The sequence below is a fragment of the Paenarthrobacter sp. TRD_SC_7 genome (assembly GCF_056156245.1).
Genome location: NZ_CM149587.1, coordinates 1,637,123 through 1,694,793, shown reverse-complemented (window position 1 = coordinate 1,694,793; position 57,671 = coordinate 1,637,123). Strand labels below are relative to the sequence as shown.

General features: G+C 61.0%; 50 protein-coding genes (2 of these 50 running past the window's edge). 18 read left to right on the top strand and 32 right to left on the bottom strand.

Annotated elements, in window-relative coordinates:
* Together AC0J5Z_RS08205 and AC0J5Z_RS08200 are read left to right on the top strand one after the other, a co-directional pair.
* Positions 1 to 932, top strand: the 3' portion of a protein-coding gene (locus AC0J5Z_RS08205; protein WP_475038639.1) for a catalase. It extends 550 nt beyond the left edge of the window; the window shows 932 of its 1,482 coding nt (coding positions 551-1,482); its start codon lies off the left edge, out of view; it ends in the stop codon at positions 930 to 932.
* A gap of 131 nt (positions 933 to 1,063) precedes the next feature.
* Complete coding sequence (locus AC0J5Z_RS08200) at positions 1,064 to 1,699, top strand: DUF2461 domain-containing protein (RefSeq protein ID WP_475038638.1); 636 nt, start codon at positions 1,064 to 1,066, stop codon at positions 1,697 to 1,699.
* 84 nt (positions 1,700 to 1,783) lie between these two features.
* On the opposite strand, the gene AC0J5Z_RS08195 is transcribed toward AC0J5Z_RS08200, so the two are convergent.
* The 6 genes from AC0J5Z_RS08195 to AC0J5Z_RS08170 form a co-directional block, all read right to left on the bottom strand.
* Positions 1,784 to 3,337 carry an APC family permease gene (locus AC0J5Z_RS08195; RefSeq protein WP_475038637.1) on the bottom strand — a complete coding sequence of 518 codons (1,554 nt, stop codon included), beginning with the start codon at positions 3,335 to 3,337 and terminating at the stop codon, positions 1,784 to 1,786.
* A 157-nt stretch (positions 3,338 to 3,494) separates the two neighbouring features.
* Entirely contained in the window at positions 3,495 to 3,911 is a 417-nt protein-coding gene (locus tag AC0J5Z_RS08190) for a DUF779 domain-containing protein (protein ID WP_475038636.1), read from the bottom strand.
* Positions 3,911 to 4,933, bottom strand: a complete 1,023-nt coding sequence (adhP, locus tag AC0J5Z_RS08185; protein WP_475038635.1) for an alcohol dehydrogenase AdhP — start codon at positions 4,931 to 4,933, stop codon at positions 3,911 to 3,913. Before adhP ends, AC0J5Z_RS08190 begins: the two co-directional genes overlap by 1 nt.
* Positions 4,934 to 4,967: 34 nt before the next feature.
* Positions 4,968 to 6,491 carry an acetaldehyde dehydrogenase ExaC gene (exaC, locus tag AC0J5Z_RS08180; RefSeq protein ID WP_475038634.1) on the bottom strand — a complete coding sequence of 508 codons (1,524 nt, stop codon included), beginning with the start codon at positions 6,489 to 6,491 and terminating at the stop codon, positions 4,968 to 4,970.
* A gap of 96 nt (positions 6,492 to 6,587) precedes the next feature.
* Positions 6,588 to 7,937: a GAF domain-containing protein gene (locus tag AC0J5Z_RS08175; RefSeq protein ID WP_475038633.1), complete on the bottom strand. Its 1,350-nt coding sequence runs from the start codon at positions 7,935 to 7,937 to the stop codon at positions 6,588 to 6,590.
* 73 nt (positions 7,938 to 8,010) lie between these two features.
* Entirely contained in the window at positions 8,011 to 9,450 is a 1,440-nt protein-coding gene (locus AC0J5Z_RS08170) for an FAD-dependent oxidoreductase (RefSeq protein WP_475038632.1), read from the bottom strand.
* A 117-nt stretch (positions 9,451 to 9,567) separates the two neighbouring features.
* Here AC0J5Z_RS08170 and rarD point away from each other — a divergent pair, with 117 nt between their 5' ends.
* Positions 9,568 to 10,662 (top strand): EamA family transporter RarD, encoded by a 1,095-nt coding sequence (gene rarD, locus AC0J5Z_RS08165; protein WP_475038631.1) that lies wholly within the window; start codon positions 9,568 to 9,570, stop codon positions 10,660 to 10,662.
* Positions 10,663 to 10,761: 99 nt separating this feature from the next.
* Here rarD and AC0J5Z_RS08160 read toward each other — a convergent pair whose 3' ends face one another.
* From AC0J5Z_RS08160 to AC0J5Z_RS08140, 5 genes are read right to left on the bottom strand one after another with little or no spacing between them, the layout of a single operon-like run.
* Positions 10,762 to 12,138 carry an alpha-L-fucosidase gene (locus tag AC0J5Z_RS08160; protein WP_475038630.1) on the bottom strand — a complete coding sequence of 459 codons (1,377 nt, stop codon included), beginning with the start codon at positions 12,136 to 12,138 and terminating at the stop codon, positions 10,762 to 10,764.
* Positions 12,135 to 14,096 carry a DUF2264 domain-containing protein gene (locus AC0J5Z_RS08155; protein WP_475038629.1) on the bottom strand — a complete coding sequence of 654 codons (1,962 nt, stop codon included), beginning with the start codon at positions 14,094 to 14,096 and terminating at the stop codon, positions 12,135 to 12,137. The genes AC0J5Z_RS08160 and AC0J5Z_RS08155 overlap by 4 nt, the downstream gene beginning before the upstream one ends.
* Before the next feature lie 47 nt (positions 14,097 to 14,143).
* Entirely contained in the window at positions 14,144 to 15,793 is a 1,650-nt protein-coding gene (locus tag AC0J5Z_RS08150; protein WP_475038628.1) for an extracellular solute-binding protein, read from the bottom strand.
* A 26-nt stretch (positions 15,794 to 15,819) separates the two neighbouring features.
* Positions 15,820 to 16,761, bottom strand: coding sequence for a carbohydrate ABC transporter permease (locus tag AC0J5Z_RS08145; protein WP_475038627.1), 942 nt, complete (start codon positions 16,759 to 16,761; stop codon positions 15,820 to 15,822).
* The gene (locus AC0J5Z_RS08140) at positions 16,745 to 17,788 is read right to left on the bottom strand and encodes an ABC transporter permease (protein ID WP_475038626.1); all 1,044 of its coding nucleotides are present in this window, start codon (positions 17,786 to 17,788) and stop codon (positions 16,745 to 16,747) included. The genes AC0J5Z_RS08145 and AC0J5Z_RS08140 overlap by 17 nt, the downstream gene beginning before the upstream one ends.
* A gap of 254 nt (positions 17,789 to 18,042) precedes the next feature.
* On the opposite strand from AC0J5Z_RS08140, the gene AC0J5Z_RS08135 reads away from it, so the two are divergent.
* The 3 genes from AC0J5Z_RS08135 to AC0J5Z_RS08125 all read left to right on the top strand — a co-directional run bounded on the left by AC0J5Z_RS08135 (position 18,043) and on the right by AC0J5Z_RS08125 (position 22,716).
* Positions 18,043 to 19,068, top strand: coding sequence for a hydroxyacid dehydrogenase (locus AC0J5Z_RS08135; RefSeq protein ID WP_475038625.1), 1,026 nt, complete (start codon positions 18,043 to 18,045; stop codon positions 19,066 to 19,068).
* On the top strand, positions 19,068 to 20,162 hold the full coding sequence (locus AC0J5Z_RS08130; RefSeq protein WP_475038624.1) for a LacI family DNA-binding transcriptional regulator: 1,095 nt from the start codon (positions 19,068 to 19,070) through the stop codon (positions 20,160 to 20,162). Before AC0J5Z_RS08135 ends, AC0J5Z_RS08130 begins: the two co-directional genes overlap by 1 nt.
* Before the next feature lie 133 nt (positions 20,163 to 20,295).
* Complete coding sequence (locus tag AC0J5Z_RS08125) at positions 20,296 to 22,716, top strand: polysaccharide lyase 8 family protein (RefSeq protein ID WP_475038623.1); 2,421 nt, start codon at positions 20,296 to 20,298, stop codon at positions 22,714 to 22,716.
* Positions 22,717 to 22,866: 150 nt separating this feature from the next.
* On the opposite strand, the gene gabT is transcribed toward AC0J5Z_RS08125, so the two are convergent.
* Both gabT and AC0J5Z_RS08115 read right to left on the bottom strand, forming a co-directional pair.
* The gene (gene gabT / locus AC0J5Z_RS08120) at positions 22,867 to 24,237 is read right to left on the bottom strand and encodes a 4-aminobutyrate--2-oxoglutarate transaminase (protein WP_475038622.1); all 1,371 of its coding nucleotides are present in this window, start codon (positions 24,235 to 24,237) and stop codon (positions 22,867 to 22,869) included.
* A gap of 59 nt (positions 24,238 to 24,296) precedes the next feature.
* Positions 24,297 to 25,727: a gamma-aminobutyraldehyde dehydrogenase gene (locus tag AC0J5Z_RS08115; RefSeq protein WP_475038621.1), complete on the bottom strand. Its 1,431-nt coding sequence runs from the start codon at positions 25,725 to 25,727 to the stop codon at positions 24,297 to 24,299.
* Between the two features lie 144 nt (positions 25,728 to 25,871).
* Here AC0J5Z_RS08115 and AC0J5Z_RS08110 point away from each other — a divergent pair, with 144 nt between their 5' ends.
* The 3 genes from AC0J5Z_RS08110 to AC0J5Z_RS08100 all read left to right on the top strand — a co-directional run bounded on the left by AC0J5Z_RS08110 (position 25,872) and on the right by AC0J5Z_RS08100 (position 29,371).
* Complete coding sequence (locus tag AC0J5Z_RS08110; RefSeq protein WP_475038620.1) at positions 25,872 to 27,314, top strand: PucR family transcriptional regulator; 1,443 nt, start codon at positions 25,872 to 25,874, stop codon at positions 27,312 to 27,314.
* Between the two features lie 75 nt (positions 27,315 to 27,389).
* Positions 27,390 to 28,694, top strand: coding sequence for an MFS transporter (locus tag AC0J5Z_RS08105; protein ID WP_475038619.1), 1,305 nt, complete (start codon positions 27,390 to 27,392; stop codon positions 28,692 to 28,694).
* Positions 28,691 to 29,371 carry a FadR/GntR family transcriptional regulator gene (locus AC0J5Z_RS08100; protein ID WP_207594331.1) on the top strand — a complete coding sequence of 227 codons (681 nt, stop codon included), beginning with the start codon at positions 28,691 to 28,693 and terminating at the stop codon, positions 29,369 to 29,371. Before AC0J5Z_RS08105 ends, AC0J5Z_RS08100 begins: the two co-directional genes overlap by 4 nt.
* Before the next feature lie 11 nt (positions 29,372 to 29,382).
* Here AC0J5Z_RS08100 and AC0J5Z_RS08095 read toward each other — a convergent pair whose 3' ends face one another.
* From AC0J5Z_RS08095 to AC0J5Z_RS08070, 6 genes are all read right to left on the bottom strand, one after another.
* Positions 29,383 to 30,747 (bottom strand): MBL fold metallo-hydrolase, encoded by a 1,365-nt coding sequence (locus AC0J5Z_RS08095; protein ID WP_475038618.1) that lies wholly within the window; start codon positions 30,745 to 30,747, stop codon positions 29,383 to 29,385.
* A gap of 73 nt (positions 30,748 to 30,820) precedes the next feature.
* On the bottom strand, positions 30,821 to 32,287 hold the full coding sequence (locus AC0J5Z_RS08090; RefSeq protein WP_207594333.1) for an FAD-dependent oxidoreductase: 1,467 nt from the start codon (positions 32,285 to 32,287) through the stop codon (positions 30,821 to 30,823).
* Between the two features lie 101 nt (positions 32,288 to 32,388).
* On the bottom strand, positions 32,389 to 33,666 hold the full coding sequence (gene cobA, locus AC0J5Z_RS08085; protein ID WP_475038617.1) for a uroporphyrinogen-III C-methyltransferase: 1,278 nt from the start codon (positions 33,664 to 33,666) through the stop codon (positions 32,389 to 32,391).
* A gap of 90 nt (positions 33,667 to 33,756) precedes the next feature.
* Positions 33,757 to 34,557, bottom strand: a complete 801-nt coding sequence (locus AC0J5Z_RS08080; RefSeq protein ID WP_475038616.1) for a DNA alkylation repair protein — start codon at positions 34,555 to 34,557, stop codon at positions 33,757 to 33,759.
* Positions 34,558 to 34,572: 15 nt separating this feature from the next.
* Positions 34,573 to 35,484: a glutaminase gene (locus AC0J5Z_RS08075; protein WP_475038615.1), complete on the bottom strand. Its 912-nt coding sequence runs from the start codon at positions 35,482 to 35,484 to the stop codon at positions 34,573 to 34,575.
* Positions 35,485 to 35,578: 94 nt separating this feature from the next.
* Positions 35,579 to 36,631 (bottom strand): LLM class flavin-dependent oxidoreductase, encoded by a 1,053-nt coding sequence (locus AC0J5Z_RS08070; protein ID WP_475038614.1) that lies wholly within the window; start codon positions 36,629 to 36,631, stop codon positions 35,579 to 35,581.
* 143 nt (positions 36,632 to 36,774) lie between these two features.
* Here AC0J5Z_RS08070 and AC0J5Z_RS08065 point away from each other — a divergent pair, with 143 nt between their 5' ends.
* The 3 genes from AC0J5Z_RS08065 to AC0J5Z_RS08055 all read left to right on the top strand — a co-directional run bounded on the left by AC0J5Z_RS08065 (position 36,775) and on the right by AC0J5Z_RS08055 (position 39,880).
* Positions 36,775 to 38,694, top strand: coding sequence for a hypothetical protein (locus AC0J5Z_RS08065; RefSeq protein WP_475038613.1), 1,920 nt, complete (start codon positions 36,775 to 36,777; stop codon positions 38,692 to 38,694).
* Positions 38,691 to 39,242, top strand: a complete 552-nt coding sequence (locus AC0J5Z_RS08060) for a hypothetical protein (protein ID WP_475038612.1) — start codon at positions 38,691 to 38,693, stop codon at positions 39,240 to 39,242. The genes AC0J5Z_RS08065 and AC0J5Z_RS08060 overlap by 4 nt, the downstream gene beginning before the upstream one ends.
* A gap of 218 nt (positions 39,243 to 39,460) precedes the next feature.
* Positions 39,461 to 39,880, top strand: a complete 420-nt coding sequence (locus AC0J5Z_RS08055; protein ID WP_475038611.1) for a hypothetical protein — start codon at positions 39,461 to 39,463, stop codon at positions 39,878 to 39,880.
* Between the two features lie 57 nt (positions 39,881 to 39,937).
* On the opposite strand, the gene AC0J5Z_RS08050 is transcribed toward AC0J5Z_RS08055, so the two are convergent.
* Complete coding sequence (locus tag AC0J5Z_RS08050) at positions 39,938 to 40,495, bottom strand: dihydrofolate reductase family protein (RefSeq protein WP_475038610.1); 558 nt, start codon at positions 40,493 to 40,495, stop codon at positions 39,938 to 39,940.
* A 149-nt stretch (positions 40,496 to 40,644) separates the two neighbouring features.
* Here AC0J5Z_RS08050 and AC0J5Z_RS08045 point away from each other — a divergent pair, with 149 nt between their 5' ends.
* Positions 40,645 to 41,082: a DUF6153 family protein gene (locus AC0J5Z_RS08045; RefSeq protein ID WP_475038609.1), complete on the top strand. Its 438-nt coding sequence runs from the start codon at positions 40,645 to 40,647 to the stop codon at positions 41,080 to 41,082.
* A gap of 106 nt (positions 41,083 to 41,188) precedes the next feature.
* Positions 41,189 to 41,806, top strand: a complete 618-nt coding sequence (locus AC0J5Z_RS08040; protein WP_475038608.1) for a DUF305 domain-containing protein — start codon at positions 41,189 to 41,191, stop codon at positions 41,804 to 41,806.
* A 110-nt stretch (positions 41,807 to 41,916) separates the two neighbouring features.
* Here AC0J5Z_RS08040 and AC0J5Z_RS08035 read toward each other — a convergent pair whose 3' ends face one another.
* The 12 genes from AC0J5Z_RS08035 to AC0J5Z_RS07980 form a co-directional block, all read right to left on the bottom strand.
* On the bottom strand, positions 41,917 to 42,453 hold the full coding sequence (locus AC0J5Z_RS08035) for a hypothetical protein (RefSeq protein WP_475038607.1): 537 nt from the start codon (positions 42,451 to 42,453) through the stop codon (positions 41,917 to 41,919).
* 177 nt (positions 42,454 to 42,630) lie between these two features.
* Positions 42,631 to 43,575 carry an ABC transporter permease gene (locus AC0J5Z_RS08030; protein WP_475038588.1) on the bottom strand — a complete coding sequence of 315 codons (945 nt, stop codon included), beginning with the start codon at positions 43,573 to 43,575 and terminating at the stop codon, positions 42,631 to 42,633.
* A complete protein-coding gene (locus AC0J5Z_RS08025) occupies positions 43,565 to 44,296 on the bottom strand; it encodes an ABC transporter ATP-binding protein (RefSeq protein ID WP_089595922.1) in 732 nt (243 codons plus the stop codon). The genes AC0J5Z_RS08030 and AC0J5Z_RS08025 overlap by 11 nt, the downstream gene beginning before the upstream one ends.
* 95 nt (positions 44,297 to 44,391) lie before the next feature.
* On the bottom strand, positions 44,392 to 45,525 hold the full coding sequence (locus AC0J5Z_RS08020) for an ABC transporter substrate-binding protein (protein WP_475038606.1): 1,134 nt from the start codon (positions 45,523 to 45,525) through the stop codon (positions 44,392 to 44,394).
* Positions 45,526 to 45,529: 4 nt separating this feature from the next.
* Positions 45,530 to 46,906, bottom strand: a complete 1,377-nt coding sequence (locus tag AC0J5Z_RS08015; protein ID WP_475038605.1) for a sulfate adenylyltransferase subunit 1 — start codon at positions 46,904 to 46,906, stop codon at positions 45,530 to 45,532.
* Position 46,907: 1 nt separating this feature from the next.
* On the bottom strand, positions 46,908 to 47,828 hold the full coding sequence (cysD, locus tag AC0J5Z_RS08010) for a sulfate adenylyltransferase subunit CysD (protein WP_475038604.1): 921 nt from the start codon (positions 47,826 to 47,828) through the stop codon (positions 46,908 to 46,910).
* The gene (gene cysC / locus AC0J5Z_RS08005; protein ID WP_475038603.1) at positions 47,822 to 48,397 is read right to left on the bottom strand and encodes an adenylyl-sulfate kinase; all 576 of its coding nucleotides are present in this window, start codon (positions 48,395 to 48,397) and stop codon (positions 47,822 to 47,824) included. The genes cysD and cysC overlap by 7 nt, the downstream gene beginning before the upstream one ends.
* Before the next feature lie 76 nt (positions 48,398 to 48,473).
* Positions 48,474 to 49,307, bottom strand: a complete 834-nt coding sequence (locus AC0J5Z_RS08000) for a glycosyltransferase (protein ID WP_475038602.1) — start codon at positions 49,305 to 49,307, stop codon at positions 48,474 to 48,476.
* Positions 49,300 to 50,016 carry a polysaccharide deacetylase family protein gene (locus AC0J5Z_RS07995; RefSeq protein ID WP_475038601.1) on the bottom strand — a complete coding sequence of 239 codons (717 nt, stop codon included), beginning with the start codon at positions 50,014 to 50,016 and terminating at the stop codon, positions 49,300 to 49,302. The genes AC0J5Z_RS08000 and AC0J5Z_RS07995 overlap by 8 nt, the downstream gene beginning before the upstream one ends.
* Entirely contained in the window at positions 50,016 to 53,114 is a 3,099-nt protein-coding gene (locus AC0J5Z_RS07990) for an AMP-binding protein (RefSeq protein ID WP_475038600.1), read from the bottom strand. The genes AC0J5Z_RS07995 and AC0J5Z_RS07990 overlap by 1 nt, the downstream gene beginning before the upstream one ends.
* A 52-nt stretch (positions 53,115 to 53,166) precedes the next feature.
* The gene (locus AC0J5Z_RS07985; protein WP_475038599.1) at positions 53,167 to 53,928 is read right to left on the bottom strand and encodes a hypothetical protein; all 762 of its coding nucleotides are present in this window, start codon (positions 53,926 to 53,928) and stop codon (positions 53,167 to 53,169) included.
* Positions 53,925 to 54,311, bottom strand: a complete 387-nt coding sequence (locus AC0J5Z_RS07980) for a VOC family protein (RefSeq protein WP_475038598.1) — start codon at positions 54,309 to 54,311, stop codon at positions 53,925 to 53,927. Before AC0J5Z_RS07980 ends, AC0J5Z_RS07985 begins: the two co-directional genes overlap by 4 nt.
* A gap of 556 nt (positions 54,312 to 54,867) precedes the next feature.
* Between AC0J5Z_RS07980 and AC0J5Z_RS07975 the strand changes: the two genes are divergently transcribed.
* The 4 genes in view from AC0J5Z_RS07975 to AC0J5Z_RS07960 are tightly spaced (each overlapping or abutting the next) and all read left to right on the top strand, a layout consistent with a single transcriptional unit that may run on beyond the window.
* A complete protein-coding gene (locus AC0J5Z_RS07975; protein WP_475038597.1) occupies positions 54,868 to 55,896 on the top strand; it encodes an Ldh family oxidoreductase in 1,029 nt (342 codons plus the stop codon).
* Positions 55,893 to 56,843 (top strand): Gfo/Idh/MocA family protein, encoded by a 951-nt coding sequence (locus AC0J5Z_RS07970; protein ID WP_475038596.1) that lies wholly within the window; start codon positions 55,893 to 55,895, stop codon positions 56,841 to 56,843. Before AC0J5Z_RS07975 ends, AC0J5Z_RS07970 begins: the two co-directional genes overlap by 4 nt.
* A complete protein-coding gene (locus AC0J5Z_RS07965) occupies positions 56,836 to 57,579 on the top strand; it encodes a hypothetical protein (protein WP_475038595.1) in 744 nt (247 codons plus the stop codon). Before AC0J5Z_RS07970 ends, AC0J5Z_RS07965 begins: the two co-directional genes overlap by 8 nt.
* A protein-coding gene (locus AC0J5Z_RS07960; protein WP_475038594.1) for a sugar phosphate isomerase/epimerase family protein crosses the window boundary here: on the top strand, positions 57,576 to 57,671 show its 5' portion. 765 nt of this gene lie beyond the right edge of the window; only the first 96 of its 861 coding nucleotides appear in the window; the start codon lies at positions 57,576 to 57,578; its stop codon lies beyond the right edge, outside the window. The genes AC0J5Z_RS07965 and AC0J5Z_RS07960 overlap by 4 nt, the downstream gene beginning before the upstream one ends.

Genomic DNA, 57,671 nt, shown 5'->3' with positions numbered 1-57,671 from the left:
CTTCCTGGCGCGAAATGCAGGGCTACGGCTCGCACACCTACCAGTGGATCAATGCCGCCGGTGAGCGTTTCTGGGCCAAGTACCACTTCAAGTCCAACCAGGGCGTCAAGACCATCACCGGTGACCAGGCTGAAGAGCTTGCCGGCTCGGATGCGGACTTCTACATCCGCGACCTCCAGGAGAACATTGCCGACGGCAACTTCCCCTCTTGGGAACTGCACGTCCAGGTCATGCCTTACGAGGACGCCAAGACGTACCGCTTCAACCCGTTCGACCTCACCAAGGTCTGGCCGCACGCGGACTACCCGCTGATCCACGTGGGCACCATGGAGCTGAACAAGAACCCGGAGAACTACTTCGCGCAGATCGAGCAGGCCACCTTCGCGCCGTCGAACTTCGTCCCGGGTATTGCCGCTTCCCCGGACAAGATGCTGCAGGCCCGCATCTTCTCCTACGCCGATGCACACCGCTACCGCGTGGGCACCAACCACGCACAGATCCCGGTGAACCAGCCCAAGAACCAGGTCAACAACTACAGCCAGGACGGACAGGGTCGTTTCCTGTTCAACTCCCCCTCCACCCCGGTGTACGCACCCAACTCGGTGGGTGGCCCGGCTGCCGTTGAGCCCACTTCGCCTGCCGGTGGCTGGGAGAACGACGGTGAGCTCACCCTCTCCGCCCACACCCTGCACGCTGAGGACGACGACTTCGGCCAGGCCGGTACCCTGTACCGCGAGGTCTACGATGACGCCGCCAAGGCCCGCCTCCTGGACACCATCACCGGTGCTGTAGGCGGCGTGAAGAACGCCGACATCAAGGAACGCGCCATCCAGTACTGGACCAACGTTGACTCCGAGCTCGGCGCCAAGCTCCGCGCCAACCTCGGTGCAGGCCAGACCGAGTCCGACGCCGAAGCAGCCAACAAGCTCTAAGCGTCGCCGCTCTACTGCATTTCCAGGAACACTCCGTTGCGGATCATCTCCGCGGCGGGGTGTTCTTTTTGTTTTCCACATAGCTCTCGTCGGCTATGGCTGGGCCTGTGTGCCGTCCCTAGGATCCTTCTATGAGCACATTCGAAGGCATCCCTACTGCCGCATTCCGTTTCTACTCCGAGCTTGAAGAGAACAACAACCGTGAGTGGTGGCTGGAGCATAAAGCAACGTACGACGCCGAGGTGAAGGAACCGCTGACAGCTCTCCTTTCGGAGCTTGAGCCGCAGTTCGGGCCTGCCAAGATTTTTCGTCCCAACAGGGACATCCGGTTCTCGCAGGACAAGTCACCGTATAAAACCGCCCAAGGGGCCTTTGCCGCCACACAGGAGGGCGTTGGCTTCTATCTCCAGATCAGTGCGGACGGTCTGCTGATCGGTGGCGGATACCACTCCCACACTCCAGCTCAGCTGGCCCGCTTCCGGGCAGCAGTGGATGCTCCTGACAGTGGATTGAAGCTGCAGAAGATAGTTGACGCAGTGGCCGCGGAAGGCTTCGCAGTTGAGGGTGAAAAACTCAAGACCGTTCCCCGGGGTTTCGACAAAGAACATCCACGCGCTGAGCTGCTCAAGCACAAGTCCTTGTCCGCCGGCGAGGAAGTCGGGCAACCGGACTGGCTTTCCACCCCTGCGGCCAAAGACCGGATCGCTGCGCGTTGGGAAGTGCTGAGGCCGCTAGTTGAGTGGGTCAGTTTGCATGCTGCGCCGTAACGCCGGAGTGCCCGGAAACCGATGGTTCCCGGGCACCCCGTGAAGCAATATCGCGCAGCTGTCTGACAAGCTGCTCACCTTGGTCTAGACCTTGGTGTAGCTGTCTTCGTCCTCATCACCCTGAGGCTGGCCGCCTGTGGTTTCGCCGTTCACGGAGGCCTTGGCCGCAGCGAACTTCTCGTTCAGCCGTGAGTGGCGCTGGCCGTAGGCGAAGTAGATGCCCATGCCAATGACCAACCAGATCGCGAAGAAGATCCAGGTTTCAACAGCAAGGTTGGTCATGAGGTAGAAGCACAGGACTGCGGAAACCCACGGCAGGACCTTGCCGAATGGGACACGGAAAGCAGGCTTGAGGTCCGGACGCTTCTTGCGGAGCACCAGGATGCCTAGGCTCACCATCACGAACGCGGACAGCGTTCCGATGTTGATCATTTCCTCGAGCAGATCCACCTTGGTAACGCCGGCAACCACGGCCACTGCGGCACCGCAGATGATCTGGAGCCGAGCCGGGGTGGAGCGCTTCTCGCTGGTCTTGGAGAGGGAGCGCGGGAGCAGCCCATCGCGGCTCATGGCCAGGACCACGCGGGACAGGCCCATGAGCAGCACCATGATCACGGTGGTCAAGCCCACCAGGGAACCGAAGGCAATGACCTTCGCGGCGTCCGTGTTGCCCACGGCTTCGAAAGCTGTGGTCAGGGTGGGGTTCTTTACCTCGGCCAACTGCGTGTAGGACACCATTCCGGTCAGTGCGAGGGAGACCAGGATGTAGAGGAGGGTAACTACCGCAAGGCCACCGAAGATACCGCGGGGCAGGGTCTTCTGCGGGTTCTTGACCTCTTCAGCGGAAGTTGCCACTACATCGAAACCAATGAAGGCAAAGAACACCAAGGCGGCACCTGCGAAGACACCCAGGGTGCCGTACTGGGCCGGGGCAGCGCCGGTGAGGAAGCCGAAGAAGGACTGCTTCATGACGTCGGCGGCACCGGAATCGGTGGGCTCCGAGGCGGGAATGAAGGGGGTGTAGTTGGAGAACTTCACGTAGCTGAAGCCCACTACGATCACGAAGAGCACCACGGCGATCTTGATCAGAGTGAAGACGTTGCCAACGCGAGCGGACAACTTTGTCCCCAGCACCAGCAGCACGGTGAAGATCGCGACGATCAGGAAGGCGCCCCAGTACAGGTCAATGCCGAACACACTGACCGACGGCGGCATTTCCACGCCCATCAAGCCAAAGACCGTACTGAGGTAAATGCCCCAGTACTTGGCGATCACGGCCGCGGCGGTGAAAAGTTCGAGGATGAGGTTCCAGCCAATGATCCATGCGAGGACCTCGCCCATGGTGGCGTACGTGAACACGTAGGCGGAGCCTGCCACGGGAATTGCCGTGGCGAATTCTGCGTAACACATGATGGCCAGCGCGCACGTGACAGCGGCGATGGCAAAGGAGATGGTGACGGCCGGGCCGGCAAAGTTTGCAGCAGCCTTGGCGCCCACAGAGAAAATCCCGGCGCCGACAGCAACAGCGACGCCCATGATCATCAAGTCCCAGGTACTGAGGCTGCGCTTCAGCTTTCGCCCGGGCTCGTCGGCATCGGCGATCGACTGCTCGATCGACTTGGTCCTGAAAATGTTCATAGAAATGCCACATTCTGGATGGGGGTGGTATAGGACTCATCAAGAATAGTGTCCGGCCCTTGGACGGCCATATTTATCCCAGATAGTGAGACGAACCACGAAACCCCGTGACGGGTGTGACTGGTGTGACGAGGACAAGTAGCCCCCGTCACACCAGTTAGAAACTCGGAACGTCCCAGTCCATGAGCGTGGAACGGATCAGGAACCGTTTGCCCTCCGGTGATTCCACTGAGAATCCACTACCGCGGCCTGGAACCACATCAACTGTGAGGTGAGTGTGGGACCAGTAGTTGAACTGTTCCTTGGACATCCAAAACTCCAAGGGCTGAGCGTCTCCACCGCTTCCGATATCGAACCGGCCGAGAAGAACATCGGAGTCACCGGTCAGAAACTCCCCCGCCGGATAGCACATGGGCGCGGAGCCGTCGCAGCAACCGCCGGACTGGTGGAACATGAGTGGCCCATGCTGGTCCCAGAGTTTGCGGAGGAGTTCCACGGACACCGCGGTGAGCGCCACCCGGGAGAAATCTTCCCCCGGCAGCGTCACCGCGGCTTCCAAGCTGTTGGAGTCCATCAGAACTTCAGAACCACTCGGCCGTCGATCTTGGCGTGCTTCATCTCATCAAGAACCGCGTTGACTTCGGAAAGCTCCCGGGTGGAGACCGTTGGCTTGATCTTTCCCTGGGCGTAGAACTCCAGTGCTTCCTCAAGGTCCTGCCGCGTTCCCACGATCGAGCCGCGTACCGTGAGGCCCTTGAGGACGATCTCGAAGATCGGCGCCGGGAAGTCTCCCGGAGGCAACCCGTTGAACACGATCGTTCCACCGCGACGTGCCATGCCGATCGCCTGGCCGAAAGCCGAGGGGTGGACCGCGGTGACCAAGACGCCGTGGCAGCCGCCCGTTTCACGCTGTATGACCTCCGCCGGATCTTCATGCAGTGCGTTGACCGTTAGTTCAGCACCGTGTTCGCGGGCCAGTGCCAACTTGTCGTCGGCAATGTCCACAGCCGCTACCCGGAGCCCCATGGCCACTGCGTACTGAACGGCGATATGCCCGAGTCCGCCGATGCCTGAGATGGTGACCCATTGTCCGGGCTTGGCCTCGGTCATCTTCAGGCCCTTGTACACGGTGACTCCCGCGCACAGAACCGGAGCAACTTCCACCGGGTCCGAGCCTTCCGGGATGCGGGCGGCAAAGCGCGTGTCCACCAGCATGTACTCGCCGAACGAGCCGTCCACGCTGTAACCACCGTTCTGCTGGGACTCGCACAACGTTTCCCAACCGGTACGGCAATACTGGCAGTCGCCGCAGGCGGACCACAGCCAGGCGTTTCCTACGAGGTCGCCCACTGCAACGTCAGTGACGCCCTCACCCAAAACCACCACTTCACCGACTCCCTCGTGACCGGGGATGAATGGTGGTGTCGGCTTGACCGGCCAGTCGCCTTCGGCGGCGTGCAGGTCTGTATGACATACCCCCGACGTGATGAGGCGGACCAGCGCCTGGCCGGGACCCGGCGTCGGCCTTTCCACTTCCTTGACCGTAAGGTCGGATCCGAATTCCGTAACTACTGCAGCTTGCATGGTTGTGGACATTGACGATCTCCTTTGATCGATGAGCAAGACGGGTTTAGAAGAAGCCGAGCTTGTTCTCGTTGTAGCTGACCAGGAGGTTCTTGGTCTGCTGGTAGTGGTCCAGCATCATGGCGTGGTTCTCACGGCCAATACCTGAGGACTTGTAGCCACCGAAGGCGGCACCTGCCGGGTAGGCGTGGTAGTTGTTGACCCACACGCGGCCGGCCTGGATTTCCCGGCCTGCACGGTAGGCGACATTTCCATTCCGCGACCAAACTCCGGCGCCAAGACCGTAAAGCGTGTCGTTGGCGATGCCGATGGCGTCGTTGTAGTCGCTGAACGTGGTCACGGACACCACCGGACCGAAGATCTCCTCCTGGAAGACCCGCATCCGGTTGTGGCCTTCGAAGATGGTGGGCTGGACGTAGTAGCCGCCGGCGAGGTCACCTGACAATTCGGCCCGGGCACCGCCGGTAAGGACCTTGGCGCCCTCCTGCTTTCCGATGTCGATGTACGACAGGATCTTCTCCAGCTGGTCATTCGAAGCCTGGGCGCCAATCTGGGTGTCGGTGTCCAACGGGTTGCCCTGGATGATCTTGTTGGTTCGGGCCACGACGTCCGTCATGAAGGAGTCGTAGATGCCTTCCTGAACCAAGGCGCGGGACGGGCAGGTGCAGACCTCGCCCTGGTTGAAGGCGAAGAGCGTAAAGCCTTCCTGGGCCTTGTCGTAGAAGGCATCGTCTTGGGCAGCGACGTCGTCGAAGAAGATGTTGGGGCTCTTGCCGCCCAGTTCCAGGGTGACGGGAATGAGGTTGTTGGACGCGTACTGGCTGATGAGGCGGCCGGTGGTGGTTTCACCAGTGAAGGCGATCTTCCGGATCCGGGAGCTTGAAGCGAGCGGCTTGCCAGCCTCCACACCGAAGCCGTTGACGACGTTCACCACGCCGGCCGGCAGGAGGTCGCCGATGAGTTCCATGAGGACCAGGATGGACGTCGGCGTCTGCTCGGCGGGCTTGAGGACCACGGCGTTGCCGGCTGCTAGCGCCGGGGCCAGCTTCCAGACGGCCATGAGGATGGGGAAGTTCCAGGGGATGATCTGGCCGACCACACCCAGCGGCTCCTTGAAGTGGTAGGCGGTGGTGTCCTCATCCAACTGGGAGAGGTGTCCTTCCTGCGCACGGACGGCGGAGGCGAAGTAGCGGAAGTGGTCGGCTGCCAAAGGGATATCGGCGTTGAGGGTTTCACGGACCGGCTTGCCGTTGTCCCAGGTCTCCGCAACTGCGAGGAGCTCCACATTCTCATCAATGCGGTCGGCGATCTTGTTCAGAATCGCTGCGCGCTCGGTGGCGGAGGTCTTTCCCCAGGAGGGTGCAACCTTGTGGGCGGCGTCCAGCGCCAGCTCGATGTCCTCAGCGGTGCCCCGGGCAACTTCGCAGAAAGCCTTGCCCGTGACGGGGGTGATGTTCTCGAAGTAGGCGCCCTTGACCGGGGCAACCCATTCGCCGCCGATCCAGTTTTCGTAGCGGTCCTTGAAAGTGACCTTCGAACCCTCGGCACCTGGCTGTGCATAAACGGTCATTGTTAGCTCCTTTGCTGCGAATCACGGTGGCTGTCGCCGTTGATCCGAGCCTAGGAGCGGGGAGGTTGCAGCTACGTTGCAACCGTGTGAGTCACCTCACGTTTTCAGTTCCGTTTCGATCCGCTCAAGGTCGGCCACGACGGCGGCGCGCTTGGGTGAGCGGGGCGGCAGCAGCTTCAGGAGCGCAAGGCGGAGGTCGACGTCGTACTTCGCTTCGGGCAACTCGGCGTACTTGAGGAGCGAGTCAACGCTGCCGTCGCTGAGCAGCGCCTCGCGCAGCAGATGCGAAACCCGTTCGCGCAACTGCACGACGCCGGGCGCCTCCGAGCGCGGCAGGAGTGCACCTTTGTAGATTTCCAAGGCTATGCGGTGGGCGCCGCGTTGGAGGCAACTGAGCACCTGGCCGGAGTCGGGCAGCAACTCGACGGGCAGACGGTAGGGACGGGACTCCGGGACCGCGTCCGGGCTGAGCTCGTGCAGGACCTTGCGCAGCCGTACCATTTCCGCCCGGAGCGTCACGGAGGACCCGTCACCGGGATAGAGCTGGGTGCAGAGGTCTTCAGCGCTGAGCCCGCCGGGTTGATTGCTGAGGATGGCCAGGATCTCGCTGTGCCTGGCAGACAGGGAAACAGCCCGTCCATCGATACTCAGCAGGGCCTGGTCGCGGCCCAACAGTTGGAGGCTGTTCCGGTACAGCGTGTGGCTGGAGGCGGCGGCTGCGCTCCGGCGTCGTGGTTTCTCCCTAACGGCCGCAGCGAGCTGAAGTCTCTCGATACGCAGTTGCGCCTGAGCTGCGGCAACCGTCGCCTCCACCAAGGAAAGTGTGTGCGGGGCAACGGCGGTTTCCGTGCCGGTGATATCCACAACGCCCAGCACTGCACCGGAATCGGGATCGTGAAAAGGTACTGCGGTGCAGCTCCATGGGTGGACGGAGCGCTTGAAGTGTTCCGCGCCGGAAATTTGGATGCTGCGGTCCAAGGCCAGAGCAGTCCCGGGTGCGCTGGTGCCCACAGAAGCTTCGGACCAGTCCGCGCCGGCCACGAACATCATGCCTTCAGCACGGCGCTGCATCACGGGATCGCCATCCACCCACAAGAGCCGCCCGACGTCGTCGCCCACTGCCACCAACAGGCCGCTGTCATGGCTGGGCTGGACCAGCAGCTTCTTGATCACGGGCATGATCGTGGCCAGGGGATGTTGCCTGCGATACTCCTCCAGCTCATCCTGGTCCATCGCGAGGGGTGCCTCGGCGACATCGGGATTGGCTTGCAGGCTTGCCGAACGCTGCCAGGATTCGCGGACCAGGCGTCGGAGGCCGGAAATCTCTTCGCCTTCCGGCACCCCGAACCGCAAGGAGTCGAGACGTTCGTGGCTGGCCAGGGCGCGCTTTTGCAGCAGCTCCGCGGCCTCGCTGCCTGGAACCGGCGGATGGATTGGATTCCTCATCGAACTCCCTGGCGTCCTGCGCATGTGGTGGGCGGCACAGTACCGTGAAGTCTAGTTCGGGTGGAGGAGATTGTCAGCCGCGGGAGATCCGGATCATTTCCTCGCGCGGAACAACCTTGATGCGCTCACGGACCACACCATTACCGTTACCTTCGCTGGAGGACCAGGCAGCACCCAGGCCGGCTTCGTGGGCATCCAACCTGTTCCAGCCCTCCCACGTGGTGTATTCCACTCCGCGTTCTTCGAGAAGGTCGATGATGGCCTGCGGATCCGGATTTTCCGCCGGGGGTAGATTGAGTCTGTCCTCAAGGAGGAATCCGATGGTCTCCAAGGCATCGCCCTTGGTGTGGCCGATCAAACCCACCGGTCCGCGCTTGATCCAGCCAGTTGCGTAGATTCCCGGCACGGGCTCCCCGTCGGCATCCAGGACGCGACCGCCGTCGTTCGGTATCACACCGCGGCGGGCATCGTACTCCAGTTCCTCCAGAGGGGAACCGTGGTAGCCGATGGCGCGGTAAACGGACTGCACGGGGTATTCGATGAACTCGCCGGTGCCCTTGACGTTGCCCGTTCCGTCCAACTGCATGCGCTCGAATTTGATGGCCGAGACCTTGCCCGGCGTCTCAGGCGAGTCGAGGATCTCCACGGGACTGTGCAGAAAGTGCAGGTGCAGGCGCCGGGAAGAGGGTTGCTCCGATTCTGCGTGCTCCTCCACCAGCCAGTTGGTCATGGTGTTGACCATGGTCTTGATCTGGTTGTTTGTCTTGATGGCCTCATCCGAAGCTTCGTCGAACTCGAAATCCTCCGGGTACAGGACGATGTCCACGTCCTTGCAGTGCGACAGCTCGCGCAACTCCAACGGAGTAAATTTCACTTGGGCCGGGCCACGGCGGCCGAAGACGTGGACGTCGGTGACCGGGGACTTCTTGAGCCCGGCATAGACGTTGTCCGGGATCTCTGTGACCAGCAGTTCCTCGGGGTGTTTGACCAGCATGCGGGCGACGTCCAAGGCCACGTTGCCGTTGCCTATCACGGCTATCTCCTTGGCATCCAGGGGCCAGTCGCGAGGAACGTCGGGGTGTCCGTCGTACCAGGAAACGAAGTCTGCGCCGCCGAAGGAGCCCTCCAGTTCGACACCGGGGATCCTCAAGTCGGCGTCTTTGATGGCACCTGTGGAGAAGATCACGGCGTCGTAGAAGGCACGGAAATCGTGGAGAGTGAGGTCCTTGCCGTAGGTTACGTTGCCGAGGAAGCGGATGTCGCCGCGGTCCAGGACTTTGTGCAGCGCGTTCACGATGCCCTTGATCCGCGGGTGATCCGGTGCCACGCCGTAGCGGATCAGGCCGTAAGGCGCCGGATATGCCTCGAAGAGATCAATGCTGACGTCCACGTGCCCGTCCTTGACCTCGCTTGATTTCGTCAGGATGTCCGCGGCGTACACACCTGCGGGTCCTGCGCCAACGATCGCAACACGAAGCGGACGATTGGGGTTTGTTGCGGCTGAGTTGGACACCGTTAGCCCTTCCGAAGCAGTGAGCCACGCCGTTGTTGGGGCGCGCAGATTCCAATTCTAGATGTCGACCCTACCCCCGTCCGCTTATATGGCAGGAGTCACAGAAAATCCCAAAGATTGCGGAATATTGCGGGCTTCCTTTATGTTGGCGACAATGTGTCGACACCGGATCATATAGCTGCCAATTCCCCATCTTCAAACCAGCCAACGACGACGACAGCCGGGGGCGGCGGTGGAGTTACCGGCGGTTCCGGCAATTCGGCCAAACCGGGCAGTAAGCCCGTGAGGAGCGAGTCGACGGCTGGAATCCTGTTCGGCATCGGCGCTTACGGCCTGTGGGGGCTGCTTCCCCTGTACTTCTTTGTGCTGATGCCAGCCAGCGCAGTGGAAATCGTGGCAAACCGGATCGTCTGGTCCTTGCTCTTCTGTGCACTGCTCATCACCATCACGCGGGCATGGAAGACGTTCCGGGCTGCGGTGAAGGATGGTTCTGTGTTCGGTCCGTTGGCCCTGGCAGCCGTGCTGATTGCCATAAACTGGCTCACCTACACATTCGGCGTCACCACGGGCCACGCCGTTGAGACGTCCTTGGGCTACTTCATCAACCCGCTGGTCTCGGTTTTGCTCGGTGTTTTCCTCCTCAAGGAGAAGCTGCGTCCCCTGCAGTGGGCAGCAGTGGCCATTGGCTTCGTTGCTGTGGGCGTCCTGACGTTCTCCTATGGGCAGCTTCCTTGGATTGCCCTGATCCTTGCGTTCAGCTTCGGGCTGTATGGCTTCGTGAAGAAGCGTGTGGGGCCCAAGGTTGACGCCCTCACAAGCCTCAGCGTCGAGACCGTAGTGCTGGCTCCCTTCGCAGCCATCACCATGGTGGTCCTGGGCGTGACTGGCGTCCAGACCCTCACCACCTTGGGAGCCGGCCACTTCTGGCTGTTGGTGGCCTCCGGTGTCATCACGGCCGTACCGCTGCTCTTCTTCGGTGCTTCGGCCCGCCGTCTGCCCATGACCACTATCGGCCTCCTGCAGTACTTTGCTCCTGTCCTTCAGTTCATCGTGGCGCTTGCTGTGTTCAACGAGACCATGACCACTGCCCGCTGGATCGGGTTCTGCGTGGTGTGGTTGGCCCTGGTGTTGCTGACCATCGACATGCTGCGAACCACCCGGAAGAACTCCGTGCTGAAGAAGAAGGCAAGGATCGCTGCTGCTGGCGCCTAAACCAGTCCCGCCCACCCCGCCGAGTTCGCGGGAAGGCCGCCAGATCGCCGGAGTTTTCCGGAAGAATTGGCAGCCTTCCCACGAAGTCGATGCGAAGCCCTAGTCCAGCACATCCGGGTTGGGCTCCTTTGCGGACGCTGGGCCCTGGATGGCTGTGGTTTCCACGGCGAACACGAGCGGCCCGGCACTCAAATCAGCCTCAACTTCCACCTCGAACAACGAGTCCGCGAGCCGCTTGAACGGGTGTGCCTCGCTGCCCAATGGGCCAGACCCCAGCAACCGGATTTCGGCGAGCGCGAGCCCCTCCGGAGGATGCAGCCGGATCCGCCCGGACGCCGGCACGCGCGTGACAATCGCGAAGACGTCGCCGTTGGTAGATCGGGTGAAGTACCCCCACCCCGGATAGTCCCATCCCTCGGCGAAGCCGCACTCGTAGATTGCCACGCCGTTCACGTTCAGCCACTCCCCCACAAGGCTGGCAATCTCCACCTCGGCGGGCGCCATGGAGCCGTCGCCGCGGGGTCCGAAATTCAGCAGGAAGTTGCCGCCCAATGATGTGCAGTGGGCGATCATGTCCACAACATCCCAAGGGTGCTTGAGCGTGGACTGCGCCCATGGGCCTTGGTGATAACCCCAGCTTGCCTGCGGGATGGTCATGCAGGCTTCCCAATCCCGCCTGGCCACGCTGTGGTCCCACGGCTCGGGCAGCCGGCGCTCGTAGCCGCTTTCGTAGTCACCCATAAGCAATCCATTTGAATCAACGTGTCGGGCCCCGAAGTCGTCCGCACGCAAACGGCTGTTGACCACCACGCCGGGAATCCGTTCCTTCAGCATCCGTTCGACCTCCCAGGTCCACCACCCGTTGGCTTTCACGGATTCGTCCCACGTGCCGTCGAACCAGAAGCCCTTGACGCTGGGATAGCGTTCGGCCAGTTCTTCCAACTGTTTCATCGCGAAGTCGAGGTAGCGGGCGAAAGCCAGGTTGTCGCCGTCGTTCTCCAAGGTGAAGCGCCAGTCCGGATGCCGCCAGTCCAGCACTGAGTAGTAGAAGTTGACGTCAATTCCACGCGCCTCGTAGGCCTGGACGAGTTCGCCCAGGACATCGCGACCGGAGGGCGTGTTCCCCATGTGGAAGTCCGTGTGGACGCTGGGCCACAGGCAGAAACCGTCATGGTGTTTGGTAGTGATGGTCATGTAGCGGGCACCCAGTGCCACCGCCGTGTCCGCCCACCGGTCAGCGTCGAAATCCGCCAGCGTGAAATCGTTGGCGAGCGCCTCCCAGCGTTCTTGGGGAATCTTGGCGACCCGAGGCAGGAACTCAGCCGCGAACTCCACATCCTTCCCTTCCCAGCGGCCAGCCGGCAGGGCGTAGAGGCCCCAGTGAATGAACTGCCCTACGCGATGGCCTCGGAACCGCTGCATTGCAGCATCCCCACGTGGTTCTGCCCGGGACGCTCCGTATTTGAGGTCGATCACTTTCCCACCTGCCCGTCCCACGGCACAAACGTCCGCAGATCAAAAGTTTGCGAATTGCCGCTCGCCCATGACACGGAGACTTCCGTACCGGAAACCACGACGGCGGCAGCTGCCTTGAGCGCTTCGGGCGCCGGAGCCGGATCCCGGGTTAGCGTGTGGAGCGCAACGTGGACCGTTTCCTCACCGCAGCGCTGTGCGCTGAGGCTCGGGACTGCTGAGTTCTTGCCCATGGCGTTGGCATCCGTGTAATGAGTGGTGTTCGATTCCTGCCAGCCGTGGACGGCCGTCACTGCGGCGAAGACATCGCCGTTGCTGGCCCATGCCGTTTCTTCGGACCGGCCCGCTTGCACGGGTTGGGCTCCGGCCACGGCATGTCCACCCTCACGCACGGAGTACCCCACCGGTCCCCGGACCAAGTGGCAGCGAAGCTCATGAATCCCGTCCACTGCAGAGACAGTGGTCACGGCAGTTCCCGGCAGGGCCTTGCCGTACAGCTGCGGAACGTGCACGGATCCGCTGACGAGTCCGTCCGTGCGGGTGGCGCGGAGGGCACAACGCCGGCTCGCCACGCCGTCGGACCCCAGCAACGCAAGATGACCGTCCATGTTGTCCTCCCACGCAACTCCTGTCCCGGGCGCGGTGTGGGTGGAGTAGGAGAACTTGGCGTAGTGGGGATCGTCCGGATCCGTGCCGCCTCCCACAGGCAGGCCGCAGTGATCACTCCCGTGGTTGGTGAGACGGACCAAGCCGCCGTCGCTGGTGAGCGTCCACCCGGCATCCGGCAATGGGCGCACCACGCCCGGCCCATCGGTGGGCTGAGGCTCTTCAACGTCCTGCCACACCCGGTGCTCCGGCGGTAGCGCCAAACCAAGAAAGCCGATGCCTGCCAAATATGGTGAACCGAATCCGCTGTACGCCTGGCAGGACCCAAGGTGTTCGTCATACCACCCCAGGTTCGGCGGGCCATCAACGCCGACACCCTTCGCGGTGAAGTTCGCCAGCACACCGGAGGCCAAACGGCGGGTGGCACCGGGCGTCAGCGGGTTCACGCCCGAGATCTCGGCGCACCACAGTGCAGCCAGGACAGCAGTGCGGTACGCCAGGGATCGCCCGACGTGCAGCACCGCCCCATCTGTGGCGAACATCAGGCTGTGTGTTCCCACAAAGTCGCGCAACCGTTCAAGGTGACGGCGACCTTCAGCGGTATCCTCCCGGCCGGTCATCTTGTACCAAGCCCACAGATACGGGTGAATAGCCCACGCGTTGTAGTAGTCGATGGCGTGCTCCGGCCCGTCCGTGTACCAGCCATCACCCAGATACCAGGACTCCACCCGGGCCACATTCCGCGCACCCGTGCAGCCGGACACATCCTCACCCACCGAACGCAGGAAGCCCTCCGCCATTGCCGGGAACAGTTGCCAGTTGTTGCCCCACACCTCAAGCCGGGCGTGGTGCCGCAACCAGTCCGCAACCCGATTCTTCTCGTTCGCAGCCAGTGGCTCCCACAGCCACTCCCTGGCGATGTAGAGCGAGAAGGCGATGTTCGCCGCCTCCACGATCGAGTTGGTCACCCCCAGCAAAGGAGACTTGCACGTGACACCCAACGGCCAGCGCTCCGCGCCTTCGGGATCGGTTCCGGCCAAAAGCGCCTCCCGGTACCACGCCGCCAAACCCAGCCGGTCCTCCCCGCCAGCGCCCGCGATCCGTGGCGCAGCCATCAGAAGACTCCGGCCGATGGTCTCCATGCCTTCCCGGCGCTCGCCGTCGCGGGTCACCGGGCCGGGCAGACGGGGACTCGCTTTGAGCGGGCTGGAGTATTCACGTACGTGCTCCAGCCAATGGTCAGCCGTGGCTTCCCAGTGGCTGCGGCCCCAGCCGGTGAATGGGGAGTGGGCGGTGTCGGGTTCTGGTAGCCAAGGGAGGCTGAGGCTGGGCACGTTGGGCAGGGGCTTTGTCACGGTGTTCGGGTCCTTGGTTTCGGCAGGCTGGGTATAGGCAAGATCGGCTACTTGGCCAGCGCTGATTCGTATTCGCCACGGATGGTGTCGCCGCCGTTCTTCTTCCAGTCCGCCACGGCGCTCTTGAGTGCGTCCATGGTGCCACGGCCTGCGACGACTGCTGTTGCCGCGTCGGACACGGGCTGACCCAGCTTGGCGCCCTTGCTGGCGTTCGTGGGGCTGAACAAGGTGCCGCACGGGTCTTCGACGCCCAAGGGAATCAGCTTGGAATATGCATTGTGCATGACGTCAACGATCTCCTTGTTGCTGGGGTCGTACACCACTTGCTGCGGCGCGGCCAGGTACTTCCACGGCACGGCGTTGTCCAGGAGTGCACGCTCGGTCACCACGGGGTTGCCGTTGCCATCCAAGGTGTAGTCCGCGCCCTCAGCACCGTAGTTAAGCAACAGGTACTCTTCACTGCCGAATGGTGACGCCAGGAAGTTGGCCACGGCCAGGACTTCCTTGAGCTTGGCTTCGTCGGCCTTCTTCAGCATGACGGTGGCGAACGTGATGTTGTCCAACCAGGTCTGCGCTTTTCCGCCGTCGTGGCCCACCGGGATGAACGGCACCGCTTTGTTGGCCTTGTTCGCGGCGGGGATATTGCGGCCGTAGCCGGTGGGTCCGATGTAGGCGGGGAGTCCGTCGTAGATCATGGCCACCTTGCCGGAGATGAAGGAGTTCACCATCTGCGACTTCGTCCAGCCCTCGGAACCCGGCACGTACAGGCCGTCCTTATAGAGCTTGGCTGCGAATTCGATCGCGGCCATGTACTCGTCCGTTTCGAACGCCCTGGTGAGTTTGCCGCCGTCGTTCTTCCAGACGTTCGGCGTGCGGAACATGTGGTGCAGCATCGTGAGCCCAAACTTGGTGCTGCCCAACGCCCACTGGTTCTTGGACGGGTTGGTGAGCTCCTTGGCTACCCTGTAGAAATCGTCTTTGTCCTTGATGTCTTCGGTGGACTTGATGCCAACGTTTTCCAGCAGCGTCTGGTTTACGAAACCGGAGCCCCCGGTCAGGTTTCGCGGGATGGGCAGCGAGTAGAGCTTGCCGGCCTGGACGGTTTGCTTCCAGAAAACCTCCGGGATGGCCGCCAGGTTGGGGTACTCCTTGACCTTGTCGCCACCCAGCAAGGGAGTGAGATCCGCACACTTGGCCTGAAGGAACTCCACGATGTTGGGCACAGCTGCACCGTCGTTGAGCATCAGGTCCGGCAGCTCGCCGCCGGCGATGATCGTGTTGAACTTGGTGGCGTAGTCATCCGAGGAAACCGAGGTGATCTCCACCTGCCCGCCCAGGCGCGCTTCGATGGCCTGCCACGCCGGGTTGTCCGCCCGGGCGTTCGGAGCCGTCCCGAACAGGTTGGTGATGGCAGTGATCTTGCCGCCCCTGAGCGGCGCGTTCTGGACGCTGCGGAACGGAGCAGGGTACTTGTAGAACGCCGACGGCACGCCTTGGGCAGTGCCCGGAATGTCGGCGGCGGCCGCTTTGAGGGGAACGTGAGTGGGGAGCAAGGCCTCGCTGGCGTTAGAGGCCACACCGGTGGTTCGCTGGCCACAGCCCACCAACGCTCCGCCGCTGAACAACGCCAGGGCGCCGATGCCCGTGACGGAAAGGAAGTTCCGGCGGCTGGGGCCGGAAGTCGGGACTGAATTCATGGGATTCCCTTTCAAAAGTGGTTTGACTAGCCTTTGATGGCGCCGGTGAGGACACCCTTGGTGAAGTAGCGCTGCAGGAACGGGAACACGATCACAATGGGGATCAGGGAGATCACGACTACGGCCATTTGGATCGCTTGCGACGGCACAGCGATCTCGGCCACTGCGGAGTCGCCCATGGGCTGGCCGAGCAATACGTACTGGCGCAGGATCATGGATAGCGGCCACTTATCGTCATTCAGGTAGAGCATGGCGTTGAAGAACGCATTCCAGTAACCAACCGCGTAGAAAAGCCCGACGACGGCCAGCACACCTCGCGAGAGCGGCAGCACCATCTGCACCAGGATCCGGAAGTCTCCAGCGCCGTCGATCTTTGCAGCCTCGAACAGCTCCTGCGGAAGGTTCATGAAGAAGGAGCGGACCACCACCAGGTTGAACGCGCTCATCAGGGTGGGCAGGACCAAGGCAGCGTAGCTGTCCAGCAGCCCGAGCTCCTTGACCATGAGGAAGCTGGGGATGATGCCGGGGCTGAAGAGCATGGTGAACAGGGCAGTCATGAGGAAGAAGCGACCGCCCACGAGGTCCCGGCGGGTGAGGCCGTACGCCATGGCGACCGTGACCACCAAGGACAAGGCCGTGCCAACGGTGGTGATGACCAATGACCGGACCAGCGCATCAGTTACCACACCGCCGGCGAAGATGGTCTGGTACGCGGCGAACGTTGGTTCTTTGGGGAACAGCACCAGGCCGTTGTTGTTTGCGATCTCGCTCTGACTGGAGAGGCTCGTGGCGAGGACCGCGAGCAGCGGGTAAAGCGCCAGGAAGCAGATGACCACCAGCGCGATGGCCTTTGAAACCTGCATGGCCGGCTTCGGCTTTTCCATCCAGATCGGGCGGGTGTCCTTGGACTTGAGGCGCTTCTTCGGGCGGCCCAGGCCGGCCATCATCGTGCTACTTGGATTTGCCATTGGAATAGACACCTTCCTGTCCGAAGAAATGTGCGAGCTTGTTGGCGCCGAGCACCAGGATCAATCCGACAATTCCCTTGACGAGCCCCACGGCGGCAGCCGGTCCCCATTGGCCGTCCTGGATGCCGTGGAAGTAGACGTACGTGTCCAGCACTTCCCCGGCGCCGGGCCCCACATTGTCGCGCTGCAAGACCATCTGTTCGAACCCGACGGACAGGATGCTGCCCAGGTTAAGGATGAGCAGCAGGACGATCACCGGCATGATCCCCGGAAGCGTGATGTGCCAGAGCCGGTGCCGGGCGTTTGCTCCATCCACCGCGGCTGCCTCGTAGAGTTCCTGGTCCACGTTCATGAGGGCGGCCAGGAAGATGATGGTTCCCCAGCCAGCGTCCTTCCAAATGGACTGGATGGTCACCAGGAATGGGAAGAACTCGGGAGTGGTCATGGCGTCGAAACGCGGAAGGCCAAGGCTCTCCAACAGGTGCGGAACCGCCCCGGTGGCACCGAGGACTTCGGAGAAGACCGCCACAATGATGACCCAGCCGATGAAGTGCGGCAGGTAAACCACGCTCTGCACGAACTTGCGGATCTTGTTGGACACAATGCTGTTGAGCAGCAAGGCCAGGCAAATGGGAACCGGGAAGAAGAGAGCCAACTGGAGACCCGTGATCACCAGCGTGTTGCGGAGAGCCTCCCAGAAAGCGCCGTCCTGGAACATGGCCGCGAAGTTGTCCAGGCCAACCCAGACGCTGTCCACAAAACCGAGGTACGGCTTGTAGTCGAGGAACGCGATGATGTTGCCGGCAAGCGGCACGTAGTGGAAAACCACGAAGTACAGGAAGCCGGGGGCGATCAGCAGCAGCATCACCTTGTCGCGTCGGATCCTTGCCATCAGGTTCTTCTTGCGGGCCTGCCCTGCGTCCGTTCCTCCAGGTGGGCCACCCCGACGGCGACCTTCCGCCACCGGGCCGGGCCCGCCGGCGTCGGGCGTCGCCTCAGGCGCTAGTGTCTGGCTGTTGCTGCTCATGTATTTCCTCTGTCTGCGCCGTAGCGGCGGATGTGGAGTGGCCCAGCGCCCGGGAGCGCTTAGTGGCTAGAAATAGTAAGCGTTTACTATGGAGAAGAAGCTACCCACTTCCCTAGTGTGATGTCAATAACATGCACAGAACCATACATTCATTGAATCTACGGGATTGACAGGATTTCAGCCGCACGCCTATTGTGACTTCAAATAGCAAGCGCTTTCTATAGATTTCCATCGACGAACCGGACGGAACCGCAGTGACCACCAACCACCAGCAAGCCGGCACCATCAAGGCTGCGTTCGTGATGGGCCGCAATAGCCTGCCCACCCTGTTCAGCCCTGAGGACCTCGCCCGGCTCCGTGGGATGGTCTCGCTGCTGGACTCCGAGCCCGTTGCTGACTTCTCCGCCCCGGGCGCCTTGGAGCTGCTGGCAGATGCAGAGCTGCTCATCACGGGCTGGGGCGCACCCGCCATTAGTGCCTTCGTGCTGGACCAGCTGCCGAGACTGAGCTCCATCGTCCATGCGGCAGGTACGGTCAAGACATTCCTGTCGCCGGAGGTCTATGCCCGCGGGATCCAGGTTTCGTCTTCTGCCGCTGCCAACGCCGTGCCGGTGGCGGAGTTCACGTTCGCCGCGATCGTCATGGGCCTCAAGCGCGCCCGCAGGTTCAGCGAACAGCTGCGCTTCACCGGGGCCTCCCGCAACGCCGCCGGTTTCCCCACTATCGGAACCCACGGTGTGACCATAGGCCTGGTGGGCGCCTCCCGCGTCGGACGCCTGGTGATCGGACTGCTCAAGAACCTCGACGCGCGGGTACTGGTCTACGATCCGTACCTTGACGCCGTCGAGGCCTCAAAACTTGGAGTGGAAACCGTGGGGCTGGACCAGCTCTGTGCCCTCTCCAATGTGGTGAGCGTCCATGCCCCGGACATCGCAGAAACGCGGGGCATCATCGGGGCGCAACAACTGGGGCTCATGAAGGACGGAACCCTGGTGATCAATACGGCCCGTGGCGCTCTCATCGATGCCCCGGCGCTCACTGCCGAACTCATTTCAGGCCGCCTCGACGCGTATCTTGATGTCACAGATCCCGAACCGCTCCCTGCGGATTCGGTGCTGCACACCCTGCCCAACGTTGTGCTGACTCCCCACATTGCAGGGGCAATGGGCAACGAAATCCACCGATTAGGCAGCCACGCGGTAGTGGAAGTCCGCCGATTGAGCGAAGGCTTGCCCCTCGCCTATCCGGTATTGGCCGCGGATCTTGCGAGAATCGCCTAGTGACCGAAAACAGCTCCCCCACAGATCCCTTCCACGCCCGCGGCGGCACCGGCGCCACCATTGCCGATGTCGCGCAGGCGGCAGGCGTGTCAGTGGCCACCGTTTCCAGGGCCCTCAGCGGAAACTACCCGGTGGCCAAAGCCACGCGCGAGCGCATTTTCCGCTCTGTGGCTGATCTGGGCTACGTGGCGAACGCGCATGCCCGCGCCCTGGCTGGCGCTACCACCCGCACGGTCGGAATCATCATCAACGACGTCGCCGACCCCTTCTTCGCCTACATCGCCCGCGGCGTGGAGCGGCAGGCGAGCGCCGAGGGGCGCATGTGCCTCATCACCGCCACACACGGGGACAAGGAACGGGAACTCGCACTGGTGGACCTCATGAGGGAACAGCGCACTGACGCCGTGATTGTGGTGGGCGGCGCGTCGGATGACCCCCGGTACCGGAAGCAGATGGCCGACCGCGCCCGCGCTCTTGCCGCCGCCGGTTCCTCCTTGGTCCTCTGCGGCCGCCCGTCGCTGGGAGCCGGAGTCCCCACCAAGATGGTCACTTACGACAACGAGGGAGGCGCCTTCGCGATCACGGACTACCTCATCTCCCAGGGGCACCGCAGGATCCTTTACGTCGGTGGTCCCCGCGATTTCTCGACGACGGCGTCCCGGTTGGAAGGTTTCTACCGCGCCTTGGATGCGCGAGGTATTGAGCGGGATCCGGCGCTGGTCCACGAGGGTGCTTTCAGCCGGGGCTTCGGCTACAGCCGAATGCGCGAATTGTTGGACCAGAACCTGGACTTCACGGCGGTGTTCGGTGCCAATGACCTGGTGGCGGCCGGAATCCTGGAAGCTTTGGAAGAGCGCGGGATCCGCGTTCCCAGCGATGTCTCGGTAGTGGGATACGACGACGTTCCGGTTGCCAGCGAACTCCGTCCCCGCCTCACCACCGTGCGCGTTCCGCTGGAGGAGCTGGGCCGTGAGGCCGTCCGTTTGGCGCTGGCCCAGTCACCGCACGACGCCGGCGCCTCCTCTGACAACACCCTCACCGTAGGGACGCACATCGTCATCCGGGACTCGGTTTCACCTCCCAACAAGTCCTGAGCAGTTTTGTTCATTTCTGTTGAGGTGCCCGGGAACCGGACATAGGGTTGCGGAAACTTTTCCCAACCACGTCCACCCCATCACTTCTGAAACAGTTTTGAACGGAGCAGTTTTGAACTTCAATGGACCCACAGTGAGCCGCAGGACCCTCTTCCGTACCGCAGGCGCAGCCGCCCTCGCAGGCGCCCTTCTTTCCCAGGCCGGGCCCTCGTTTGCCACTTCCGATGTGGCGCTGCAGGAACTCATTGACCGGCGACGGCTGGTCCTCACAGGTGGCCGGAGCGCCGCCGACATCCCGGAACTCGCGGCGCAGCTCGAGGGAATGGGCAAGACCGCCGAAAAGTGGTGGACGTCCATGGACAAAACCCCGGTTCGGACGTCGTTATGGAGCGACATCCCGCTCACTGGCATAGGACAGTCCACAGCCGCCACCGGCAACATGGGGCTGCACTTCAACCGCCTCTACGACATGGCGCTGGGATATGCGGTGCCCGGCAACCCCCTTGCGGGCAATCCCGAGCTGGCGGCCGACATTGTGGCGGGCCTGCAACTTCTGAGTGACACGGCCTACAAGCCGGGCATGCGGGCAGCCGGCAACTGGTGGTTCTGGGAGATCGGTGTCCCACGCAAGACCGTGGACATCCTGACGCTCCTTCACGCTGAAGTCCCGGAAGCCCTGCGGACCTCCTTGTTGGCAGCCGTCCGTTGGTTCGCGCCCAACCCGAATTGGCGCGGCCGTGCTACATCCTTTGCGGAGACCGGCGCCAACCGCGTGGATAAGTCCCTTGCTTGCTGCATGCGGGGCATTTTGGACAACAATCCCGGTGAGATCGCGCTGGGTCGCGATGCTCTGAGCGACACCGTCCGCGGCGGGATCAACAGCGTCTTCACGTACGTGACCAGTGGCGACGGCTTCTACGCAGATGGCTCCTATGTTCAGCACTCCTATCTCCCTTATGCAGGGACCTACGGGGTGGTGGCCTTGGCCGGGATCGCCGAGATCATCGCAATGCTTGGTGGAAGCAGCTGGGCAGTCAACGACCCCCAGCGCTCCGTACTCCTTGACGCAGTGGAGGATACCTACGCCCCGTTCGTGTGGGACGGGCGGATTATGGACACCATCCGTGGACGGGCCGTCTCCCGTCAGCGCGAATCCGACTACGTCAGCGGCTTCGGTCTGATCTCAGCTGTCTTGCTGCTGGCGCCGGGCTGCGAGGAACCGTATCGCTCACGGTTCCTGGCCTTGGCCAAGGGCTGGCTGGAACGCTGTGCGGACCAGAAACTCGTGGGGCATCCAACGCAGAGCCTGGCAAAGTCCTTGCTGTCACTGGGTGTACTGTCCGATGCCTCCGTCGTTGCCGCACCTGCACCGGTCTACAGCATGATGTTCGCCGACCAGGACCGGCTGGTCCACCACCGGCCCCGGTGGGGGTGCACGGTCAACCTCTCCTCCAAACGCATTGGGCGCTACGAGTGGGGCAACAACGAAAACAACCTTGGCTGGTACCAAGGCGACGGAATGACGTTCCTCTACACCCGGCAGGACCCGTCCCAGTTCAGCTCCGACTTCTGGCCCACCGTGGATCCCTACGCCCTTCCCGGCACCACCGTCAACGACCAAGTCCGCGCCAGTGGGGCGGGTGCCGCGGGGACCGGAATCCCCCGCGCTTTCCAGCCGTTTGCCGGTGGACTCGCCGTAGATGGACGTTGGGGCGTCATTGGCATGGACCACCTCAACCACAACAAGACCCTGTCCGGCCGTAAGTCGTGGTTCTTCCTGAATGACGCCGTGGTCTGCCTCGGCGCAGGCATCACCGGCACAGGTGGCGCCGCAGTACTGACCACTGTCGAGAACAGGTCCTTCGCCGTGGGATCCGTTCCTGCCCTGCGGACCGATTCCCGGAACCGCTCTTTGGCGCCCGGTGATGCACCCGTAGCTGTGAAACGGTCCTTGCACCTTGAAGGGCACGGCGGCTACGTATTTCTTGACGCTCCGGGTGTGTCCGGGTCGCCGGAAGTTTCAGTGGTCCGCCGGACGGGCAGCTGGTTCGATGTCAATTCAGGAGCGGACACCGGTGGCACTACGGATCCCGTCACCAGGGACTACGTGACCGTCACTCACCGCCACGGCACTGATCCTCTGGGGTCCGGCTACGCCTACGTGGTCCTGCCTGCTGCCGGCGATTCCACCACGTTCTCCCAGTCCGCCAACCCCGACGTGAAGGTCCTTGCCAATTCCGCCGAGGTTCAGATGGTGGAAGTAGCCAAGGACAAGCTGGTCATGGCCAACTTTTTCGCAGCAGGCTCCGCGGACGGATACACAAGCTCCGGGCCTTGCACCTTGGGCGCCCACCAGGCCGGGGGCAAGCTCACCCTGTCGGTGGCCGATCCGTCCCGGACCCAGGCTTCCGTGAGGATCACGATGGATGGCTCCTCGTGGGGAAGTCTGGTGCAGGCCGATCCCGGGGTGGCCTTGGTCAGCGCCAACCCATTGGTCATTGAGGTGCAACTCGACGGACACGGCCACCAGAAGAACCTGACGCTGGGCACGTAGGCGCGTTCCGCCGTCGAGATCGCGGGAAGGGTGCCAAAACGCACGGTTAGCGCTAGCGGACTCGACGTGCTCCCGCGAACTCGACGTTAAACGCAGAAGGAGGGCCGGGAAATTTCCCGGCCCTCCTTCTTGCATTGAAAGCGTTGAGAGTTACGCGTGGGCCTTGATGGCTGCGGCGAGGACTTCGAGGCCGTCGATGAGCAGCTCGTCGCTGATCACCAGCGGCGGGAGCAGGCGGATTACGTTGCCGTAGGTGCCACAGGTCAGGATGATGACGCCTTCCTGCAGGCAAGCGGCGGCAACGGCCTTGGTGAGCTCAGCGTTCGGCTCCTTGGAGCCGGGCTGAACCAGCTCAATGGCCAACATTGCGCCGCGGCCACGGATGTCGCCAACCACGGAAACCCCGCCTGCGGAAAGCTCTTCAGCCAGTTCGCGGAGCTTGCCCAGGGCGAGCTCTTCGATGTGGCGGGCGCGGCCGTTGAGGTCGTGCTGCTCCATGGTGTCGATGGCTGCGAGTGCTGCTGCGCAAGCAACCGGGTTGCCACCGTAGGTGCCGCCGAGGCCGCCCGGGTGGACGGCGTCAAGCAGGTCGGCGCGGCCGGTGATCGCGGACAGCGGGAGGCCGCCGGCGATGCCCTTGGCCATGGTGATGATGTCCGGGACAACACCTTCGTGGTCAACGGCGAACCATTCGCCTGTACGGCAGAAGCCGGACTGGACCTCGTCAGCGATGAAGACGATGCCCTTTTCCTTGGCCCATTCGGACAGTGCCGGGAGGAAGCCTTCGGCCGGAACGATGAAGCCGCCCTCGCCCTGGATGGGTTCGATGATGATGGCGGCAACCTGGTCGCCACCGATCTGCTTCTCGATCATTGTGATGGCACGCTTGGCGGCCTCGGCACCGGTGATTTCCGGGTTCTCTTCACGGAACGGGTAGCTCATGGGCATGCGGTAGACCTCAGGCGCGAACGGGCCGAAGTTGGTCTTGTACGGCATGGCCTTGGCGGTGAGTGCCATGGTCAGGTTGGTGCGGCCGTGGTAAGCGTGGTCGAAAGCAACCACTGCGTCGCGGCCGGTGGCGAGGCGTGCAACCTTAACGGCGTTCTCCACGGCTTCAGCGCCGGAGTTGAACAGCACGGTGCGCTTGGCGTGATCGCCCGGGGTGAGTCGGTTGAGCTGCTCGGCAACTGCAACGTAGCCCTCATACGGGGTGACCATGAAGCAAGTGTGCGTGAAGTGCGCGGCCGCTTCCTGGACAGCGGCGACGACGGCGGGGTCCGACGCGCCGACGCTGGTCACGGCGATGCCGGAGCCGAGGTCGATGAAAGAGTTGCCGTCGACGTCGCGGATGATGCCGCCGTCGGCGTCTTCAACGTAAACGGGAACGCCCGAGGCGACGCCTGCAGCAACGACGGCGGAGCGGCGCTCGGCCAGTGCCTGCGACTTGGGGCCGGGGAAGGCGCCGTTGATGTTGCGCTTCTGCTCGATGCGGTACGAGAGTTCGTTCGCGGTTGTGGTCATGGGGTGGTTGCCTTTCTGGGAAATTCGTACGGGTTACGCGAACGCGTTACGCAACTGAGTTATGCATCTAATGCACTCATGACGTGCTTGATGCGCGTGTAGTCTTCGACGCCGTACATGGAGAGGTCCTTGCCGTAGCCGGACTGCTTGAAGCCACCGTGGGGCATCTCTGCCGTCAGGAGGATGTGGGTGTTGATCCAGACCGCACCGAAGTCAAGGTCGCGGCTCATGCGCATGGCTGTGCCGTGGTCGGTGGTCCAGACGCTGGACGCCAGGGCGTACTCGACGTCGTTGGCCAGCTCGAGCGCTTCCTCTTCGCTGCTGAACTTCTGCACGGTGATGACCGGGCCGAAGGTTTCCTTCTGCACGATGTCGTCAGTCTGCTTGGCTCCGGAGATGATGGTGGGCTCGAAGAAGAAGCCCTTCTCGCCTGCGCGGTGGCCACCGGTCTCGATCTTGCAGTTGGCCGGAAGGTTCTCCACCACGGAGGTCACAGCGTTGAAGTGGTTCACGTTGTTGAGCGGGCCGAAGTAGTTGTCTTCGTCGTTCTGGGAACCGGTCTGCAGGGTCTTGGTGTGCTCCACCATGGCCGCCACGACGTCGTCGTGAACGGAGTCCTCGACCAACACACGGGTGATGGCCGTGCAGTCCTGGCCGGCATTGAAGAAGGCGAACTCGGCGATGGCCGCGGCGCTCTTCTTGATGTCGGCGTCCTTGAAGACTATGGCCGGAGCCTTGCCGCCGAGTTCCAGGTGGGCACGCTTGAGGCCCTTGGCTGCGCCGCTTGCGACGGCGATGCCGGCGCGGACGGAACCGGTGATGGAGACCAAGCCGGGGACCTTGTGGTCAACCATCATGGCCCCGGTTTCACCGGTGCCGAGGACAACGTTGAGGACACCGGCTGGGAAGATCTCGCCGGCGAGGCGGGCCAGCACCAGGGTGGATTCCGGTGTGGTGTCGGAAGGCTTAAGGACAACGGTGTTGCCTGCAGCCAGGGCGGGTCCGATCTTCCAAATGGCCATGAGGAACGGGTAGTTCCACGGTGCCACCTGGGCCACGACACCGATCGGTTCGCGGCGTACGTAGGAGGTGTGACCCTCGAAGTATTCACCGGCGGACTTGCCTTCGATGATGCGTGCTGCACCGGCGAAGAAGCGGAGCTGGTCGGCGCCCGCGGCAACTTCCTCGGAAGCGATCAAGGAGCGGACCTGTCCGGTGTTGCGGTGCTGGGCTTCGACGAGTTCGTCGCTGTTGGCCTCGACGGCGTCGGCGAGCTTGAGGAGCATCAGCTGGCGCTGGCCCGGGGTGGCCTTCTTCCACGACTTGAAGGCCTGGTTGGCCGCGGTCATAGCGGCGTCCACATCGGCCTGCACCGAAATGGGCGACTTGGCAACGATTTCCCCGGTGGCGGGGTTCACGATGTCCAGGAGACCCGTACCTGCCGGCGTAACGAATTCGCCGTTGATGAAGTTCTGCAAGGTTTGAACCACGGTGTGCAACCCTCTTTCGGAGTCTGGGCATGGGTTTAGCTGATCAGAGCCTATGCCAGGGAGGGGGCCCAAGGAATAGCCAGCTGCACACACAAGGACCCCCCGCTTAGTGCGCTTGACCAGTGCCGGGTTACGCTTTAAAGCATGGCAATGTCCCTCGCTTCCCTCGTCGCAGTCCCCTCCCTGAAACTCCGTCAAGCCGGCCTCGCCGAAACCACGTGGAATCAGGACATCAGCTGGGTTGCCGTGACGGAACTGGAAGATCCCCAGCGCTTCCTCAGCGGCGGGGAACTGGTCCTCACCACCGGGCTACGCCTCAAGAGCGCCGCCGACCAGAGGCGCTTCGTCCGCCAGGCCCAGCGCGCAGGTGCAGTCGGGATCGGTTTTGGCATCGGCCTGACCCACGAGTCCGTTCCGGAAGCGCTCATCGCAGAAGCCAACCGCTGGGGCTTGCCACTGGTTGAAGTCCCCTACGAGATCCCCTTCATTGCCATCGGGAAACTGGTGGCAGAGTCACATTCCGCCGACCACTACTCCAATTTGGAACGGCTCCTCGCCGGACACCAGATCCTGGCCCGCTCACTCCTCACCGGTGGCGGCCTGAATGAGCTCCTCAAGCAACTGGGCAGCATGCTCCGCACTGACGTGGTGCTTACCCAGTTCAGCGCCCAGCTCTACAACAGCGTGGCCGGGAAACCGGCTCCGACGGCGGATGGCTGGGCTTCGTATCCGATTCCCACCGGCCGCAGGGACGCCTGCACGCTGTGGCTCCGGCAACCCTTCGTCGATTCCGGAATCGTCAGTTACGCCCAAAACCTCATCAGCGTCGAGCTCAACAACATGGTGAAGCAGCGACAGTCCCAGCGCGCCATGGCCGGTCAGGTCCTGGACGACGTCATTCACGGAACCCTGGAAACTATTGAGGCAGCCCGACGTTTGGCAGGCGTCGGAATCAACAGCACGCGGAAGAACGTGGTGCTTGTTGCGGAGTCGACGGCACACCACAAGCAGCTGATCAGTATCTCCCTACCCCAAGGGCTGGAAGCCGGCGTCAGCGCCGTCGTCGGGAAGGACCTGGTGACCGTCATCAGCGACGACGGGAGCTCGGCCACCGCTTTGGCCAAGAGCCTCAGCGACCACCTGCAGGAGGCCGGCATCCACGCCGTCATTGGTCTCGGCGGCGCCTACACGAAGCCGAACGGCCTGCGTTGGAGCTACTTTGAAGCGCGCGACGCCGTGGCGCACGGCTTGCCGGTCAACGAACCCGAACGCCTGAGCCTGACGTCCCTGTTGCTCGCCAGCGAGGATGTTCCCCTGGCGGATATGGCCAGCGAGTCCCTCACCCCGTTGCGGAAGTTCGATGCTGCGCACGGGGCAGAATTGGTAACCACCCTGGAAAGCTATTTGAACCACAATGGCTCCGTGGCCGCCGTCGCCGAAGCCCTGACGCTGCACCGTAATACGGTGCGATACCGTCTGGCTCAGATCACTGAACTGACGGGATACGACCCCTCCCAGACGCAGGACCGCGTGCAGCTTTGGCTGGCTTTGGCGGTCCAGCGTTTAGGTTCGCGCAACCCGCGCTAGGCCCCGTGCAAGCTCGCTTGGAGAGCTTCACCACAAAACTCTAGACATTAGACGTCAAACGTCTAACCTTTAAATATGGCCGCGACGACTCCTCTTACCCCAAGCACTGGAAACATCCCTACTGTCAGCCCTGCCCAGGCTGCCGCTGCCTTCCCGGCAAGCGCTGCACTCCCGGCAAACCCGGCAGTCCCTAAGACGCGCGTCGTCGCCGTCGTCGGCATTATTGCCGTGGTGCTCATCGGCCTGAACCTGCGCGCCGGCATCACCAGCGCGGCTGCCCTGTTCCACGAACTGCAGCAGGTTCTGGGATATGGCGCCTTGGTGGCGTCAATCCTGCCGTCCATCCCGCTGCTGTGCTTTGCGGTGGCGGGCATGGGAACGTCCTGGCTAACCCGGCGCGTCGGCGTGGAGAAGGCCATCGCTATCGCCTTGGCACTGCTGGCCGGTGGCCTACTGGTGCGTGGCGTTCCGGTGACGGGCGCCCTCCTCGGAGGCACCGTCCTGGCCATGTCAGGCCTCGCGGTATGCAACGTGGCCATGCCGTCGTTCATCCGCGAACACTACGCGGACCGCACTTCCATGATGACCGGCCTCTACACCTTCACCATGTCCGGCGGCGCTACCTTCGCCGCTGCCGTGAGCGTTCCGCTGGCGCAGGAGCTCGGCTCGCCATCGATGGGCCTGGCCGCCTGGGGAATCCTGGGCGTCGCTGCGCTGTTGGGCTTCTTGCCCGTTGTCCTCCACACCCACCGGAACTCCACCAAGACCGACCGACCGCGGGTGTCCATGTGGCCGCTGCTCCGTACACGCCTCGGTATCCTGATCACCGCGATCTTCACATTCCAGGCCTTCCTCGCCTATGCGGTGATGAGCTGGTTCGCCTACATCCTGACTTCGCAAGGTCTCAGCGCTTCCGAAAGCGGCCTGCAATTCGGTGTGATGCAACTGGTCTCGGTGGCTGCCGGCATGATCCTGCTCGCCTTCGGCTCCCGACCCGGGATGCTGCGCCCCGCTTTGTATCTCGCCAGCAGCTCCACGTTGCTGGCCATCGCCGCCATGGTCTGGCTGCCGACGTCGTTGGCGGTTGTACCCGCAGTGCTCTTCGGCTTCGGCTTGGGCATCTTCCCGCTGGTCCTGGTGATCATCAGCCGCAGCGGACGGTCGACGGCGGAAACCACCGCACTCTCCACCATCGCCCAATCGCTGGGATACTTGATTGCGGCAATTGGCCCCTTTGGCATGGGCCTGCTCCATAGCGCCACCGGCGGCTGGGTGCTGCCCTTGAGCCTGCTGTCCATCGTGGCCGTGGCCCTCATGGTTACCTGCCACCTGCTCACGAGCAAGCGCACTGCCACCAAGACCGGACCGAGGACAGCATGACCCTGACCCCTTCGCATCGCCCGGCCCTTGCCGAGGAGATCACCGCCAAGCTGCGGGACATGATCAAGTCCGGCGAATGGCCCCTCCAGGAGCGAATCCCTGCCGAACCCGAACTCATGTCCACCCTTGGCGTTTCGCGGGGAACCCTGCGCGAGGCCATCAAGGCCCTGGCCCACTCCGGCATGCTGGAGGTCCGACGCGGCGACGGCACGTACGTGCGTGCCAACAGTGAGATGTCCGGCGCGGCGCAGCGCATGTACCTGGAGCACACCCAGGAACACATCGTGGAAGTCCGGCTCGGCCTGGATACCCAGGCTGCCCGATTGGCCACCAAGCACGCTACCGCCGAGGACTTGGCCGAAATGCGCCGCCTCCTCGCGCTCCGCCACGATGCCTGGCAGGCCGAGGACTATCCCACGTGGGCCAGCGCCGACTGGGAATTCCACGAACGCGTTGCCTTGGCGTCAGGGAATCCCTTATTGCATCAGTTGTACGTCTCGTTCGGCGGAGTGTTCCACAACGACCTCCTCCGGCAGCAACGCAAGGGCGGCTTCAATGGCATCCCCCGCGAAGGCCACGACGAATTGGTGGACGCCTTGGAAGCCCACGATCCCGATGCCGCTGTCCAGAGCGTGTACCGGAACCTGGATTACTGCTCGGACCAGGCCCCGCGTTAGCCCGGAAGCGTTTAAGGCGTCGTATCGACCCCGGCCCCGGCCGCATCCCTGAATTTCGCATTGATCAGCACCACGTCACGCCCGGCCCGGTCCAGCAGACTCGCGGCGACACTCGCCCTGTACCCCGTGGCACAGTGCACCCAGATCCTCGTATCCGGCAGCTCGGTGATCCTGCCCAGCAACTCGTGGACCGGAATGTTGAGCGCTCCTTTGACGTGGGAGGACTCGAATTCGTCAGGGCGGCGAACATCCAGCACAACCTCCTCAGGCTCCCGGTCTGTGAGGAGTGCAGCCCAGTCCCCGTGCGGGTAGCTGGCTTGGGGAGACTCCGGCGCCAGAGCTCCTGGTTGAGGCCCGACGGCGGCATCCGGACTGTCGATGCCGATCCTCGCCAGGTCGCGGATCGCCTTTTCGACCTCTTCCAGGGGCCCTAACAGCGTGAGCGGCTGGTTCCACGGGATCACCCAGCCGAGATAGCTGGTGAAATTGTCCCCGCGACCGTACTCAAAACTCACGCTTCCTTGGAGATGGCTGTCCGCGAAGGCCACGCGATGCCGCAGATCCACCACCCACTCCCCTGCCCCCAGACGCCGGCTAAGCTCTCCAGCATCCACAGAGTCCGGGACGTCAAGGATTACCGGGTCCGGACCGGCGGCATTCAGCGGGCTCATGTGGGCGTAGTACGCCGGATAGGCCGTGATGTTAGCCAACAACTCAGCAACAAAGTGGTCCTCGTTGGGATCCGTCAGGGCATGGTTGAATTCGGCTTGCTCGCCGACCGTTGAAGATTCCTGGTGGCTCGCGGGGCCGATGGAACAGAACGATCCAAAGCCGTGGGTCGGGTAGAGCGCCGCTTCGGGATGCGCCGAGTCCACCAAGCGACGAACCGACAAGTACTGGTCGTGGGCCAACTTGGCTGTGTCATGTGGCGAGACCAGGTCCGTCCGTCCAACCGAACCGTAAAGCAAGCTGCCGCCGGAAAACACAGCCTCCGTGCCGCCGTCGTGCGCTTCATCCCGCACCACATACGAAAGGTGCGTGTGCGTGTGGCCAGGGGTCGCCACTACCGAAACGGAAAGCCGGCCAACGCGGAGAACCTGGCCGTCGGATACAGGGACACGCGTAAAAGGGACTTCGTCAGCGGCGTTCACCAGGTACTCAGCGCCATGCGCCTCGGCAAGAACCAGGCCGCCTGTGACGTAGTCGTTGTGGAGGTGGGTTTCCGCTACGTGCGTGATCCGGACCCCGGCCTTTACAGCCGCTCGCTCCACCCGGTCAATGTCCCGTTGAGGGTCAATGACCAACGCCACGGTGCCGTCGTGCACCAGGTAGCTGCGGTCCCCCAGCTGGGGAGTTTCGATGACCACGACGTCCATGCTTCAGGGTACCGCCGAAGGTTAAACGGAAGCGGGGCCACTCAAGGAGTGACCCCGCCTGCCATTACAGAAGCTAGACCTGTGCGGCTACGCCATCACGGGAGATGTTGACCATGTCCTCACGCGGCACAACCTTGATGCGCTCACGCTTGACCTCGACGCCGTGGGAGGTGCCGGCCTCGGTTGCTGCTGCACCGAGCGCGAGCTCGTGGGCGTCCAGAGCCAGCCAGCCTTCCCAGCTGGTGAACTTCACGCCGCGGGAGTCAAGGAGTTCCACCACTGCGTCAGCGGCGGGAACCTCGGCAACGGGCAGGTTCTCGCGGTCCTCGAGCAGGTACGTCACGGTCTCAAGGGCATCGCCCTTGGTGTGGCCGATGAGGCCAACCGGTCCACGCTTGATCCAGCCCGTCGCGTAGAGGCCCGGAACGTGCTGACCGTCGGCGTCCAGGACGCGACCGCCGTCGTTGGTGACGACGCCCTTCTTGTGGTCGAATTCGACGTCCGGAAGGGCCGAACCGAAGTAGCCGATGGCGCGGTACACGGCCTGGACCGGGTAGTCGATGAACTCGCCGGTGCCGCGGGCGTTGCCCGTGCCGTCCAGTTCAGTGCGCTCGAACTTGATGCCGGCAACCTTGCCCGGGGTTTCGGCGGAGTCCACGATCTCCACCGGGCTGTGCAGGAAGTGCAGGTGCAGGCGACGGGAGGCCTTGAGCTCGGAAAGGTCCTCGGGCTGCTCGGCGATCCAGTTGGTAAGAGTGCCAACCATGGTCTTGATCTGGTTGTTCGTCTGGACCTGGCGATCGGACTCTTCATCGAACTCGAAGTCCTCGGCGTAGAGGATGATGTCCACGTCCTTGGAGTGCGAGAGTTCGCGGAGTTCCAGCGGGGTGAACTTCACCTGGGCAGGACCGCGGCGCCCGAAAACGTGCACGTCCGTAACGGGCGAGCTCTTGAGGCCGGCGTAAACGTTGTCCGGGATTTCCGTGACCAGCAGGTCATCGGCGTGCTTGGACAGGACGCGGGCCACGTCCAGGGCCACGTTGCCGTTGCCGAGGACGGCGATTTCCTTCGCCTCGAGCGGCCATTCACGGGGAACGTCCGGGTGTCCGTCGAACCAGGAGACGAAGTCGGCGCCGCCGAAGGAGCCCTCGAGTTCGATGCCCGGGATGTTCAGGTCCGCGTCCTTGATGGCGCCGGTCGCGAAGATGATGGCGTCGTAGTGCTTGCGGAGGTCCTCAATGGAGATGTCCGTGCCGTAGTCCACGTTGCCGAAGAAGCGGATGTCGCCGCGGTCCAGGACCTTGTGCAGGGCATTGACGATGCCCTTGATGCGGGGGTGGTCCGGGGCAACGCCGTAGCGGATGAGGCCGTACGGTGCCGGGTAGCGGTCAAAGAGGTCGATGCTGACGGTGAGTTCGCCGCTCTTGACGGCCTCGCTCTTGGTCAGGATGTCCGCTGCGTACACGCCGGCCGGGCCGGAGCCGATGACGGCGACGCGAAGCGGACGGTCCGCAGAACCTACGGGGGTGCTAATTGACACGGCTGTGTTCCTTCTTCTGTTCAGTCCTCCCAACTAGGTCGCAGTTGTGCGCGTTTTGAGGGCTCAAAACGCGCTCTGCTGCTACCTAGTTGGGCCGGGGGCTAGTTACTGCGGACGCGGGGACGATTGGGGGTGATGGTGCTGTAGTCAGCGGTCTTGAAATGCTGCGGCGCGAAGGGGCTGACTCGGACCACATCGCCGATCACGATGACCGCTGGATTGGCCACCCCGACGGCTTCTGCCTGGTCCGCGATGGTCCCCAAGGTGCCAATGGTGACGCGTTGTTCCGGCAAGTACCCGTTCTCTACGATACCTACTGGAGTGTCCAAAGGCAGACCCGAGCCTGCCAACGCAGCCGCGGATTCGCGCAATTGCGCCACTCCCATGAGCAACACCACAGTGTGATCGGGGCGTGCGGGGACCTCGGATAGTTCTTCGTGGCCGGTCACCACACTGAAGCCCTTAGCCAGGCCGCGGTGCGTCACAGGGATGCCGGCGGCGGCCGGAACCGAGATTGCCGACGTCACGCCGGATACCACTTCAACCTCGACGCCGTTCTGGCGGCAGAACTCTGCTTCCTCGCCACCGCGACCCAAGACGTAGGGGTCACCGCCTTTGAGGCGGACCACCCGGTTGCCCGTGAGGGCTTCCTCCACGAGGATCCTGTTGATCTCGAGCTGCGGCACGGGATGGTGGCCGGGCGTCTTGCCTACCTCGATCACGCGGACATCCGGGGCAAGTTCTTTCAGCAGCTCGCGAGGGCCAAGACGATCAGCAACCACGACGTCGGCCTGGCCCAGCAGGCGTCGGCCGCGGACTGTGATGAGTCCGGAGTCGCCCGGGCCGCCGCCCACTAGGGCAACGGAGCCAGCGGGTGACTTGCCAGCGGCGTCCGGCTTGCGGTGACGGCGGAGCGGCAGGTCACCCGTTTCAAGGGCCGTGGCTACAGCGTTGCGGAGGGCCATGGCACGGCGCGGGTCTCCCCCGGCATTGATGGCGATCTTGACATCGTCCACCACGGCCACGGCAGGTGTCCACGCGGCTGATGCTTCGTGGTCCGAGGCGTTGACGCACCAAAGTCGCTGCGCCTCGGCGTCGGCCGCTACCTGGGTGTCCACGGCGGCAGTGCCAGTGGCGGTCTGAACGAACCAGACGCCGTCGAGGTCCAACGTGCGGTACTCGCGCGGCTCCCACGTGAGGAGGCCGGAAGCGGCGAGTCCGCGAAGCGTTTCCGTGGCAACGGGAGCGACCACGGTGACTTTCGCACCGGCATCGAGCAGTCCCTTGGCGCGACGCTCAGCAACGGGGCCGCCGCCCACCACCAGCACCGGGCGGCCGAGCAGCCTGAGCGCGGTGGGGTAAATGTCCTGTATTGCCATGAAAAAACTGTAGGGCGGCGCCGTAACATGCTTCAAAGGCTCGGAAACACCCGGTAACGCTGGGTAATCCAACGTCACATAGTTCCCCGCTTACTTCGGAGAAACACCGTCCTTGAGCGTCAGGTAATAGGCCCGCTGCTCCTTGCCAAGATGCTCGATGGCGTAACGAAGCACCGTCCGCGGCATGGTGGCTGCGTGCTCGTCCAGGAACGCCAGGAGCCGTTCGCGGCTGCTGCGCCCGGCATCGCGGACCCAACCGCCCACCGCTTTGTGGATCAGGTCCTCCTTGTCTCCGAGCAGGATTTCGGCGATGGCGAAAGTGTCATCCAGTTGGCCCTCGCGGATAAACGCCGACGTAGCAACGATGGCCGTCCGGCGCTCCCACATGTTCTCCGAGCGGGCCAGTTCATACAGCGGCTCACGTGGTTTATCCATGAGCCAGCCGCCCACCACGCGGCCCGCGCCAAGGTCCACCAAGTCCCAGTTGTTGATGCGGTCGTGCCTTCTCAGGTACAGCTCGTAGAGTTCCCGGCGCCGCTCTTCCGTGGTTTTCTTCTTCTGCGTCTGCAGGGCCATGATCTTCACGGCCCCGGCCCGCGCCTCGTGGATGTCTTCATCCAGCAGCGTCTCGATCTCGTCCAGTGGCATGGCCGCGAACTCCTTGGCGAGCGTGAAGACCTCGCCCATGCGGACGCCCATAAAAAGGTCGCCTTCGCCATAGTCACCCTGGCCAGTCTTGAAGTATCGCTGGTACTTGGCTTGCTCGACGTCCGACTGACGGATTTTCAGGCGCTCAAGGAATCCGACGGCGGTGGGCTGGGTTCCGGGCGCCAGCGCAGCAGGCTTTCGGGCCTTTCCCGCTTTGGGTATCTTTCCGGCCTTGGGGGTCATTCCTCAATAATGCGCCTAAAAAACGGACCAGCCAGTACGCGTGGTGAATTCGTCCAGCGCGGCCACTCCGGCCACGGAGTTACCGGACCGTCCCAGGCCGGGGCTCCACACGCTGATCGAGCACTTGTTGGGGACCACGGCCACGATGCCCCCACCGACGCCACTCTTGCCCGGCAACCCAACCCTGTACGCGAATTCACCGGCGGCATCGTATGTTCCGCACGTGAGCATCACGGCGTTGATCCTCTTGGTCTGCGCCGGTGAGAGCAACAGGGTTCCGTCCGCCCCCAAGCCGTTGGACGCAAGGAACCGGGTAGCGAGCGCAAGGTCTTCGCAGGTCATGGCCAGGGCGCACTGCTTGGCATAGGAATCCAGGACGTCATCCACTGGATTCTCCAGGTTGCCGCAGCTCGCCAGGAAATGTGCCAACGAGGCATTCCGGTGCCCCTTGCCCAACTCGGACAACGCAACCCGTTGATCTGTTTCGACGCCTGCATTGCCTGTTTCTTGGCGCATCAAATCCCGGACCGCGTGGGCGGCGTTGCCAGTGAGACTGAGGAGCCTGTCTGTCACCACGATGGCACCGGCGTTGATGAACGGGTTCCGGGGTATGCCTTCCTCGCTCTCCAGCTGGACCAAGGAGTTGAACGGGTTGCCCGACGGTTCGCGGAACACCCTCTTCCAGATGTGGTCGCCGTCGGAAGCCAACACCAAGGCCAGGGCGAAGACCTTGGAGATGCTTTGAATCGAGAACTCCACGTGGGCGTCCCCCGCAGAAAAGACCTCACCGTCCCGGGTGACCAGCGAGATCCCGAATTGATGCGGGTCCACAGCACCGAGTTGAGGGATGTAGTCCGCTACGTTCCCTTGGCCAATGTGCGGTTGAACTGCTCCGACGATGTCTTCCAGGAGGTTCTGAATGTCCACGGGGTAACCTTTGCTTTCTGCGTAGTCCCCTCGCCGTTGAAGGGACCGTCAAGTGCTCGCGCGCTCTTGGCGCAAGAACACACAGCCAGCAACACTACCTGCCTTGCACTCCTTGGTGGGCCCTCCATCCGAAAGCCGGTGCAATGTGCTTGGCGACGTTGCCCAGCAGCTTGGCGTTGTAGTCGACGCCAAGCTGGTTGGGCACTGTGAGCAAGACCGTATCGGCTGCCTGCACGGCTGAATCCTTCGCCAGTTCGTCCGCCAGTTGATCCGGCTCGCCGATGTAGCTTTTCCCGAAGCGGGACAACGCGCCGTCGAGAATTCCCACTTGGTCTTGGCTGTCCGCTTGGGCACGCAGACCGAAGTAGTGGTTGTCGACGTCGTCGACGATCGGAATGACGCTGCGGCTGACGGAAATCCTTGGTTCAAGGTCGTGCCCTGCGGCCGCCCAGGCTTCGCGGAACATCCGGATCTGCTCTGCCTGCAGTTCGTCGAAAGGAACACCGGTGTCCTCGGTGAGGAGGGTTGAACTCATGAGGTTCATGCCTTGCTCTGCTGCCCAGACTGCAGTCTTCCGGGTTCCGGCGCCCCACCAGATTCTCTGCGGGAGGCCGGGTGACTGGGGTTGGATGGGCAGCAGACCTGTGGCCCCGCCGGAGTAATGTGGGTCCGCTTCGGCCACCCCGTGCCCGGCGATGGCTTTGCGGAACAATGCAGTGTGGCGGCGGGCCATGTCGCCACCGTCCTCACCGTCCTCGGGGACGTAGCCGAAGTTGGCTGCTCCGTTCCGTGCGGGTTCGGGTGAACCACGGCTCACTCCGAGCTGCAGCCGCCCATCACTGATGAGGTCCGTGGCTGCTGCTTCCTCGGCCATGTAGAGGCTGTTCTCGTATCTCATGTCGATCACGCCGGTGCCCATTTCGATCCGGCTGGTCCGTGCCGCAATAGCGCTCAGCAGTGGAAAGGGCGATGCTTGCTGCCGGGCGAAGTGGTGCACCCGGAAGAAGGCTCCGTCGATGCCCAGTTCCTCAGCAGCTACCGCCAGTTCGATTCCCTGTTTGAGGGCCTCGCCGGCCGTTGGCACGAGGGAACCCGGGACTCGGGCCCAGTGACCGAAGGAGAGGAAACCGATCTGTTTGTTGTGCATGTTCGGGACAACTCCGCGAGGGCCCGGAGAATTCCACGGACCCCCTCGTCCGCCTCTCAGCGTCTTCCGAAAGTGATTCAGAATCCGTCGAGCGCATTGGGTATAGTGGAGCCGCCGACGGTTTATCTATTTGATGGAGTAAAATGAATTTCGACACGGGGGTTGCCGATCGTTTGATCGGTGCATGTCGAGACGCAGCGCGTACGTTGCAGGATCAACGCGGCGGGCGGGAAGCGATCTCGACTGCTGCTCTTACGGAATTCCGGGGCGTGTTCGCTGACTGTTTCCGGGAGAACGTTGCCGCTGAACGGGCGGCCCGTTCGGAGCTGGTCCATATGTTGGAAGACGTTGCCCGTCAGGTCCAGGAAGCGAAGAGCGCCGCGGAGGTTGAGCAGCGTCGCTTGGATCAGGTGACGGAGTGGGCGCTTGCCTCCGGCTGGGCGCGTGCTGGCGGCGGTTTTGCAGTGGATGTGGGACCGCGCCCGTCGATGGAGGAGATTGACCGTCCGGTGGTGAGCGTGAACACTGTGCGGCAGGGGTTTCGTGTCTGGGCGAGTGGAAGCACTGGTGGGGCGAGTTCCGCTGATCCGGACACCTTGGACTCCGCAGTGTCAACCTTCTGGATCCAGGACGGCTCAGACCGAGGCGCGGCCAACAGAGTCAGTGCAGCTGTGTCCGAGTTCGAGGACAAGTGCTCCTGGGTGCACTCTGATCTCGACGCTGTCCGTGGCGGGCTGCGACGGTTCCTGGAAGACAACCATCAGGACGCGACCCGGCTTTCCGACATCGCGTCGACGTTCCGTGCTGCCGGTGGGAGCGGTGACCTCGGGCAGATAACGGTATCGAACGGCGTTCTTGTGCTTGCAACGGCGCCGATGACCTTATCGGGCACGGCGCTGCTGGGCTACTTGTCCACTGCCTCCGAGGCTGACGTGAAGGCATTGGCCACAATACCCGGATGGCAGCAGACCCTGCGAGGCATGGACCCATCGAAAATCGGGGCTTGGTGGGCGGGCATGAACGCGGGAGCCCACCCTGCAATGAACGAGTCCGGGTTCACGCAGGTACAGGAGCTGCTGCTGGCTGCGGCTCCGGCCATGTTCGGCGCTTTGGACGGGATGCCCGCACTGGCTAGGGTCCGGGCGAACCAGTTGAACGCGCCAAGCTTGCTCCGCGCGGCGGAGAAAGACCTGGAAACAGCCCGGAAATTGTCGGGGATCGGGCAAGCACACCACGACCCGAACCGGACAAAAATGCTGGAAAATGAGGTGGCATACCTGAAGCAGGTGGAAGCCGGGGACGTACAGCTTTACCTCTATGACCGGGACCAGTCCCGGATCGTGCAAATGATCGGCACCCCGGGCCCCGACACACGGCACGTGATCACCTACGTTCCAGGAACCTTCACCGGAATGAACATTTTCTACGAAGGCGGCGTACAGCAGGTCTCGAGATACCTCAATAACAACGTGCAGGGGACGGTGGCTTTCGTCTATAAGGATGGGCGGTTCCCCGGGGAAGAGGACACCGCCGGCGGCCCCAACCTCGCGAGAATCGGTGAGGCGAACGATGAGAAACTCGCACGCACGTCCGGGCAGCAACTGGCAGGTTTCGAGGCCGGGATGCGTATTGATCCCTACTTGAACGGTGCCGAACAAACGGGCATCGGACACAGCTGGGGCCTGGCGAACCTCACCAGTTCCGAGGTCGCCGGAGCCCGATATGACAAAGTAATATCCCTCGCCGGGGCCGGAATGCTGCCGGACTGGAAACCACAGCCAACCACGGAATACTCGAACCTGTACTACTATGATCTGCTCGTCCATGGTCAGGGAGTTGTCAATCCCATCACGAAGAGAGGGGCTGTGTGGGATGGAAACAACCCCATCCATCGCGATGAGTTCGAACAGCATTACTACCGCGGCCCCGACGACGACAAACTTAGAGCGATCAACACCGTCGAAGAAGGGAACATCCTCATGGAAAACCACAACCTCATTGCCTCCAACAGCGAAGCCAATCAGAAAGCGCTTAACGACATGCGCGGAATTGTGGCTCGATGAGGGCGCGTCGCGGTGCCATGGCGTTGTTGCTCGTGGCAGGTTCGATCGGGCTCGCCGCTTGTGCTGGAAACCCCAACACGGGTTCAATCCAGTCGACTGTGCCAACACCTACTAAAACACAAGAGGAACCGATGAAAGCTGAACTGACCTGGCAGGAGGCGAAAGCCCACACCCAAGCAATGGAATTGGAGATCGCCGCCCTGATCCCAAAAAATGCTGATATCTCCATTGATCAGAAAAAGAAGGGCATGCTTCTGTCCTGCAACAAGACCCAGCACAACTGGAAGGGTTTCACGACCATCACCGTTGCCGAAGGAACCGAAATCGAGCCGATCGTGAGAGCCATCGAGGCCCACTACCGGGCGAAAGGAACCAAAGTATCCGCCGATAGGAATCTAAACGAAGACTATCGAATTCAGATCGACCCGCCTGCGCCTGGGGAGAACTACATCGTCTCCGAAGGATTGGCCCCAAATCAGATAGACATCGATTCAGGTTCGCCGTGCTTCACATTGCCCGAGGGCATCTACCCGGGTGGGGATTTCTAGATTCTCATGAACAACCAGAACCTCATCGCCTCGTACAGCGTGGACAACGGGCAAGTGCCCAAGTGCATGCTGGGAAGTGCGATTCGATGAGGGTTCGGAGCGGCGCCATGGCGTTCATGCTGGTCGTTTCGATCGGGCTTGCCGGTTGCGCCGGGCCACCCATCGGGAGTTCGACAGAGTCGACTGTGCCAACTGCTGCTCAAATACAGGAGGAAGCGGTGAAAGCTGAACTGACCTGGCAGGAAGCTAAGACCCAGGCCCAAGCCATGGAATTGAAGCTCGCCGCCCTGATCCCAAAAGACGCTGATATCTCGATCGATCAGAAGAAGAAGGGCATGCTTCTGTCTTGCAACAAAACCCAACACAAATGGAAGGGTTCAACCACCATCACGGTTGCCGAAGGAACGAACATTGAGCCGATCGTGAAGGACATCGAAGCCCACTATCAGAGCGGCCTCTTTGGAGTCAGGAACAGGCTTGACATCAGGGGTTCCTATGAAGTTCAAATGATCGCACTCAGCGGAAGCGGGGAGAGCTGTATTGTTGCCGAAGGCCTGGCCCCAAACCAGATTGACATCGATTCGGGCTCGCCGTGCTTCGCCTTACCCGAGGGCATCTACCCGGGTGGGGACTTCTAAAGCGCAGTTCCGCGTGGAGTGGTACAAACTCCACGTCGTCCGGTGCCTGCTCCTTCCTCATTCAGCCCGGCGATAATGCATCGCCACCGCTCCGTTACTGAGCGGCTCGGCTGAGATCAGCTCAAGATGCCGGGTGCTGGGCAGTCCGCCTTGGTAAAGGGTGGGTCCGTGGCCTGTGATCATGGGGTGGATGAGGAATTTGTACTCGTCGATCAGGCCCAGTCGGTCCAGCTCTGTTGCTAGTTTCCCGCTGCCGACAAGCACCCCCTTGGGAGTCCTGTCCTTGAGTTCCTGAACGGCCGTACCCAGTTCGCCAACCAGCCGATGACTGTTGGTCCAGGGGAAGTCGCTCCGCATTGTGGAAACGACGTACTTGGGCTTGCCCTCCAAGGTGATCGCCCACTCGCGGAGAGATGGTGGGGCTTCTACTTCGTCTCGGGCAACCAAGGGCCAGTAGACCTCCATCATTTCGTAGGTAGTCCGGCCCCAGAGCATTGCGCCGCTCTGATCCAGGAGACGCGTGAAGTGGGCGTGCGTCTCGTCGTCGGCGATGCCCTCCTGATGGTCCACGCAACCATCAAGCGTGACGTTGATGCTGAACGTTAGAAGGCCCATTCGACGATTCTAGGCCTCGAATCGCAATAGCGCACCGGAAATCGGAGGAATGCATAGGGCCAGGAGTGCCAACAGAAAATGAATCACCTATAGATACCCTACCGGGGTATACTGTCAGCATCGGAAGTAGACGAAGGTGGTGAAGCATCGTGAGCAAACTGCTGTCCCCTCAAGCTCTTGCCGCCTCCCTCGTGCGGGCGTTGCTTCTACTTCTGGTAACGGCCGTCATTGCAGGCATATTCGGAATGCACATCATCAGCGGTCCGCATGGGGCAGGGGGAACGCATGCGTCTCATGCGGCATCACCTGTAGTGAGCACCTCCTCATCCCACCACGCGCACGGCCCTTCTCATGAGGTGAGCGGTGCCTCGGCTGGCGACGATCACGGCACGGAATTTGGAAGCTGCTCCTGCACTCCGGCTGCCGGTTGCATCCCATCCCTCACAACAGCTTCTCTGAGCGCTCCCCCACCCGGCACGACAGGCGAAGTCACCCCTGCATCGTGGGAACTGCCCACCATTTTTCCGTCCTGGTCCTACCAACCCCACGGTCCTACACTCGGGCAACTCTGCATCAGCCGTACGTGAGCACTGGATGGTCCGGTAACAGCCGGGACCGCACATCCATTCACCATCTGCTGACTACCGGGCGGCTGAATATCACCGCCGCCCGAAATGCAAAGGACTTTTACTCATGAACAGAACTAACTTCACTGTGACCGGAGCGGCTCTCGCAGCTCTGCTTGCCCTGGCTGGTTGCGCTTCCAACCCCGGCTCCGGTTCCATGCCGGGCATGGACCATGGAAGTTCCGGCACCTCCATCAGCCCCTCTGCGAACAGCAGCGACGCCGGGCACAACGCCGCAGACACCATGTTCGCCCAGATGATGATCCCCCATCACTCCCAAGCGGTGGAGATGTCCGACGTCATGCTGGCAAAGGCTGACATCCCGGCCTCGATTACCAACTTGGCCGTGAAGATCAAAGACGCGCAGGCACCCGAAATAGAGAAGATGACGGGGTGGCTGAACAGCTGGAACGTGCCTGTCATGGGATCCTCGGGTCATGGCGGCCACGGCATGGACGGCATGCTGAGCGAGGCGGACCTGCAGAAGCTTAGGGATGCCCAGGGTGTGGACGCGGCCAAGCTCTTCCTCACGCAGATGATCGCGCATCACGAAGGTGCTGTGACCATGGCCAAAACCGAGATAGCCCAGGGCAAGAACCCGGAGGCTGTCCAGCTAGGCAAGGACATCGTCACGGCGCAGGAAGCAGAGATTCGGGAAATGCGGGATCTGCTGACCGGACTCTAACCTCACCGTCTGGTGACGCAAGGGCTCGACGGCGGGAGGTCGCCGTCGAGCCTTTGCGCGCCGTCCGGAAGCCGACTGTTATGCAGCGGCCGACGCGAAGTGCCGAGCGCCTAAAGCGTGTCTGGATCAACAATTGTCGTCGGGTAAGGCTTGCCCGGCCTGAGAGGGGAGATGCTGACGATCTTCCAGCCTTCCCCGGATTTTGCCAGTTCAACTTTTTGGTCGTAGATGTAGCCTTCGCTGGGGCCTTGCACGCCGTTCACCGGACCGTGTTCCAGCTGTGTCTGCTCCGAAATCTCTATGTTGGCGCCGGCATCGGTGATGGTGAATTTCTTGATGGTGATCTCCGAGCCGCTGTCCGTCAAAAGGACGCCATGGGGAGCAATCGCGTCCCTGCGTTGGTGGAGCTGTCCGTACTCCAGCTCAATACGCTCAACTGCGTCCGGCACGAAATCCTGACTGATCTCCTCCTGAGTGGAGGAGAAACCGGGGACAACTTGATGATTCCTACGGTCGATTGCCCGCTCGATAAGAGTCTGAACAGCGGCCTTCGCTTCCGCGTCGGGCTGCGGGGCCGCCGCTGCACACGACGTCACGGCAAGCAATGCAACTACCGCAGTCACCGTGATTCTTTGCTGCCTGGTCATGACCTGCCACCCTTCACACGACTCCCGGGAATCGCCTCCCCCACGTGCAAAGGCTGGTGGCAACGTAGCATGTGGTCCGGGTCGAAACCAGATCCGGCCGGGAAGGGCGAGTTTTTGTACACGTAATGCACCTATGAAGCACTCTTAAGGGCATCACGTGTACAAAAACTCGAACGGTTAGCGGCTGCTTCCCGCCAGCAAGCCCCGGCGCTGCAGCAAACGCTTTTCAATGGGCCCGAACACCAGGAGCTCGATCAAGATGCCCACGAACAGGATCAGCAGGATCGCGGACATCACAATGGTCATATCGGAGAGCAAACGGCCCTGATCCAGCAACGAGCCCAGCCCGAACCCGATGGTTCCGCCCACTGCAATGATTTCCGCGGCCATGAGGGACCGCCACGAGAAAGCCCACCCCTGCTTCAAACCGCCGATGTAACCCGGAAGCGCGGCGGGCAGGACAATCTGGAGCGCCATCTGAAGCCGGTTCGCGCCAAGGACTGTGCCCACGCTGCGGTACTGCGGCGGGATCTGGTCCACGCCGGAGATCAGCCCGTTGATGATGGACGGAATGGCGCCCATGAACACCACGAAGTAGACGGTGGCGTCGGTCAGGCCGAACCAGATGATCGCGGCAGGAACCCACGCCACGGAAGGGAGCACCTGCAACCCCGAAATGAGCGGCCCGAACGCGCGGCGCAAGGGAGCTACCTGAGCCAGGATCAACCCCACGGGAGTAGCGATGACTACGGAGATCAGAAAGCCGATCACACCACGTTGCAGCGATGTCCATACCGCTTCCTGGACTTTGCCTTCACCCCACATCGACACGAACTGGGTGAGGACGTCAAGGGGCCCGGGAACGAGGTCGCGCCGTTTGAATTCAAGCGAAACGTAGAACTGCCACGCGAGGATCAGGACCACCAGCGCGGCAACGGGCAGCAGCACGCGCTTCCATTCGATACCGCGCTTGCGCCCGCTGTCCGACTGGAGGTTGTCCAGGCCGGCTTCAAGGTCCCGGAGTTCCGAGGCGTTGCCCTTCAGCGACGGCGAGGTGATGTGCTCTTTGGAATCTGTCACGGGAAGGGTCCGCTCTTCGGTGGTGATGGGGTTACTTGGCATGGCGGCGGATCTCCTCGCGAAGACGACGGGTAATGACACCGGTCAGCTCCCCGGCACGGCCGGCATCGGTACGGTGTTCCTCGGTGACGTCCCATTCGGCCACCACGCGGCCAGGACGCGAGGACAACAGCAGCACGCGCTGACCCAGTCGAACAGCTTCGCGCACATTGTGAGTGACGAACACGATGGTCCGGCCCGTTTCCTTCCAGATCCGCTCAAGCTCGTCATGAAGAAGGTCGCGGGTGATCGCATCGAGGGCAGCAAACGGCTCATCCATCAGCAGCAGTTGCCGGTCTTGAGCCAGGGAACGGGCCAACGCAACGCGCTGCCTCATGCCGCCGGACAGTTCGTGCGGACGCTTATCCCCAGCGCCGCCCAAGTGCACCAGTTCCAACAGCTCGGTGGCACGGGCACGACGGCTCGCCTTGGTGCTGGACTTGTCCGCCAACTGCAACGCCAACTCAATGTTGCCGCGCGCGGTCAGCCACGGGAACAGGGCCGCGTCCTGGAACATAAAGGCAGCGCCGTCGCTGGGTACTTCAAGAGCGCCCGACGTCGGCGGTTCCAGTCCCGCCATAATGTTCAGCAAGGTGGACTTACCGCAACCGGACGCACCGAGGAGGGCAACGAACTCGCCTTGAGCGATGGTGGCGTTGACGTCGTCCAGCACCGGGGCGCCGTCGCCGAAGCGCTTGCCCAGGTTCTCGAGTACGACTGGCATGGTCCCGTCCTTCGTGTTGATTGGTAGAGCTGATGCGGCCAAAGGCCGGTCCGCTCCCCCATGATTCGGAGGGAAGCGGACCAGCCTGTTACTGCTTAGTCCTGGCCAAGACCTGCTGCTGAGGTCTTCTTGCCTTCGACCTCGTTCAAGGTGCGGAGATCGAAGATGCCGTTGATGTCGGCCTGCTTGGTGGTGCCGGCCTTCACACCGTCTTCGAGCAGCTTGTTGTACGTCCCGGCCAGCGGGTCGGTGATGAACTTGATGTTCTGCAGAGCCCGTTCGATCACGTTCGCCGGAAGCGGCTTGCCTGCAGTGTCCTTGAGGACCGCGTTGATGGTGGTCGCCTTCTCCTCAGCCGAAGCCGCGTTGAGCCAGTTCACGGATTCCACATGGCCCTTCAGGAGTGCCTTCACAGTTTCCGGGTGCTCGGCCGCGAACTTCTTGTTCACGATCAGGATGGTGGTGGTGAAATCACCGTTCTCCCACAAATCCTTCTCATCCACCAGGACCTTGGCACCGGCTTCGAGCACCAGGCGGGAGGCCCAAGGCTCAGGCAACCACGCGCCGTCGAGCTTTCCATCCTGGAAGAGCTTCAGCGACTGGGCGTTCTCAGTGGGGTTGATGTTGACGTCACCGCTGCCATCAGTGTTGGTCTTGAAACCTTGATCGCCCAGCCAAGCGCGGAGGGCCACGTCCTGGGTTCCACCGAGCTGCGGGGAGCTGAGGATCTTGCCCTTGAGGTCCGCTGCGGAGTTGATCTCCGGGTTAACCACCAACTGCGCACCACCGGACGCTGCACCGGCGATGATGCTGATGGACTCGCCCTTGCTCTTGACGTAGGAGTTGATGGCCGGGTTCGGGCCGATGTACGTGGCGTCGATGGCGCCGGCGTTCAGGGCTTCGATCGCGGCGGGGCCGGCGTTGAAGACCTGCGTGCTGAGCTTGGTGTCACCCAGTTCCTTGGCGATCAAGCCATTGCTGGTGCCTACCAGCGCCGGGCCGTGAGTGACGTTGCTGAAGTAGCCGAGCTTGAGTTCAGCTGCAGGCGATGTGGTGGGGGCCGGTGCGGCCTGGTTGTTCTGCGACACAGCGGAAGCAACTGCGGCGCCCGCACCGATCAACAGCACAAGGCCGACGGCCAGGGCGATCTCAACAGTGCGGCGACGCTTGGGCTTGGGTGCGGTCTCACCGGCGACGATGCGGGTGGTACCGGAATCAGGTTTATTCAAGAAGTCACCTAGTGGGAGGCTGGAGCAAAATTTCTACGGCAGGGATCACATCGACAGCGGGGGCATGCTTCTGGCATCCATCGACCTTAGCCAGGGGATCTCCCACCATGCCGGCGCCAATTGTTGCTCCGGATTCCGGGTCTATGATCAGGAATGCCCCAGTCGCTGGCATATCGGAGAAATCGTCCATGGCGAGCGGTTCCGAGGCCCTAAAGGTGCCAGCAAAAATGTCATTGAATCGAGCTGGCCCATCGCAACCTGCCCATTCCGCATCCTCGACATTCCAACGGCGATGGACTGACGTGAGTACACCTCGGACTACCTTGGTCCCTGCTTTAATCAAAACCCGCTGATTCGGAGTTGACTGCTGTTCATGAAACCAACAGACTGTGGCATCAATGCTCTGGGTTACGGATGGTTGTTGCTCCGAGACCTTAGCGAGCATTTGTCCGCGGCCAATGTCCAGCTCGTCACACAGGTGCATTACTACAGATTCACCTGCAAACGCTGAGTCCGCTGGCCCAGTAGGGGTGTCGATTCCGGCAACCGCAGAGGACATTCCACCAGGCAGCGCTGTCACGGAATCCCCTACTCTGATCTCCCCCGACATGATGCGGCCAGCAATCCCTCGATACTCCGGATAGTCCCTTGTCCTAGGGCGGATTACGAGCTGAACTGGTAAACGAAATGCTCGAGCAGCTCCGTAGTTCTGATTGTTGACTTCCTCAAGGACAGATAGGAGAGTCGGTCCGCTATACCAAGCCCCTGCCGAACCCTCCGCTGTGTTCACTACGTTCTGACCTGTCCAGGCGCTGACTGGAATGATTTTCAATTCTTGGATGCCTAAACGGTCAGTGACGCCACGAACTTCGGCGGCCACGGCGTTAAATAGGTCTTCGTTCCAGCTGACAGAATCCATCTTGTTGATCGCGACGGTGACGTGCCTGACGTTCATTAGTGACATAACGGCGAGATGACGTCGAGTCTGTTCCCTGACGCCCTTACGGATGTCGACCAGCACGAGCGCCGCTTCTGCTGTCGATGCTGCGGTTACGGTGTTCCTGGTGTATTGGACATGTCCCGGAGTGTCTGCCAAGACGAAAGAGCGCTTTAGCGTGGTGAAGTAACGGTACGCCACGTCGATGGTGATCCCCTGTTCACGCTCAGCACGCAGCCCATCCGTCAGAAGTGCAAGATCCACTTGGTCAGCTCCGCGACGGCGCCTGACCGACTCCAAGGCTGCATACTGGTCGACCAGAATCGACTTCGTGTCATGCAGGAGCCGACCAACGAGGGTTGACTTTCCGTCATCCACCGATCCAGCAACGACGAGGCGCAACTGTGGAAGAGCCAAGGTTGAGGCGTTGCTATTTGCTGTCATTCTAGAAGTACCCGTTCCGTTTTCGATCTTCCATGGCGGCATCCGACACCCTGTCGTCAGCCCGGGTAGCACCGCGCTCGGAAAATCGGCTTCCAGCCACCTCAGCGATTACGTCTGCCAAGGTAGTGGCAGTAGATTCCACCGCGCCCGTGCAAGAACCATCACCAACAGTGCGGTAACGAACCGTCTTTCGGAGCAAGTTCTCTGAACCGGAGGGACCACCCCAGGGACCGGGTGTCATCCACATCCCGTCCCGTAACCACACTTCGCGCTCATGCGCATAGTAAATGCTCGGCAGTTCCACGCCTTCAGCGGCGATGTACTGCCACACATCAAGCTCCGTGAAGTTACTGAGGGGAAAGACACGAGTGTGCTCGCCAGGTGCGTGCCGGCCGTTGTATATCGTCCACAGTTCGGGTCTTTGCCTACGAGGATCCCATCCTCCGAGGGAATCTCGAATGGAAAAGATCCTTTCCTTGGCTCTCGCTCTGTCTTCGTCGCGACGAGCACCACCCAGTACTGCGTCAAAGCGATTCTGCTCAATAGTGTCCAGCAATGGAATGGTCTGCAGCGAATTCCGGGATCCATCCGACCTCTCGGAAATGCGGCCGTCAGCGAGCCAGTGCTCCACCTGAGCCACAATTAGGTTGATACCGCTCTTATTCGCAACATGATCACGGTAACGGATGACCTCTGGAAGATTATGGCCCGTGTCTATGTGTACCAAGGTGATCGGCAGCGGTGCGGGCGCAACTGCTTTACGAGCGAGGTGCAAGAGCACGGCCGAGTCCTTTCCGCCGCTGAAAAGCAATGCTGGGCGATCGAATTCGGCAACGACTTCGCGAATAATTTGAATTGCCTCAGCCTCAAGTTCGCGCAGTGCCGCGACGCGCGGTCGGGAACGATCAATGGAATTCAGCATGCCTTAATTTTCTCCCTAACCATTTCCATCACGACCTCTACGGACCGTTCCACTGATTCCAAGGTTGTATCCACGATTAGATCGGGACTCGCAGGTACTTCGTAAGGGTCATCCACACCGGTCAGATGCTTAAGGACACCCGCTGCTTGCGCGGCGTATAGGCCCTTAGTATCTCTGCGGGCGCACTCATTCGCACCTGTAGAGACGTAAACCTGCAGGTGGCGGACACGGTCCCTTCCATGCTCCGCTCGTACTTTGTCGCGAGCAGACGCATACGGTGCAATCACAGGGACCAGGACTATCACTCCGTTACGGGCAAGCAACCGCGCCAAATACCCAACCCTCGCCACATGGGAGTCGCGGTCCTGACGCGAAAATCCCAAGTCGCGGGAAAGGCTGCGCCTAATCTCGTCACCGTCCAGAACCTCAACGTTCCGATTCATTGCACGAAACCGCTCGGCAACACCTTCAGCCAAAGTAGATTTTCCGGCGCCAGACAAACCTGTAAACCAGACGGTAACGCCCGAAGGCCCCCTGTCTCCGTTGCGACCCAGACTAATCTCATCCACAGTGTTCCCCTTTAGCGTGCACTGAATATGCGTTCCGTGTGGCGCCGACCCTTGGAGCCATTGAAAACCTTCTCCTTTATCTGTCTTGTTTGGGAAAAGTAACTCTGACTTGGTCGGAACTGAGCAAGGTGCTACTCAGACTGTGAAGAACCTGAAGTGCGACGTTCATGACTGCACTTCCCGTGTCCGTTTTCCATGGAGCCGCATAAATACTGCTGTAGACATCCCGGGCGCCGCGTGCGAGTGGAACTCTTCTTCGGACCTTTCCAGATCTCCACGCTTCAACGGCCGCCTTCCGGATGCCCTTGCTGTTTCGGTGAAGGATGCGAAGTCTCGGCTCGAACTCGACAATAGTTCCTACCGTTAGCAGACCCTTGACTAATTCATTGTCAGCAGCGCTCTGGACATCAGGGAAACCGCCAACAGCTAGAAAATCCTTTGTGAAGACTGCTGAGTTGCCTCCAGCAAAGAAGGACACAGAGTCCTTGGATGAGAGCTTGGCATATCGGGCTTCATAGCGCCATTGCCTTCCACGGGAAACCACTCCGTCGTCCAACGGAAGAATCCGTCCGGTCACTGCCCTGCAGGACACTAATGCTTCGGATGCCACATCAAACCAATCCGGAAAAACCCGGGCATCGTCGTCAAGGAAGGCCAACACATTGCCACGGGCTGATTGTGCGGCTGTGTTGCGACTTACTGCCGCGCCAGCATGCTGAGTGTTTCGAATTACCCGCACAGGCCAGGGCAGTCCTGCAGGAGCTACAACAGGACTTTCGCTGGCATCATCGACGAGCAGCACCTCAATAATCGCCCGAGTTTCCGTCTCAGTCAGACTGTCCAAGAGTTGACTGATATCCCAATGCCGATTTCTTGTGGCGACAACTACAGAGAACATTAATTCACTCATTGTGACCCCAAGCCTCAATCAAGGATTTCCACAACTCAGGATGGCCTGCAGGCAGATAGGTTCTTCGAATTTGGTGAGGATGAGTATCCCAAGGTTTTGGTGCACAACGAACAGTACCAAAGCCCAAAACGCCATCCGGAATTACCTCAGTGTCGGGAATCGCACCGAAAGGAAAGGCGAAGAGCTTGGAACTTCCGTCGTGGAACTGATTGGCCCAAGCTAGAGATTCAGACACCTCCACACGCGCATCAGATTCCGGCAGAGTGTCGAGACGCCTATGGGATACGGTGTGCGCTCCAATGTAATGACCATCTTCTCGAAGAGATTGATACTCCGACAGGGTCAGATAGTTTTCCCTGACACTGGTTGCTGAGCGACTCCCCATCCGTCCGGCGATGCCGAAGAAGACTGCTTTAATACCTCGCTCTGCCAGGAGTGGTGCGGCGTAGGTATAATTGTCTGCGTACCCGTCGTCAAAAGTGAACAGACACTGGTTCCCGCCAGAGACGGGTTGAAATAGTTTCTGAGGGTCAAGAGCGTCGAAGCGCTCCAGCACCAAATCAAGTCCCATGCGTAAATCATCCGGCGTGATAGAGGTATAATGCTTGAGTTCCGGATGAACATGATGAAAGTATAAGACGAGGGGCCAGCCAGGGCTGGAACCCTGCGCTGGCTGGTTCTCTAGACTGATGTCATCAATTTCAATCATCAGCCAACGGGGCTTTCCGCGATCCCTGCTCGCTCGATATAACAAACAATTGCATTCAAAAGCTCCTCGATATCGACTTGCGAAAAGTGTTCATGACTGAATTTCACCGAAATTTGGAGTGAATTTCCGATTATGTCGCCTTCGAACATCAGAAGGTATCGCTCTTCCTGGTGCGGTGAGCGGTTCCTTCCGAAGCTCTCCTTGGCCTCACTGAATACACGAAGTGAATCTCGCTCGAGTCGCAGAAGGTGGCCACGAAAGTTGAGCCGTACTCTCGAGTTGGGCACCTGCATAAGTTGGCTGCGTGTCGTAGCATCCGGCGAGAAAAAGCGAAGAGCATCAAAGCCAAACGGCCGGGGTGGCGCTGCCAGCGGCCCACTCAGCGCCTCCTGCATATCTGCGATGGTCGGCTCGCACGGGGAGAGCCGAGTCGGAAAAGTTGCTTGGAAATAGCCGGCTGCCGCCGTCACTTCCAAATCCTGACTCCAATCTCGGGAGTGGGCGTATACATCGATCTGTTGCAGCTTTCTTTCCGTCCATGCCGACAGTCCATGGACAATCCCGAGCAGAGTAACGTCCTTGGGGTAAATGCCATGCCGGGGCAGGTCTTTGAGTACACGTCCTGCCGCCTCACCCTCGAGGTTTCGAGTAAGTGTCACCAGCGAAGAAAGGATTGGGTTCTGCCTTGTTGCTCTCAGCGACGGCTTAAGTTCGTCTACGTCATCATTCAATAACGCCAACCAAGAACTTGCATCCAGTTCTGCTTGAGGTGTGGTTACCCATTGACGAACGGCAGCCGAGTATTCGCTAACGGGACTCGCATTCACGTTGTCTGGAAGGACACGATCTTCAAGTGAATATTTGGATATAAGTTCAAGGTCATCGGTGAGGTTGGTCATGGAAAGTCCGTCGACAAATAGGTGATGTACGGCGATAAAGAGCCAAGTCTTTCTCCCGTGATACAAGAGACTCAGGCGCCAGGTCGGGCCTCTCTCGATGTTGATAGCAGCGGCAATTTGTTGGCATGCGTCCCGCACCTGTCCTGGATCGTCTGACGGGAGTTCACGGGAGCTAATCACAGACAACCCGTCATAGGTAATGCGTCGCAATGCGCTGGTCTGTCTGTCGAGGACCAAGTTGAGTGATTCATGCCGGGAGGACAAGAGCCGACCCATCGACTGAAGATCTGCGTCACGGAGACCGGCTGGCACTTCGAACAGCGCGGCCAACCAAAAGTGGTTAGGATCTACGATTTCCCCCGCACTCAGCCATCGAGCCTGGGCGGGAAGCAGCGGAACAGCAGACTGTACTAACTTCGGTGCAACAGGAAGCTCGGTTGAACCCAGCCCCACGATCCCGGCGGCCATGGCGGAACTTGTCCGCTTGGAATGCACTGTTTTCGTGTCAAGGTGGAGGCCGAACGCGCGGGCAGCTGCCACTAGTCGCATGGCCAGGAGAGAATCAGCACCGTAGTCAAAGATGTCATCGTCAGCGCTGACTTCAACCCCAAGCAAGTCACTGACGATTCGCCGAATACTATCCCTGATTTCGTGCTGAGCCACTGGGGTACTCGATTGAAGGGTTTCAGCAAAACGTCGTTCTGCTGAAACAGAATCCGCAAGGGCACGTCGATCAACTTTCCCACCCGGAGTCACCGGGAAAATGTCCACGAAATCGATCGTCAATGGCACGGCGTACGCTGGCAGGACCTCGTGGCAACGGGCAAGGATGTCTTGGACGGATGCAGTCGCTTCCGGCCGAACTATCACCGCCGCATGCATTTCGTTTCCGCCGTATTCAGTCGCTGTGACGAAGGCGGCCGCGTCAAGCACACCTGCCCCTTGGCGTAGTGCGTACTCGACGTCGCCGAGTTCAACACGGTGTCCCCGAATCTTTATCTGACCGTCCCGACGTCCTACGAACTCGAGCGCGCGGTTCGCGCGACGTCGAACTATGTCACCTGTGATGTATGCACGATTGCCATGAACCGAGGTAAAAGGCCCGTCTTCACCTGGTGAGGCCCCGAGATATCCACTGGACATGATGTCGCTGATAATCCAAAGCTCACCTTCGTCTGAATTGGCTATATCCGGCACAACCAAAAGTTCTCTGGATCCGACAGGTTCACCCAGCGGCAAACCGGTTCCTTCTTGAGGCAGTTCCATGGCCGATTCAACCGTGTAGGCACTCACAGTGATTACACATTCAGTCGGGCCGTACCCGTTGACCAGCTTCGCTTCTCTGAAAGCTGAATTGAAGTGTGCATGCGCGTCTTGGAGGCTGGCTGACTCCCCGCCAATGACAACGGTACGGACATGAAGTCGAGGAGGTTTCAACTCGCCTTCCATTACTCTGCATGCAACCCTCCAATAAGCAGTTGGAAGCTGAAGCACCGTAACGTCTTTCTGCTCGCAAAGATGAAGCAGCTCCTCGGGCGTGGGAGCGGGGCCCTCCGCTCGGAAGGCGAGAGAGCCACCCACGCCCAAGGTGGGCCACACCTCCTCCATGGCTACATCGAAGCTTGGGCTGGCAAACTGAAGAACGCGATCATTGCCGGCCAAACCCAACAAGTCCGCCCAAGCCCTGCAGTGCTCAGCGAGAGCCTGGTGCGCTACGCACACGCCTTTCGGCCTGCCCGTAGAGCCTGAGGTGAAGATAACGTAAGCCTCATCAGATTGGCTCATACTGTGCCATTCGGGTTCTTCCAGGCCTTCGGGCACGTCCGGCGGATTGAGATCAATGCAGACTTGCGGTAGCGAAGTGGTCCTAAGCTTGCCATGTGGCTCATCCGCCACGAGGATCGCTTGAGGCATGGCGTCGTCGATCATGCCATGAATTCGTTGTTCCGGCATGTCGGGATCAACCGGGACGACAGAGAAGCCAGCCATCCAGGCGGCAAGCGTTCCAATCGCCGCTTTCGGGCCATGTTTCGCCACCAACAGCACTCGTTTGCCCGTACTTGAAGCTATCGGTCGAGGCAACGCTCGCGAGTGCATCAATGCAGTTGACCAGACCTCTTTTCGGGTGAAGGAGATATCTCCAAAGACGAATGAGATTGCATCGGGGTCGGCGTCAACAGTTTGTCGAAACGAAGTCACCACGTCCACCGAACATTGCGGTGCTGGAGGACAAGACACTCTCTTCGATGACTCAGACAATTGCAAGTCCTGCTACGAGCATCTTGCTCTTTTCCACATGCTGACCACTGAGACCCTCCACCGTGTGTGGGCGGACACGCGCATAAGCCCAACGCCGAGTAACAGTGGACGCCCTGCGATCGCCGAGTTGCTCATCGGTTATGGCCTTCTCCGTCATGACCGCGCAGGTGTGAAGTGAACTCAACGGATCGAGTATCCACGCTAGCCCGGCTTCGACATGCAACCCGACATCCCGGAAGTCGTCGCGTACGCAACTCTCAACGGCAGCAGCGGTCTCTTCAATGCTTCGAATGACTGGGGCTAGATAAGCAGAGCTCTTCGCTGCTGAAATTGAGTTCAGGGCGTCGGCCAATATCGCTGCTGTTCCCTGTCCAAGTGCTGCGCCTGCTGCAAGAGCATCATCCTCTTCAATCCATCCCGTGGGCGACCAGCGGGGAGACGTCTCGCCGACCAGCAGCTGAAGATCAACGCTGACCTTGGAGACATCCCTGTAAACTCGCCATCTGCTCATTGCTGCAAGGAGGATTTCCGCTGGAGAATCCAGCGCACTGTAAGGACTGGAAACATGCGATATGGCTGCGGCGGCGGCCTCCAGCGTGACTTGCTGATCAGCCAATCGTTCAACTAGGTAACCAGAGCAGCTTGGTTCCGCTGCTGCCTGAGCAGCCGCAATCCACAGCCGTTCCAGACCCTCGAACGAAATATCCCCCAACTCCCTGTTACCGGCGGTGGCCCACCCTGAAATGGGCGTCATCGCGTAGCAGGCTCCAAAAACTCAAGCCGATTGCCCTGCGGGTCATTTGCATAAAATCGTCTCATCCCCGGGAAGTTGCTATCCCAAGTGACTTCCACTCCGTGGTCGCTAAACCGGGCAGCGAGCTCATCGAGTTCGCTGATAAGTATCCCAGGGTGTGCTTTGCGAGCTGGGTGGAAATCTTCTTCTACGCCCAGATGAACTTCGAATCCACCTCCCCGGAACCAGCATCCACCGCGGGCCGCCAGCACTGGCGGCTTTTCCAGTTCAGTCAGCCCTAAGATGCCGACCCAAAAGTTGCGACATTCCTCTTCGGTACCGGGCGCGATTGCCAATTGGACATGGTGAAGCCCTTGGAAAGTGTTATCGACACGATAGGTCATAGGATATTCCCCGTCTAGTAAGGCTGATTAATATCTGGTAAGGCTGATTGACGAATACTATACGCTGAACAAAATAGCAGATTGGAAGTGGGTACGATGCCTGACACTTGCGTGGACGTATCAGATTTGGTTCTTGTGGTCGGTGACCAGTCTCTGGGACACGGGGCCACGTTCAGCCTGGCGCAGGGAGAGATCCTTGAGCTTTGGGGAGGGACCGAGCGGGAGCGGGAGAATCTCGCGGACGTCTTTGGGGGAACAAGAAAGGCCACATATGGAGCTTTCGGCTGCCATATCTGCGGAACTTCGCCGCGTGCAGGCTCTCGTCCACGAACGCCTGATTGTTGGAGGCGAGAAGAAGATGATACGCGGAATACAACCCATGCTGTGGTGCTCAGGGCCGATTTTGAAAAGCCCGAATCTGCTGGTCAGCTCGCCGGAAAATACTCATCCGAAGGTTCCTCAGTCATCGTTTTGACCCCATACCAATGTTTGAAGAACGCCTCCCTGGCGCTCCAACTTAGAACGGCTCTCGTCTCAGAACCCCGAAGGAAGCTCCATGGCCACTAATACTCAAAAGACAGTTTGCATTGTTCCTGATGACCTAATTTCCAGGGTGGCTAAAACGTTGCAAACCGCCGGCATGTCCTCTGGCGATTCCGATATCGTGGCGCGCGTACTCGTTGACGCCAGCGTTCGTGGACACCACTCGCATGGAGTTGAACTCCTGCCGATGTATCTCGATCGGATTAGATCCGGTGGTATTAGTCTCTCGTCAACGCCTCACTGGATCGGATCCAACGAGGGAGTCGTTTCCATTTTAGATGCGTCTGGAGGCCCGGGTCAGGTTGCCATGTCCAAAGCAGTTGACCACGCACTGTCCCGCGCACTCATCCATGGCGCTGCGGTAGTTGGAGTTCGGGGAAACAACCATATTGGAATGCTGGCTGCATATCGCCATGCATTCGTCGATAACGATGCCACCGGACTGCTGCTCAACATTTCCGGCCCCAGTGTCGCCGCTCCCGGTGCCCAACGGGCTACGTTGGGCAACGGGGCCGTTTGCCTGATTTCGTCGATCCCCGACGCTGAGCCTTTCGTCGCAGATTTTGCGACGGGAACTGTCGCCGCCGGAAAGATTCGGCATCTTGTCAATACTGGTGAATCAGTTCCGCCAGGGTGGCTGTTGGACAAGGACGGGAAGCCAAGCGCAGTCCCGCAAGATCTCGATAATGGCGGCTCCGTGCCCGTTTTCGGTGGATATAAAGGTCTTTGCGTTGCCTTGATCGTTGAAGTACTTGCCGGCATTCTCGCTGGCGACACGATCAGTCCGCGCGTCAATAAACAGCGCCAGCAGCCATCACTGCCCATGGGCTGCTCACAATTTATACTGGCTTTGGACCATAAGGCGTTTCCGACGGGAGATCGAGGACTCCTTCTTGGGAACCTGAAGAGGGTCATCGAAGATGCCTATGACTTCTTGCCTGAAACGTACTTCCCGGAGCAAATGGAACTCAGAAACACGACTGCGGCACTGGCTGAAGGTATACCTGTTCCAGGCTCATTGCTGGAAGTTCTCAAACCATGAACCAAATGACGCGCACCGGCAGCGAGGTCGGTGTTGCCGTCGTCGGGGCCGGCCATGCGGGGCGCCAACACGTGCAAGCCGTTTCACAAGCCAAGGACATCTCGTTGGTCGGCTACTTTGATCCGGCTGTCGATGCGGCATTCCCCGCCGAACACCGCTTTTCCGAATTTACCGAAATCCTTGAGGATAAGCGCGTGGATATTGTCTCCTTTTGCTCGCCTCCGGGAACTCGGGCTGATGATATACGCCAAACCCTTGACGCAGGCAAGGCAATCCTTCTGGAGAAGCCGCCAGCCGCAAGCCTGGAGGAATTTGACGCCATCACGGCTTGGGTCGCAGAGGCGGGGGTTCCGGCAGGGGTCATGCTCCAACACCGCTTCCTGCTTCCGCCGGCTTCGCGAATTCCGCCGCTCGCGCACGAAGGCATCGGGCTGGTCGAAGTTTCCCGACCACGACCGGCCGACCGCTACCGAGACCTCTCATGGCGCTCTGATCCACGCCTAGCATTAGGAGGAATCACCGCCCACCTGGGAATTCACTATCTCGACTTGGCATGCTCTGTTCTCGGCGAAGCATCGGAGGTGCATATCGACGCTCTCGACACTGTTGGACGCAGCATAGATGTCCGCGTACGAGGGCGGGTCACCTTTGACACGGGTGCGGAGTTATCGTTCTTTGTCACTGCCACCTCAATGCAGCGGAGTGAACGCGTAGCCATCTTCGCACCGCACTGGGCAATGACGGTCACTGACGGGAGGGTCGAGATCGCTGGAGCTCAACTGCCAGTGCCGCGTGCAGAGTTTGTAGAGCATCTTCGAGTATCGGTATATCGAGACATGCTCGCAGCGATACAAGCGGGTCGACAACCCGAAGTATCAGCTCTCAGCAAGGCTCGATCGGTCATGGTCATCCTGGAGGCGATCCGGAAAGCTGCTAACCATGGATAGACCGTTTTCACTGGTCCAACCCAGCGTTGGCTTTTCTTCCGGATCATTTCCGGATATGAGCGGTCCAGAAGCATCAATAATGGTGCGGCAGCTGGGCGGTTCCGTTGTGGATCTGCGTGCCGGCAAGGGTCACAGGTGGGAAAGTGCCGGCATCAGACCATTCGTTGACAATGGCATTCCCGTGGCTTTCATCGGACTGAGCGCTGTGCTGGGCAGGGACACACATCCCGAGGTCAGGGTCCGACATCGCACCGCTCTATCTTGGGGTCTGCCCGTCAAAGTATTTTGCATGGACGGAGCCATGCTTAGCACGCACCAGGCCGCGACCAGTGCGTTGCTGGACTTCCTGATCGATGCCGTGGGAGATCCGCGTAAAATCTTGGTCGAGACTCATGATGGCTTTGCATCTGTCAATGAGCTCCTTTTACTGGCACAGAACCATAATGTGGGGATACTTCTTGACTCACTTGGACTGAGTCGTATCAGCAGGAATCCCATGGAAGATCTGACGCGACTTTCAACCTACATTGATGCCGTACAGGTAAAGGGTTTTGACCATAGTTCACCACATGCGAACGAGCATCGTCCGATGGAATCCAATGACCAGTTCCACCATGAACTGTTTGCTAGAGCAGGACCTATTAGCACAGTGACTATCGAGTCACGGGCAGGAACGTTGGAATCTGATCTCCGAGTCGTGCAGGATCTACTGCAAATCAGACGGGAATATGTATGAAGTTGGCAATTATAGGTGACGAAATCAGCCAGGATCTCAACGAAGTGCTTTCGACTATGGCTGAACGAGGATTCACCGGTCTGGAACTCCGA

Excerpts from the sequence above, each read along its gene's own strand:
- AC0J5Z_RS08065 (WP_475038613.1), top strand. The coding sequence starts at position 36,775 with ATGAATTTCGACACGGGGGTTGCCGATCGTTTGATCGGTGCATGTCGA.
- AC0J5Z_RS08100 (WP_207594331.1), top strand. The coding sequence starts at position 28,691 with ATGACCCTGACCCCTTCGCATCGCCCGGCCCTTGCCGAGGAGATCACC.
- AC0J5Z_RS07970 (WP_475038596.1), top strand. The coding sequence starts at position 55,893 with ATGAACCAAATGACGCGCACCGGCAGCGAGGTCGGTGTTGCCGTCGTC.
- AC0J5Z_RS08025 (WP_089595922.1), bottom strand. The coding sequence starts at position 44,296 with ATGCCAGTCGTACTCGAGAACCTGGGCAAGCGCTTCGGCGACGGCGCC.
- cysD (WP_475038604.1), bottom strand. The coding sequence starts at position 47,828 with ATGCTGAATTCCATTGATCGTTCCCGACCGCGCGTCGCGGCACTGCGC.
- AC0J5Z_RS08015 (WP_475038605.1), bottom strand. The coding sequence starts at position 46,906 with ATGACAGCAAATAGCAACGCCTCAACCTTGGCTCTTCCACAGTTGCGC.
- AC0J5Z_RS08175 (WP_475038633.1), bottom strand. The coding sequence starts at position 7,937 with ATGAGGAATCCAATCCATCCGCCGGTTCCAGGCAGCGAGGCCGCGGAG.
- AC0J5Z_RS08035 (WP_475038607.1), bottom strand. The coding sequence starts at position 42,453 with ATGACCAGGCAGCAAAGAATCACGGTGACTGCGGTAGTTGCATTGCTT.
- AC0J5Z_RS07995 (WP_475038601.1), bottom strand. The coding sequence starts at position 50,016 with ATGATTGAAATTGATGACATCAGTCTAGAGAACCAGCCAGCGCAGGGT.
- AC0J5Z_RS08110 (WP_475038620.1), top strand. The coding sequence starts at position 25,872 with ATGGCAATGTCCCTCGCTTCCCTCGTCGCAGTCCCCTCCCTGAAACTC.
- gabT (WP_475038622.1), bottom strand. The coding sequence starts at position 24,237 with ATGACCACAACCGCGAACGAACTCTCGTACCGCATCGAGCAGAAGCGC.
- AC0J5Z_RS08070 (WP_475038614.1), bottom strand. The coding sequence starts at position 36,631 with ATGCACAACAAACAGATCGGTTTCCTCTCCTTCGGTCACTGGGCCCGA.
- AC0J5Z_RS08050 (WP_475038610.1), bottom strand. The coding sequence starts at position 40,495 with ATGGGCCTTCTAACGTTCAGCATCAACGTCACGCTTGATGGTTGCGTG.
- AC0J5Z_RS07965 (WP_475038595.1), top strand. The coding sequence starts at position 56,836 with ATGGATAGACCGTTTTCACTGGTCCAACCCAGCGTTGGCTTTTCTTCC.
- AC0J5Z_RS08105 (WP_475038619.1), top strand. The coding sequence starts at position 27,390 with ATGGCCGCGACGACTCCTCTTACCCCAAGCACTGGAAACATCCCTACT.
- AC0J5Z_RS08200 (WP_475038638.1), top strand. The coding sequence starts at position 1,064 with ATGAGCACATTCGAAGGCATCCCTACTGCCGCATTCCGTTTCTACTCC.
- AC0J5Z_RS07980 (WP_475038598.1), bottom strand. The coding sequence starts at position 54,311 with ATGACCTATCGTGTCGATAACACTTTCCAAGGGCTTCACCATGTCCAA.
- AC0J5Z_RS08145 (WP_475038627.1), bottom strand. The coding sequence starts at position 16,761 with ATGGCAAATCCAAGTAGCACGATGATGGCCGGCCTGGGCCGCCCGAAG.
- AC0J5Z_RS08080 (WP_475038616.1), bottom strand. The coding sequence starts at position 34,557 with ATGACCCCCAAGGCCGGAAAGATACCCAAAGCGGGAAAGGCCCGAAAG.
- AC0J5Z_RS08095 (WP_475038618.1), bottom strand. The coding sequence starts at position 30,747 with ATGGACGTCGTGGTCATCGAAACTCCCCAGCTGGGGGACCGCAGCTAC.
- AC0J5Z_RS07985 (WP_475038599.1), bottom strand. The coding sequence starts at position 53,928 with ATGACGCCCATTTCAGGGTGGGCCACCGCCGGTAACAGGGAGTTGGGG.
- AC0J5Z_RS08030 (WP_475038588.1), bottom strand. The coding sequence starts at position 43,575 with ATGCCAAGTAACCCCATCACCACCGAAGAGCGGACCCTTCCCGTGACA.
- AC0J5Z_RS07975 (WP_475038597.1), top strand. The coding sequence starts at position 54,868 with ATGGCCACTAATACTCAAAAGACAGTTTGCATTGTTCCTGATGACCTA.
- AC0J5Z_RS08040 (WP_475038608.1), top strand. The coding sequence starts at position 41,189 with ATGAACAGAACTAACTTCACTGTGACCGGAGCGGCTCTCGCAGCTCTG.
- AC0J5Z_RS08195 (WP_475038637.1), bottom strand. The coding sequence starts at position 3,337 with ATGAACATTTTCAGGACCAAGTCGATCGAGCAGTCGATCGCCGATGCC.
- AC0J5Z_RS08140 (WP_475038626.1), bottom strand. The coding sequence starts at position 17,788 with ATGAGCAGCAACAGCCAGACACTAGCGCCTGAGGCGACGCCCGACGCC.
- cobA (WP_475038617.1), bottom strand. The coding sequence starts at position 33,666 with ATGGCAATACAGGACATTTACCCCACCGCGCTCAGGCTGCTCGGCCGC.
- AC0J5Z_RS08060 (WP_475038612.1), top strand. The coding sequence starts at position 38,691 with ATGAGGGCGCGTCGCGGTGCCATGGCGTTGTTGCTCGTGGCAGGTTCG.
- AC0J5Z_RS08150 (WP_475038628.1), bottom strand. The coding sequence starts at position 15,793 with ATGAATTCAGTCCCGACTTCCGGCCCCAGCCGCCGGAACTTCCTTTCC.
- adhP (WP_475038635.1), bottom strand. The coding sequence starts at position 4,933 with ATGTCCACAACCATGCAAGCTGCAGTAGTTACGGAATTCGGATCCGAC.
- AC0J5Z_RS08190 (WP_475038636.1), bottom strand. The coding sequence starts at position 3,911 with ATGGACTCCAACAGCTTGGAAGCCGCGGTGACGCTGCCGGGGGAAGAT.
- AC0J5Z_RS08000 (WP_475038602.1), bottom strand. The coding sequence starts at position 49,307 with ATGAGTGAATTAATGTTCTCTGTAGTTGTCGCCACAAGAAATCGGCAT.
- exaC (WP_475038634.1), bottom strand. The coding sequence starts at position 6,491 with ATGACCGTTTATGCACAGCCAGGTGCCGAGGGTTCGAAGGTCACTTTC.